Raw genomic sequence first — 56,139 nt, 5'->3', positions numbered from 1 at the left:
TTGCGCCTCGGTGATGACGGTCAGATTGGCCTTGATGCCGACCTTTTCCCACATGGTGACGATGGCCCGGGCCATGTCGTAATCGCCGGGAAACTGGCCGTTGGTGGTCGCCATGGAAAGGGTGACGGGCTTGTCGGTGCTGTAGCCGGAGGCAGCGAGCAGCTCCTTTGACTTGGCCGGATCGTAAGCGAAGCTGGAATTCTTCGGGCTGCCGGGCATGCCGGGAACGGTCGGAAAATCGATAGTCGCCGCCTCGCCGCCGAAAAACGCCTTGGACAGAAGCTTCTTGTCGACGGCATGGGCGGCCGCCAGGCGTATATTACGGTCGGCGAAAGTGCCGTCGGCGCGGATCGTGACATAGATGATACGCGCGATCGGGTTGGCGATGGCGTTGAAATTGCCGCTTTTCTGCAGCCGTTTGACATCGCGGATCGACAGTTCCATGGCGATGTCGACCGTCCCCGATTCCAGCGCCGCCAGACGCGCGGTCGGATCGGGGATGATCTCGAAAGTCAGTTGCTTGATCGAGGGCTTCTCGCCCCAGTAGTCGTCGCGCCGGATCAGGACGATGCGGCTGTCACGCTTGTATTCCTTGAGCATGTACGGGCCGGAGCCCATCGGGTTCGTCTGCATCCCCTGAATGCCGACCTTCTCGGCATAGGCCTTGGAGACGATGTAGCTGGCGCTGAAGGCCAGCCATTGCGCGGCAGTCGGAAACGGCTTGGAAAAGCGCATGACCGCCTCGGTCGGCGAGATCACCTCGATATCCGACACGACGCCGAAGCCGACGACGAGATCGACCTGGTCGCCTTTGACGAAACGCTGGTGATAGGTATAGGCGAAGTCCTCGGCCGTCAGCGGCGTTCCGTCGGAGAATTTGACGTCGTCGCGAAGCTTGACGTGAAGGCTCAACCCGTCATCCGCCAGTTTCCATTCCGTCACGACGGAGGGAACGAGCGTCAGATCCGGCGTCTGGTCGAGCGGCTGGTCGAAGACGGTTTTCAGGATCGACTGCGGATCGGGGGACAGGCGCTGGTTGGGATCCCAGGTGACGGGATCGGTCATCCAGGCGATCGAGATGTTGTCGATCTCGCCGGCAAACGACAGATCGGGACGCAGGACCAGAGCGCAGCCGGCGGCGCCGGCGAGTTTCATAAACAGTCGCCTGTCGATATCTTTCATGGAAGAACCCCTTGTGTTTGTTGGACATTTATTGTGTGCGCCATGTGCGCAGGATGCCTTGTTTCGACACTACGTCGCCGTTAGGCTAGCGTCCATGTCATTTCAGGCCGAAATTTGTGCGAAAGAGGCCACAAATACCGGATCGAATGCGCAATTTTGAGTTTCACGAATACATGTTCTTGCATTAGTTTATATACGAAATACCTGATCGCAAGGGAGGCCGCGATGGTCGAGGGACACAGGCGGGCGAACAAGGCGCCCCGGCGCGGGGCAAAGCGCATCGCTGCCGAAGACGGGACGGTGCGGCGCTTTTTCCTCGACATGATCATCGGCGAGATGAAAGGCGACATCGCCGAGTGTCGCCGCGTCCTCGCCAGGTTTCAATTGCGCGACAACCAGACCGTCAGCCCCTATGCCACCTATTCGCTGAAATCCTATGTCGCCTTCTTCGAGGAGGCCGCGCGCGCGCTGGGGCGGCCTTACCTCGGCCTGGAGCTGGGCCAGAATTTCCGCATCTGGGAAATCGGCCCGGTCTATCCGCTTCTGGCCACCGCGCCGACCTTGCGCGAGGCGCTGGGCGTGTTCTCGCGCTTCCAGGCGAGCTGGCAAAGCCATACCACCTTGACGGTGCGGCGGGAATACGAGGAAACCCGCTACGGCTATCTGATCAACGATCTCGGGATCTGGCCGCGCGTCCAGGACGCCGAATATGCGGTCGGGGGAATGTGCGCGCTGATCCGCCAGCTTCTTTCGGAGCGCTGGAGCCCCGCCGAGATCCATTTCGAGCATGACGTCTCGGAGCGGCAGGAAACGCTCGCACGGTTTTTCCGCTGCCCGATCCGCGGCAATGCCGATGCCAACATCATGATCCTTCGCGATGCCGATCTCGATCGGCCGATGCATGCCTGGATCAACTCCAACGCGCCGGCGCGCGCCATCGTCGAACGGCATCTCTTCGATCTGCTGCGGCCGCCGGAAGACATGTTCCGCCCGATCCACGAGCGGCTGTCGCAACTGATCGGCCAGCGGCTCGGGCGCGAAAGCGTCGACCTGGAGGCGCTGGCCGAGGCGCTCGGCCTTGCGCCGCGCACGCTTCGGCGCCAGCTGGCTTCGTTCGGAACCAGCTTCAGCGAGGTTCTCAACCGCGAACGCCGCAAGAAGGCGGAGATGCTGCTGAGCACCGGCACCATCAAGCTCAGCCAGTTGGCGACCCATCTCGGCTATGCCAACCAGTCGGCCTTTTCGAGGGCCTTCCGCGACTGGGCGGGTGAATCTCCCAGCGCCGCGCTCCGGCGGGCGCGGCGTCGATTGTCCGTCGAAATGGACGATGCCGAGACCGACTGAGCCGGCGCGAACGCGCGCCCTCCCGACGGCGGCGACCGGCTGAAACGACAATTCACCGAAGACGGCGATTTCCGTCTTGAAATATTTTATATGTAAAGTTATGTATGATCATACATATTATGGGAGGCGGAGATGGCGGAGCGGTCCTTTGCCAGGGAGGTCGAGCATTTGCGGCTCGGCGCAGGCGACATATTCCGTGGCGAGGGCATTCTCGCCATTACCAAAGCGCTGTTGCAGGCCGGCGTTTCCTATGTCGGCGGCTACCAGGGCTCGCCGATCTCGCATCTCATGGACGTGCTGGCCGATGCCAACGACATCCTCGACGAACTCGGCGTCAACTTCCAGAGCTCGGCCAGCGAAGCGACGGCGGCGGCCATGCTGTCGGCATCCGTCATGTATCCCTTGCGCGGCGCCGTCGCCTGGAAATCCACCGTCGGCACCAACGTCGCTTCCGATGCGCTCGCCAATCTGGCCTCCGGCGGCGTCACCGGCGGAGCCATGGTGATCGTCGGCGAGGATTACGGCGAAGGCTCCTCGATCATGCAGGAGCGCACCCACGCCTTCGCGATGAAATCGCAGATGTGGCTGCTCGATCCGAGACCCGACCATGCCTGCATCGTCGACCTGATCGAAAAAGGCTTCGAACTCTCCGAAGCATCGAACACGCCGGTGATGCTCCAGGTGCGGGTGCGCTCCTGCCATATGACCGGCAGCTTCGTCGCCAGGGACAATGTCCGCCCGGCCTTCACCATCGCCGACGCGCTGAACAATCCGAAACGCAATCTCGACCGCATCGTGCTGCCGCCCGCCGCCTATGAGCACGAGCAGGAAAAGATCAGGAAACGCCTGCCGGCAGCCATCGATTTCATCCGCAGCCATCGCCTGAACGAATTCTTCGGGGAGCGGAGCGGAAGGACCGGCATCATCGTCCAGGGGGGCATGTATAACAGTCTGGTGCGGGCGCTGCAGTTTCTCGGCCTCAGCGACGCCTATGGCGATGTCCGGCTTCCCGTTTACGTGATGAATGTCGGCTATCCGACGATTCCCGACGAAGTCGAGGACTTCTGCCGGGGGCTCGATGCCGTTCTCGTGGTCGAGGAAGGCCAGCCTGACTATATCGAACAGTCGATCACCACGGTTCTTGCGCGGGCGGCGGTTGCGGCGCAGGTGCGCGGCAAGGCCTATCTGCCGATGGGCGGCGATTATACCGCCGCTGTCCTGACGAAAGGCATCGAAGCCTTTCTGGAGGATTTCGATCCGGCCCGGCTCGGCAACCGGCCGCCGAAGCCGGACGTAGCGCCGCTGATGGCGAGCCCTGCGATCGCCCGGCTGAAGGAGGCGGTCCCCGCCCGTCCGCCGGGATTGTGCACCGGCTGTCCCGAACGTCCGATTTTCGCCGCGATGAAGCTCGTCGAGCAGGAGCTTGGCGCCCATCACGTCTCGGCCGACATCGGCTGCCATCTGTTTTCGATCCTGCCGCCCTTCAATATCGGGGCGACGACGATGGGCTTCGGCCTCGGAGCGGCCTCCGCCTCCGCCTTCAACGTCAAGGCGGAAAAGCGCGCCATCGCCGTGATGGGCGATGGCGGCTTCTGGCACAACGGCCTGACCAGCGGCATCGGCAACGCCGTGTTCAACAAGCATGACGGCGTCTTCCTCATCGTCGACAACTTCTACTCCTCGGCCACGGGCGGGCAGGACATCCTCTCGTCCCGCGCCCTGAACAAGCGTCGCAAGACCAACAACTCCATCGTCGATGCCGTGAAGGGCATCGGGGCGAAATGGGTGCGCCAGGTCGACCGCACCTATGACGTGACGCGCATGCGCGCCGTCCTTCGCGAAGCGCTGACGACGAAGGAAGAGGGGCCGAAGATCATCGTCGCCTCCTCCGAATGCATGCTGAACCGGCAGCGGCGCGAAAAGCCGAAGGTGGCGCAGGCGATCAAGGCGGGCGCACGCACCGTAACGGCGCGCTTCGGCGTCGATGAGGAGGTCTGCACCGGCGATCACGCCTGCATCCGCCTGTCCGGCTGTCCGTCGCTGTCGGTCAAGCAGCTCGACGATCCCTTGCGCGACGATCCGGTGGCGAGCATCGACAACAGCTGCGTTGCCTGCGGCAATTGCGGGGAGGTCGCTGATGCCGCGGTGCTGTGCCCCTCCTTCTATCAGGCCGACGTCATCCACAATCCGACGCGCTGGGACCGGTTGAAGGAAAGGCTGGCCGCGCCGGTGATCGCCTTCCTGCAACGCCGGCAGGATCGCCGGGCCATCTGTTTCGAGGCATGACATGATCAGGGACGAAACCGTCAAGCTCGATCTCAAACCGGCCGGCGGGCCAAGCGAACGGCCGATCTCCATCGCCATCGTCGCCATGGGCGGCCAGGGCGGCGGCGTATTGACCGATTGGATCGTGGCGCTCGCCGAGGGCCAGGGTTGGATCGCGCAGTCGACCTCGGTGCCGGGCGTCGCCCAGCGAACCGGCGCGACCATCTATTATATCGAGATGATGCCCGCCGGTCTCGGCGGCCGGCGTCCGATCCTGGCGCAGATGCCGACGCCCGGCGATGTCGATGTCGTCATCGCCTCCGAATACATGGAGGCTGGACGCTCCATCCTGCGCGGCATCGTCACGCCGGACAGGACGGTGCTGATCGCCTCGAGCCACCGCACCCTGGCCGTGACCGAAAAGATGGCGCCCGGCGAAGGCATCGCCGACAACGGCGCGGTCGCCGACGCCGTGCATATCGCCGCGCGCCGCCAAATCGTCTTCGACATGAACGCGGTGGCTATCGATCACGGCAGCGTGATTTCGGCCGCTCTGTTCGGGGCGCTGGCGGCCTCCGCGACATTGCCTTTCGCGCGCGAGGCCTTTCAGGGGATCATCCGCCAGGGCGGCAAAGGCATTCAGGCCAGCCTCGCCACTTTCGACGCCGCCTTCGATCGGGCCATGCACGGCGCGCCGCCCTCCGAGCCGCCGTCGGCTGCCGCTGCGGCGAAACTTCCCGAACGGCTCGCCGACAGAAGAGCCGATGCGCTCTTGCAAACGCTGCGCGCAACGCTGCCGCAGGAGGCGCACGACATGGCATTCCTCGGCCTGAAAAAGGTGGTGGACTTCCAGGATGCCGCCTATGGCGAGGAATATCTTTCGCGCCTGGCCGATCTTCATGCGCGCGACGCGGCGGCCGGTGGAACGGATCACGGCTTCGCCTTCACCGTCGAGGCGGCCAAGCATCTGGCCAATGCCATGGTCTATGACGATCTCATTCGCGTGGCGCGTTCGAAGACAAGGACGGCGCGGCGCGACAGGATCCGGACCGAACTCGGCGTCCGCCCCGAGCAGATCGTCCGCACGACGGAATACATGCATCCGCGCATGGAGGAGTTCGTCTCGGCCATGCCCGCGCCGCTGGCGCGCTGGTTCCTGCGCCACCGGCGCTTCTACGACTGGGCGAACCGGCGCATCGACAAGGGCCGCCGGGTCAGCACCTATTCGCTGCGCTGGTTTTTGGCGCTGGCCCTGCTGGGGGCGATGCGGCCCACCCGCCGCTGGTCGCTGCGTCACCAGACGGAAACGCGTCACCGGGAGGACTGGCTGTCGGCGGCAAGCGCGGCGCTGCAAACGAATTATGCGCTGGCGGTCGCAATTTTGAAATTTCGCAGGCTGATCAAGGGTTATTCTGATACCCATGTCCGCAGCCTGTCGAAATTCGACAAGGTGATGAAGACGACGCAGACGATTGCCGACCGGGACGATGCCGCCATGTGGGCCGGCCTGTTGCTGTCGGCGGCCGTGAAGGATGCCTCTCACGACAGCCTCGACGGGGCCATCAGGACAATAGAGACGATACGATGACGATCACCACCAATCCCCCATCCGACCCCCAGGCGCGGCCGATGAAGCGTTCCGACCTTCCGGCCGGCCTCTGGTCGACCAGAGCGACCTTCCGGCACGGACAATGCGACCCGGCCGGGATCGTCTACACGCCGAAATTCTTCGATGTCTTCAACCAGGCGATCGAGCAATGGTTCGGCGAGGCGCTCGGCATCAGCTATTACGATATCATCGGCGCGCGCCGCACCGGTCTCGGCTACGCTTCCGCCGCCGCCACCTTCTTCATTCCCTGCATGATGGGCGAGGAAATCGAGATCGTGGTCGAGGTGACCCGCATCGGCGGGAAGTCCTATACGCTGACGCTGCATGCCTTCAAGGGTGAGGACGAAGCGCTGCGTGGGCAATTCGTGACCGTGGCCACCGCGCTCGACATCCACCGGTCGATCCCGATCCCGGACGATATCCGCCAGGCGCTGACTGTTTACTCGCAGGGCGCGAAACGCTAGATGTGAGCGCAGGATCAAGGCAGGAAACGGTACGATCAGTGTTGGCCGCAAATGACCCCGGCTCGCAGGAGTCAGCCCTCTCGAATGTGCCGGACGCCGAACGGCGCGCCGCAGAAACGCGTCTCTGGCTGCAGGTTCTCAACCTGCACCGGATCGTCTATGCCGACCTGAATACGGCGCTCTCGGAGCGTTTCGGCCTGTCGGTGCCCAAATTCGACGTGCTATCGCATCTTCATCGCTATCCGGAAGGACTGGCGATGGGCGAGCTTTCCCGCAAGCTGAAGGTCAGCAATGGAAACGTCTCGGGACTGATCGCCCGCCTCGGCAAGGACGGATATCTTCATAAAGAAATGACCAAGGACGACCGGCGTTCGTTTCGCGCCCGTCTGACAGACCATGGCCGACGCGTTTTCGAGGAGGCGCTCGACGTGCATCGCCAGGTCGTGGCCGCCGCCATGGCCTCGTCGCCGACGCCGCAGATCGACAGGCTGACGGAAGGGCTGAAGGCGCTGGTCAAGGGCAATGACGCCGACGGACGCCGCGATGACAGGCCGTGACGACGGCGGGCGCCAGGGTTTTCCCTTCGCGACGCGCGAGGAGATGGAAAACTACCTGCCCTATCTGCTCAATCGCCTGGCGCGGGACTGGTCCGCTCTCCAGACCGGTGCGCTGCAGAAACTCGGCTGGACCGAAGCCATGATGCGGATCATGTCGTCGCTGCATGCGCATGGGCAGATGACCGTCAACGAGGTCGCGGAGATTTCCCTGATCGACCAGTCGAGCGCCAGCCGCGTGATCGAAAGCCTGGTCGCCGAGGGCGTGGTGGTGCGCCGGATTTCCGAAAAGGATCAGCGGGTGCGCACCGTGGCGCTGACCGCCGCCGGGCGGCGCAAACTACGCGAGATCGCGCCGACGATCGACGCGATGTATGCCGGTTTCGTCGCCGGGCTGGCCCCGGATGAACTCAGGACCTGCATCGACGTCCTGCGCAAGCTCGAGGCACGCCGCGCACCCGGCGCTCAAGGCTGACGCCCGGCGGCGGCGCACGCATCACGCCAGCCCGGCGCCGTCGAGGCGCATGCAGACGGCGCGCGGTTCGGTATAGGCGTGGATGACTTCCGATCCGAACTCGCGACCGAGGCCCGACATCTTGGTGCCGCCGAACGGCATCGCCGTATCGAGAATGTTGTGGGTATTGATCCAGACCGTGCCGGCGTCGATCTGGTCGGCGAGCAGATGCGCCTTGTTGAGGTCGCGCGTCCAGATGCTGGCGCCCAGGCCGTAGACCGTATCGTTGGCCAGCGCCTTGATCGTCCGCAAATCGGTAAACGGCATGGCGAGCACCACGGGGCCGAAGACCTCCTCGCGCGCGATGCGCATGTCCGCGCGGGCGCCGGAGAGCACCGTCGGCTGGAAGAAATACCCCTTCCCGGCGGCGCGCCCGGCGCCGCACAGCGGTTGCGCGCCCTCCTCGACGCCGCTGGAAACCAGCGAAGACACCCGCTCCAGCTGGCGGGCGGAAATCAGCGGCCCAAGCTCGTTTACGGGATCGAAGCCGCTGCCGAGCCGCAGGTTGCGGGCAATCTCGGCAACGCCGCGCGCGACCTCGTCATAGATGGACGCTTCGACAAAAAGCCGGGAGCCTGCGGTGCAGACCTGCCCGGAGTTGGGGAAGATCGCATTCGCCGCCCCTGGGATTGCCCTGTTCAGATCGGCATCGGCAAGGACGATGGCGGGCGATTTGCCGCCAAGCTCCAGCGTCACGCGCTTCATCTGCCGCGCCGAGGATTCCAGAATCTTCTGGCCGGTCGCCGTCGAACCCGTGAAGGCGATCTTGCGCACCAGCGGATGGTCGACCAGCGCCTGCCCGGCCTCGTGGCCGTAACCGGTGACGATGTTGACCGCACCTTCGGGAAACCCCGCCTCGAGAATGAGTTCGCCAAGCCGCAACGTCGTCAGCGAAGCCTCCTCGGAGGGTTTCAGCACGATGGTGCAGCCAAAGGCGATGGCCGGCGCGATCTTCTGGATCGCCTGCCCCATCGGAAAATTCCACGGCGTGATGCCGCCGACGACGCCGACCGGCTTGCGCTCGGTATAGGCCCTGTAGGTGCCGCCGTCGTCGAAAAACGGCGACAGGGCGATGTATTCGCCCGATATCTTCGAGCTCCAGCCACCGTAATAGCGCAGGGCATCCATGGCGAATTTCATGTCGACATTTCGCGACACGGCGAAAGGCTTGCCATTGTCGAGCGTTTCAAGCCGCGCCAGTTCCTCGGCATCGCGCTCGACGAGCAGCGCCAGCCTTTCGAGCAGCCGGCCGCGATCGAGCGGGCGCAGCTTCTGCCAGACGCGGCTTTCGAAGGTGCGGTGCGCGGCCTCGACGGCGCGACCGACATCGGCGGCGGAGGCGACGGCGATATCGGCGATCTTCTCCTCCGTCGCCGGATCGTAGACCGCGATCGTGCGCCCATCGATCGCCTCGCACCAGGCCCCGCCGATCAGCAGCCGGCCGGCCGGGATCCGCACCGCCGGGCCGCCGGCCCTTTCGATCATCGCAAACATATCCATCACTCCCGGTTCGGTCGGCTCCGGCCTGCACCGATATGAACCGCCGCTCCGTTCGTGGCGGCGTCGTCGTCTGCCCAAACCAAGCACCTGCAACCGGGAAGATCCAATAATTTCGACGGCGTGAACCGATATCGAAATGCGATGAAAGCCAGGAAGGGTCTTATCGCCCTGCTCTCAGAAGGACGTCTGATCGGGAAGCAGGGCGAGGAAACGGGCCAGAGCCGGGACGGTGTGGTCGCGCCGGTAGACCAAAGCCAGATCCAGGCCGACATCGAGATTGTCGACGCGAAGGAGGCTGATGCCATGCGGCGGGCGCCATTTCTGGCATTCGTTGACAAGGGCGACGCCCATGCCGGTGGTCACCAGCGCCAGCATTTCCGCCTCGTTGATCGCTTCGTGCACCACATCGACCGCCACCCCCGCCTGGAACAGGCCGCGATGCAATTCGTCGTGATAGACAGGGCTTTCGCGTCGGTGAAACGAAATGACGGGCTGATCGACCAGCTCGCGAACGTCGACCGACGCCCGTCCGGAAAGCGCCGAGTCCTTTGGTACCGCCAGAAGCACGGTGTGGCGCGCGACCGGGCGGATGGCGAGAAGCGGATCAGGCGGCGGATTGTAGAGGAAGCCCGCATCGATCCGGCCATCATGGATGCCTTCGAGTTGCTCCAATCCGCTCAGGCTGTTCAGGACCAGGCGAACGCCGGGATAACCGTGACGGAAGGCCATGATCGTCGCCGGGATGACGCCGTTCCAGGCCGCGACCTCGATGAAGCCGAGCTTGAGAACGCCCGCTTCGCCCCGCGCCACGGCTTGCGTTTCGCTGACCGCATGGCCGAGGTCGGCCATGATTTGACTGCAATGCGCGAGAAAGGTCCGGCCGGCGACGGAAAGCTTCACCCCACGCGGCAGCCGGTCGAACAGGGTCACCCCGAGTTCGGCCTCCAGCAACTGGATCTGCCGGCTGAGCGCCGGCTGGGCGATGCGGATACGCTCGGAGGCGCGGCCGAAATGCTCCTCCTCGGCCACGGCCAAGAAATATCGGATTTGTCTCAGATCCATGGGGATCGATACCAGTTCGCTATCGTTTCCGGCAAGCAAAAATATTGGACCCTGCGCGAACGCGATCCTATCCCTGTTGGCAGCCCCGTCCCGATTGCGGGTTTCCGACCCTTCCGGTGACGGCGAAAGGATTGCCCATGCACGCTTTCTCTCCCTATCTGGTCTTGGAGCACCGGGCCCGGCAGCATCCCGACGATGCGCTCATCGTCCTGCCGAAGGCGGCGCGTCTTGCTTATGCGCCGGACGGCCTGACGTTCTCCTATGGGGAGATGTTCGCGGCCGTCTCCCGGCTGAAGGCGATGTTTGCCGCGGCAGGCTACGGCGCCGGCCACCGGGTGGCGCTGCTGCTCGAAAATCGTCCGGAATTCTTCGCCTACTGGCTGGCGCTGAACGGGCTCGGCGTCTCCATCGTTCCGGTCAATCCGGATCTGCGGCCGGGCGAATTGCACTATCAGCTTTCGCTGTCCGAAACCGGGCTGCTGGTCGCCTTGTCGAAAGACGCTGCCACGCTGGAAGGCCTCGATGTCGACGGCCTTGCCGTCATCGAGGCGGGCGATCCGCCGCCGCCAGCGCGCAACCCGGCATCGCGCCAGCATGGCCTTGCGGATGACGAATGCGCCCTGCTGTTCACGTCCGGCAGCACCGGCAAACCGAAAGGCTGCATGCTGTCCAACGCCTATTTCATGACGCTTGCCGACTGGTATGTGACCCAGGGCGGCATCGCCGCCATCCGGGAGCGCTCGGAACTGGCGCTGACACCCCTGCCGATGTTCCACATGAACGCCCTCGGCTGTACCGCTCTCGGCATGATCGTCTGCGGCGGCGCCTTCGTGCCGCTCGACCGGTTCCATGCCAGCCGCTGGTGGGAGACGGTCAGCCAGTCGTCAGCCACCATCGTCCATTGCCTCGGCGTCATTCCCGCGATCCTGCTGCGCCTGCCGCCCTCGCCTTTCGACCGCGATCACACGGTAAGGTTCTCGTTCGGCCCCGGCGTCGATGCGCAGCACAAGATCGAGTTCGAGGCGCGCTATCGCATTCCCATCGTCGAAGCCTGGGCAATGACCGAAACCGGCGGGCGGGCCACGACCACGACGGCGCGCGACGACTATACGCCCGGCCTGCGCTGCATCGGACGTCCGCGCGCGGGCATGGACCACCGCATCGTCGACGATGCCGGCCGACCTGTGCCCCTCGGCACGCCCGGAGAACTGATCGTCCGCGCCGCCGGAGCGGATCCGCGCCAGGGCTTCTTCAGCGGATATCTGAAGGACGAGGTAGCGACCGAGGAGGCCTGGACCGGCGGCTGGTTCCATACCGGCGACATCGTTCACGAGGACGACAGGGGACTTCTCTACTTCTTCGACCGCAAGAAGAGCATCGTGCGCCGCAGCGGCGAGAACATTGCCGTGCTGGAGGTGGAAGCCGCGCTTTCGGCCAGCGCCGCGGTCAAGGCGGTGGCGGTGACGCCGGTTGCGGACGCGTTGCGCGGCGAGGAGGTCTTCGCCTTCATCGTCCAGGCCGAGACTGCCGGTGGCGATGCGCCGGAAAGCCTTGCGGAAGACCTGGTTCGCGAGGCCGCTGAGCGTCTGGCCTATCACAAGCTGCCGGGTTATATCGTCTTCGTCGACGCTCTGCCGCTGGGGTCCACCCAGAAATTGCAGCGCGGCGAGATCAAGGCGATGGCCGCCGGGCGCATCGAGCGCGGAAATGCGTTTGACCTGCGCGCGCTCAAGGCCGCCCTGCGGCGCAAACCGGGCTCCGCGTCATGACCCGGCAACCGGTGCGCAAATCCTATGACGGTATCGTCGCTGCCGTTCCGGTCTCCGTTCCCTATGAGCGTTATTCCATCGAAAGCGCCCATTGGTGGATCGCGCGCGCCCTGAAGGGGCTTTGCGAAGGCGCCGGCATCGACCATCGCGACATCGACGGCTTTGCCATGGCAAGCTTCACCACCGCGCCGGACAGCGCCGTCGGCCTCACCCAGCATCTCGGCCTGTCGCCGCGTTGGCTCGACCATGTGCCGATGGGCGGGGTGGCGGGGATCGTCTCATTGCGCCGGGCGGCCCGCGCGGTACAGGCAGGCGATGCCGACATCGTCGCCTGCGTCGCCGGCGATACCAACCAGGTCGATACGTTTCGAAAGACAGTCGCGCATTTCTCGCGCTTCGCCCAGGATGCGTCCTACCCCTATGGCGCAGGCGGGGCCAATGCCAGCTTTGCGCTGATCGCACGCTATTACATGAACCGCTTCGGCGCCCGCCGCGAGGATTTCGGCAAGCTGTGCGTCGCCCAGCGCGCCAATGCCTTGAAAAACCCGCATGCACTGATGAAGACGCCGTTGACGCTCGACGACTATATGAGGGCAAGGCCGATCGCCGAGCCGCTGCATCTGTTCGATTGCGTCATGCCCTGCGCCGGCGCGGAGGCTTTCCTGATCATGCGCGAGGAAACCGCAAGCGCGCTCGGATTGCCTTTCGCGCGCATACTTTCCACCATCGAGCGCCACAACGCCTTTGCCGAGGACGAGGTGCAATATCGCGGCGGCTGGGTGCGCGACGTCGGCGAACTCTATGCGATGGCCGGCATCACGCCATCCGAAATCGACGTGGTCCAGACCTATGACGATTATCCGGTGATTTCGATGATGCAATTCGAGGATCTCGGCTTCTGCGCCAAGGGCGAGGCGCCGGATTTCGTGCGCAGCCATTCCTTCGAAATCGACGGTAGCTTCCCGCACAATACCTCCGGCGGCCAGTTGTCCGCCGGACAGGCGGGAGCGGCCGGCGGCCATCTCGGCATCGTCGAATGCCTGCGCCAGGTTACGGGCCGGGCCGGGCCGACGCAGGTGGAGCAGGCGCGTATCGGCCTCGCATCCGGCTTCGGCATGATCAATTATGACCGCGGCCTGTCCTCCGGCGCCGTGATCCTGTGGGGAGAAACGCAATGACGAAACTGCCTGGCCCCGAAGCGCCCAAGGCCACGCCGGCGGGCGCGCCGCCTCTGCCGCCGGCAAACCGAAGCCGCACCGCCCACGGATTGACGCACGCGGCGGCCGAGGGACGCTTTGCCCTGCAACGCTGCCCCGCCTGTGCTCGCTTCACCTATCCGCCCCGCGATGCCTGCCCGAAATGCCTGTGCCCGGCGCTCGAATTCGTCGATGCGCCGGAAGGCGGCCTGCTCGTCTCCTCCACCACGATCCATGCAAGCGTCGATCCCTATTTTCGCGAGCACCTGCCCTGGAGACAGGGGCTGGTCACGGCCGATTGCGGGCCGCCCATCATCGTCCATCTGCATCGCGATTGTGTCGAGGGCGAGCGGGTTCGTCTGTCGCTGCAACTCGACAAGGCCGGGCAACCCGTGGTCTTTGCCCGACCGGCAACGGAGACACCGAACATGCAGGACGACCCCGCCTGGCAGGAAATGACCGCCGATCCCCGGTCCCGGCGCATCCTGATCACCGACGGACGCCATCCGGCGGCGCCTGCGCTGGCGCGCGCCCTGCTGCAGGCCGGCGCCGCATCCGTCCATGTCGGGCTGCCCGATCCGGATGAGGTCTTTGACGGCGGTGCCTTGTTGCGCGCGACGGACAACGTCACGCCCGTTGCCCTCGATCTCACCGATGCGCGATCGGTCGCCGCACTTGCCGCTGCGATCGGCGCGGAGGTGGATATCCTGATCAACACTGCCGACCATGTCCGGCCCGTGCATCTCTTCGAGAGGGACGCCCCGCGCTGCCTGATGGAAACAATGGATGCAACGGTCGCGGCGACGGCGCATCTGGCGCAAGCCTTCGGGCCGACGATGATGGCGCGCGGCCCGGCCGGGCCGAACTCAGCCGTTGCATGGGTCAACATCCTCTCGGCCTATGCGCTTGGCGCCCATCCCGAATTCGGCCCGGTTTCGGTTGCACATGCGGCCTGCCTGTCGCTGTCGCATTGGCTGCGCGCCGAGCTGCGCCCCGGCGGCATACGGGTTCTCAACGCCTTTACCGGTCCCGTGGAAGGCGAATGGTACCAGCGCGTGCCCCCGCCGAAGACATCGCCGTCGCAGCTTTCGCGTGCGGTCGTTGACGGGCTTCGCCGGGGACTGGAGGACATCTATATCGGAGATATCGCGCGCGACATCCAGGCAAGGCTCGCCGCCAATCCGAAGGCCCTGGAGCGCGAGAACGGCCAATGACCGCGTCGCGCAACGATCCTGGGCGGACGCTTGCGCGTTCCTGCCCCGGCGGGGCGTCCGCGCCTCAAAAGCGGTCGAAGCGATAGGGCGCGGGGTCGACGATCGGCGCATCCCCGGTGATCAACTCGGCGGCAAGCTGGCCGGCGGCGGGCGACGTGCCGAACCCATGGCCGGAAAAACCGGTCGCCAGCGTCAGTCCCGGAAGCGAGGCCACCGGCGAAATGACCGGCAGCGAATCCGGCGTCACATCGATCATTCCCGCCCAGCTCTGGCTGATACGGAGATCGCGGAAAACCGGCCAGGCCTGCCCGAGATTGTGAAGCGCTTCCCGGTTCAATGCGTCATTGACGGGTGGGTCCATGGTGCGCAGCCGCTCGAAAGGCGAGCGTCGCGCAGCACTCCAGCGCCGTCCCAACGACAAATCCCTGAAAAATTCCTCCCCGAAAGCGATGCGGACGTTCTTCCACTGGGCTTTCAACGTCGACAGATACCGGTGGCCGATCAGCAGGTGGTCGAGCATCAGCGGCGCGAACAGCGCACCGCGCTGGGTGATCGTGTAACCCCCGTCCAGCCGCTTGCGAAACGAGAAATCAGGGGCGCCGACGGCGATATCGGACGGCCCTTCCATCGGTGCGGTGCGCAGCACCGACGCGACAAGCGGCAGCGTCGGCAACGCCACGCCGTGATTGCCGAGAAAGCGGCGCGACCAGAGGCCGCCGGCCAGAAGGACGCTCTCGCAACGGATTTCGCCACGCTCGGTCACGACCCCGTGCACGCGCCCGCCGGCAAGCGACAAGGCCCGCACCGCACAGTTTTCAACGATGACCGCGCCATTGGCCAGGGCTGCGGCGGCGATGGCGCTGGAAGCCATCTGCGGTTCCGCCCGTCCGTCCGAGGCGGTATAGATCCCGCCGGCCCACTGCCCCGTGCCGCCGGGAACCATGCGGTCGATCTCCGCCGGGCTCAGCAGCCGCGAATCCAGCGACCGTTCGGAGACCGAGCGCAGCCAGCCTTCATGGCCGGCCATCTCCTTTTGCGTCCGTGCGATATACATGATCCCGGCCTGGCGATAACCGACATCCGCGCCGACCCGTTGCGGCATCCGCGTCCACAGGTCGTCGGAGGCCAGCGACAGCGGAACGTCGAATTTCTCGCGGCCCATCTTGCGGATCCAGCCGAGATTGCGGGAGGATTGCTCCGCTGCGATGCGGCCCTTTTCCAGGACGACGACGGGGACGGCGCGCTCCGCAAGGCAAAGTGCTGCGGTCAGGCCGACGATCCCCGCGCCGATGACGACGACCGTCGTCGATTGGGGAAGATCGGGCGAGGTCTGGACAGGAACGATAACGGGAGCCACGGCTCGCATCCTTGAATGGAAACATCGAAACGAGCGCGCGGAATGGCGGGAAGCCGCCCCCGCGCGCTTGCGGCTCACGGGGAAATGACGATTTCCCGGATATTGCCTCTGGAGGCGCCGCGATAGGCGGTGACCTCGATCTCGACCTCGTAGATCGGCGCGCCGAGCGGCGGGCAGGTCATGGTCAGCGTCGGATTGATGCCGCGCATGCGCTTCGCATAGGCATCCATGATCGTGTCGATGTGCTCGGGAAACTGCACGAAGACCCGCGCCGCCACGACATCCTCCAGCACGGCGCCGACGGCGGCGAGCGCGCTTTCGATATTGGACAGCGCCTGCAGCGTCTGTTCGGCCAGATCCTTGGAAATCTGCTTGGTCCTCGGGTTGCGCCCGGCCGTGTTCGAGACGAAAATCAGGTCGCCGACGGCGACGAGACGGGAATAGCTGCCGCGTTCCTCGAAGGGGGAACCGGTCTTGACTTTCACGATATCGGTCATGGTCTTCCTTTCTGAACCTGCTTCCGGGTCGGGCGCCGCGGTCAGCGCAGGGCCGGCTCGTTCCAGAGGTTCAGCTTGACGCCGATGCCCTGGCGGATGGCGTTGCGATAAACGACGGTTCCCCAGGCGACATCCTCGACCGGCATGCCGCCCACGGACATGATGATGATTTCGTCATCGTTGCGCCGCCCCGGCGCGTCTGCGGCGACGATCTTGCCGAGATCCTCGAGCTGGCCGGGGGACATCCGCCCCTCCTCGACCAGATCCAGGAACCGGATGCCGACCGCCGGGATGAAGCGGTGGACCGGCTTCGGATTTTCCTCGTACCAGGCGTCATAGAGGCCGGGATTGTCCAGAACCTTGCGGATATTGGGCGTCTCCATGCCCTCGTCGATATTGGCGGGCGCCGGCATGGACAGGAACGTGCCGGGGGCGACCCATTCACGCTTCACCATCGGATAGGTCGAGGGATCGCCTGTCGCGCCGGAGCTGCAGAAGGTGACGATGTCGCTGTCGCGCACCACCGCCTCGACGCTGTCGACGACCCTGATATTGACGATCCCGGGGAAGGTTTCCCTGACCCAGCCGAGAAAGGCGTCGAGGCTGCCGCGGCCCCTGCCCTTGACCTTGATGGTATCGATCCCGGGGCAGACCGCCATGAAGGCGGAAAGCGAGGTTCGCGCCATCACGCCCGGCCCCAATATGCCGACCACGCGCGAATCCTTGCGGGCGAGATGGCGTGCTCCTACCCCCGGCACCGCGCCGGTGCGATAGGCCGACAGAAGATTGGCCGACATGAAGGCGAGCGGCGCCCCGGTGTCGGCGTCGTTGAGCACGAAGGTGAGAATCGAGCGCGGCAGACCCTTCTGCCGGTTTTCGATGTTGGAGCCGTACCATTTCATGCCGGCCGTGCGGAAGCGCCCGCCCAGATAGGCCGGCATCGCCATGAACCGGCGATCGGGCGTCGCCGTCGGCATGCCCGGAAAGGGAGAGTTTTCGGGAAAGAGCACGATCGAGCCGTGGGAATTGTTGCTGGCGCCGGCCATGCGATAATCGCCGCGATACAGGAGAGCGAACATTTCTTCCATCGTGTCGACGCAGGCCGCCATGTCGGTCACGCCGGCGCGGATCATGTCGGGTTCGGACAGATAGATGAAATCGATCCGCGTCGAAACGGACGCGTCATCGGGGCGGGTGTCTTTGAGCATGGAACCACTCTCATGATTTCGAATGTCGAAAAGCTGTCATGAAGAGCAGGGACAAGGAATGACCGAACGGGCCGTTAATTTTGCAATTCAGGCCATTTCGGCGGCGATTCCGCATGCGTCAACTGCGGTCAGCCGGCCCCGTGGCCGGCGCGCAGCGCCCGGTCGAGATCGGCATGGAGATCGTCGACATCCTCGATGCCGGTCGAAAGCCGCAGCAGGTCCGGCGGGCAGGGCGAACCGGCGCCTTCGATGGAAGCCCGATGCTCGATCAGGCTCTCGACGCCGCCAAGCGAGGTCGCCCGCTTGTACAGTTGGACCCCGGCCGCCGTCCTGACCGCCGCGGCCTCTCCGCCAGCCACCTGGATGGAGAGCATGTAACCGAAGCCGCCTTCCATCTGGCGGGCGGCGATGTCGTGGCCGGGATGCTGGGGGAGACCGGGATAGAGCACACGCGTCACCAGCGGATGCGAAGACAGCCGCTCGGCAAGCGCCATGGCGGAGGCCGATTGCCGCTCCTGCCGGACATGCAGCGTGCGCATGCCGCGCATCAGCAGATAGGCCTCGAACGGGCCGAGAATGCCGCCCTGGCTTCTTCGCACCGTCTTGATGCGGTTCCAGAAGGCGTCGTCTTCCCGTGCGCAGAGCGCGCCGGCCACGACGTCGGAATGTCCGTTCAGCACCTTGGTGGCCGCATGCATGACGATATCGGCGCCAAGCGTCAGCGGCCGTGTATGCACCGGCGATGCGCAGGTGGAATCGACGGCAAGCTTCGCGCCCGCCGCATGGGCGATCTCGGCGGCCGCCGCGATGTCGGTGATCGTCCACAACGGGTTCGACGGCGTTTCCACCCACACCAGCCTGGTAACGCCAGGCTTCATCGCGTCCCGCAGCGCGACGAGATCGTCCGTTTCGACGAATTCGATGCTGAGGCCCCAGCGCGTCGCCTCGGTGAGCAGCCAGGCGCGCAACGCCCAATACATCACCTTGGAGGCGACGACATGATCGCCCGGCGAAAGCGCCTGGAAGACGGCGGTGGCCGCCGCCATGCCCGAACCGAACAGAAACGCGCCGGCCTCGGCCTCCTCGAGCATGGCCAGCACGCTTTCCGCCTCGCGGATCGTTTCATTGTCGGGACGGCCATAGACGAAGCCGGAGGAATAGCCATTGTCCTCGTCGCGGATATAGGTTGTCGCCACATGGATCGGCGGCACGACAGCCCTGGTCTGCGCATCGATCTTGCCCATCGCCTGGGCGGCCAGCGACCGCCTTGTCCAATTCCTCGAATCCATTCCCGTCCATCCGCTGCCCGTTGAACCAGCCTGCCCGGTCCATCCGATGGGCTGGAGCGCATCATGCCCGAAAGAAAGGAGACAAATTCGGCAATTCCGGTTATCCCTTGCCTGATTTGATCGCTTTTTGGGTGGATGATGGCGAAAACAGTCGAGCTCGATCATTTCGATCACGCCTTGCTGCGCGAAGTCCAGGTCGACAACCAGACGCCGGCGCGCGTTCTGGCCGAACGCGTCGGCCTGTCGCAGAGCGCCGTCTTGCGGCGCCTGCGCCGGTTGCGCGCCGAGCGGGTCATCACGGCAGACATTTCGGTCGTGAGCCCCGAAGTCCTCGGCGTGCCCGTCACCATCCATGTACTCGTGCGCATCGATCAAGGATCGCGCACCTACGGCGCCTTCGCGCGCAAGCTCAAACGCCGCCCCGAAGTCAAGCAGGCATCATACGTGACCGGCGGCGCCGATTTCGTGCTGCGCCTGCAAGTGGAAAGCATGGCCGCATATGCGGAATTCGCACGCGAAGTATTCCATGAAGACGAGACCGTTTCCGAATATCACACCTATGTCGCGATGCAGGAGGTGATCGGGCCGACTGCGCGCAAGTAAGCGGTCGCGACGGCCGGCCGGCGCGATCAGCGCCGCTTCGCCATCATCGAGCGCGACAAAACCAGGGCAAGGCCGATCACCACCGTGGCGACGATGAACAGGAAGGCCGCCGCGGCGATGGCCGGGCTGATATTCTCGCGGATGCTGGAAAACATCTGCCGCGCCAGCGTCCGCTGGTTCGGGCCGGCGACGAAAAGCGTCAGCACCACCTCGTCCAGCGAGGTGGCGAAGGCCAGCACCGCGCCAGAGAGCACGCCGGGCATGGCAAGCGGCAAGGTCACCCGCCGGAAGACGGTGGCCGGCGCTGCGCCGAGGCTTTGCGCGGCAAGCTCCACCCGCCTGTCGATGCCCGAAAGCGCCCCGGTGACGCTGACGACGACGAAAGGCACGGCCACGACCGTATGGGCGATGATGACGCCGGCATAGCTGTTCGCCAGGCCGAGGCGCGCGAGCAGCACCTGCAGCCCGACGCCGAGCACCACAGCCGGCACCACCATGGGCAGCAGAAACAGCGTGCGGAACGATCCGCGAAAGAACAGCAGATGATTGCGCAGGCCGAGCGAGGCGGCAGTGCCGAGCACGGTCGCCACCGCCGTCGTGCCGCCGCCGATGATCAGGCTGTTGACGATCGCCCGCCGCCAGGCGTCCGCCGTGAACAGTTCCTCGAACCAGCGCAGCGACCAGGACGGGATCGGATAGGTGAGGATGACGGACGAGGTGAAGGCGAGCGGCAGGATGGCGATGAGCGGCGCGATGAGAAACAGCACCGTCAGCGACGCGAAAACCGCGCGGGTGAGCTTCAGCGGCATGATCAGGCCCTCCCCGGCTCTTCGGATGAAATCCGCGCATAGACGCTGTAGAGAAGCAGCGTGGCGACCAGCAGCACGACGCCGAGCGCGCCGGCCATGCCCCAGTTTGCGGTGCCGGTGGCATAGAAAGCGATGATGGAACTGATCATCTGGTCGCCGGGGCCGCCGATGAGCGCCGGCGTGATGTAGTAGCCGATCGCCGAGATGAAGACGAGCAGGCTGCCCGAGGCGATGCCGCGCAGGCTGAGCGGCAGCAGAACCCGCACGAAGGCGCGCCAGGGCGGCGCGCCGAGCGAGGCCGCCGCCGGCATCAGGTTCTTCGGAATGGTGATCAGCACGCTGTAGACCGGCAGCACCATGAACGGCAGCAGGACATGCGTCATGGCGATGATCACGCCGGTACGGTTGAAGATCAGCGCCAGCGGCGCGCTCGTCACATGCAGCGCCAGCAGCAGATCGTTGATCAGCCCCTTCTCCTGCAACAGGATGAACCAGGCGGCGGTTCGCACCAGGAGCGAGGTCCACAGCGGCAGCAGCACCGCCCCCAGCAGCAGATCCCGCTTCCAGCCGGTGGCGGAGGCGGCGATCAGCGCATAGGGAAAGCCGATGGCGGCGCAGGCGACGGTGACCAGCGCGGCGATCCAGAAGGTGCGGGCCATGATGACCAGGTTCACGGACTGGTCGGGCGGCAATTTCTCGATCGCGCCCTCAGCATTTCGGCCGAAATCGATGGCGGCCAGCAGGTTGCGGTCGGTGTAGGGCGACAGCGCATCGGCGATGGCGATCCAGAACTCCGGCTTTTCCCAGCGCTTGTCGATCGAAACCAGATCCGCCGGCGGGCCGGCGGGATCGGAGACCGCCGACACCGTCCTGGTCATCAGCGTGCGGAAGCCGGAGCGGGCGCTGTTGAGGCGTCGCACCATGTCGCCCAGTGCCTGGGTATCCTGGACAGCCCTCAGATCCGCGATCAGGGCCTGTTGCATTTCGGCGCTCGGCGCGGATCGACGGTCCCAGTTCGTAAGAATTCCGGCGCTGCGCGGCAGGAGATTCAGCACCGCCGAATCCGAAACCGATTGCGACATCATTCCGACGAGCGGCCAGACGAAAAACCAGACGAGAAAGACGAAAAGCGGCGCAAGCAGCAGCAGCGACCGCGCCGTGCGGGAGCGAAGACGCGTCATGGCGCGATCACCCGGCAATCGTCCGCGGCGAAGGAGGCGTAGATTTTCGTTCCCGGCGGATATTCCTGCGAGCGGCGGCCAAGCTTGGCGATCAGCGGATGCGCCGGGTTCTTCAACTGCACCCGCAGATGATCGCCCTGGTAGACGCTGTCGGTGACCTCGGTTTCCAGGCTATTGCCGCCTGGCCTGCGGCTGTCGGAAAGGTCGATGCGTTCCGGCCGGATGGAGAGATGGACGGTCTGCCCCACGACAGCGCTGTCGGCGACCGCACACAGCGTCGCGCCGGAGGGCAGCTTCACCAGCGCCTCCCCGCCCGAAACCCGCTCCACCACGCCCTCGACCAGATTGGTCTCGCCGATGAATTCGGCGACGAAACGGGTGGCCGGCTGGTCATAGACCTGCCGGGGCGTGCCGATCTGCTCGATCTTGCCCTTGTTGAAGACGGCGACGCGATCCGACATGGTCAGCGCCTCCGACTGGTCATGCGTGACGAAGACGATGGTGAGGCCGAGCCGGCGGTGAAGGTCGCGGATATCGAGCTGCATCTGCTCGCGCAACTGCTTGTCGAGCGCACCGAGCGGCTCGTCCATCAACACCACGCGCGGTTCGAACACCAGCGCCCGGGCGAGCGCGACGCGCTGCTGCTGGCCGCCGGACAATTGCGACGGCCAGCGGTCGCGCAACGCCGAAAGCTGCACCATGTCCAGCGCCCGGGCGACGCGCTGCTCGATCTCGGCCCTTGCGGTGCCGCGCATCTGCAGGGGAAAGGCGATATTCTCGCCGACGCTCATATGCGGAAACAGCGCGTAGCTCTGGAAGACCACGCCCATGTCGCGCTTGTGGGTCGGCACGCCGTTGATGGCGAGGCCGTTGACGACGATCTCGCCCGATGTCGGCGCCTCGAAGCCGGCCAGCATCATCAGCAGCGTCGTCTTGCCAGATCCCGATGGGCCAAGCAGGCTGACGAATTCGCCCTTGTCGATGCCGAGCGTGAGATTTTCGACTACGCACAGCGCGCCGTAGAATTTGGTGATCTGATCAAACCGGATGAATTCGGCCACGAGATGCTCCATGGTGTCCGGACAGGGCGGCCGGCCCGGTAAGCCGCGAGGGAACCGGATACGCCGCCGCGCGCGGGATGGAGGAGGCGCCGGCCACAAGCCGCGCCGGCGCTCCCCGTCACGCGATTGCCGAGGGATGGCTTACTTGGCGAGCCAGGCGTTGAAGCGCTGCGTCAAGGTTTCGGCGTTGTCGATCCAGAAATCCGTGTTGAGCGAAATGGCTTCGGTCATGTTTTGCGGATTGGTCGGCAGATCCTTGGCGAGATCGGCCGGAACCTCGGCGGCGGCCGCCTTGTTCGGCAGGCCGTAGGCCACGTATTTCGGCAGCTTCGACTGGTTTTCCGGCAGGCTGGCGAAAGCGATGAAGTCCTGCGCCGCATCCTTGTTTGCCGCATCCTTGAGGACGACCCAACTGTCGACGGCATAGATGCTGCCCGGCCAGACCACCTTGAAATTCTTGCCTTCCGTGCGGTTGATGCCGGTGATGCGGCCGTTATAGGCCGAGGTCATGGCCACTTCGCCGGAGGCAAGGAACTGCAGCGGCTGGGCGCCGGATTCCCACCAGACGATGTTCGGCTTCAATTCGTCGAGCTTCTTGAAGGCGCGCTCGACGCCCTCGTCGGTCGCCAGCACCTCGTAGACCTTGTCCTTGGAAACGCCGTCGGCCAGCAGCGCGAATTCGAGCGTGTATTTCGGCCCCTTGCGCAGCGAGCGCTTGCCGGGGAATTTCTTGACGTCCCAGAAATCCGCCCAGGACTTCGGGCCGTCCTTCAGCTTGTCGCCGTCATAGGCGATGGCCGTGGACCAGACGATGGCGCCGACGCCGCAATCATTGACGGCGGAGTCGAGGAACTTGTCCTTGCCGCCCATCTTGTTCCAGTCGATCTTTTCGTACAGTCCGTCGGAACAGCCCAGCGCCAGTTCCTCGGCTTCCACCTGCACCGCATCCCAGTTCGGCGCGCCGGCCTTCACCTTGGCCTGAAGCACGCCGATGCCGCCATCCCAGGCTTCGTCGAGCAGCGGCTTGCCGGTCTTTTCCGCGAACGGCTTGAAATAGATCTCGCGCTGTCCGTCCTGATAGTTGCCGCCCCACGAGACCACGGTCAGATCGCGCGCCAGGGCGGGTGCGGCCAGCCCAGCAGTCAGCATTGCGGCGACCAGGCCGGATTTCAGTCCTGTTTTCATTTGCATTCCCCTTTTCCGGTTTCAGATATTGTTTTTGCGGCTTCGGAACCGACGGTGTCCGGCCCGGATATCCGGCGTTCACCGAAACACCCGCCGCTCGCCTCTTCATGCGGGCTTCACGGCTGCGTCGTTTCCTGGAGAGATCGGTGCGTTGTCGTGGCGTTCCCGGCTCGCGGCCAAGCGTTTCCTCACGCTCGTCCGCCGCATCGGCGCCGCCCTTTTCCTCCCTTCGGCGTTTTCCCGTATGGTGCATTCCGCGCCCGTCCGGTCAACGCTATTCTTGCGTTTCTTGCGCTTTGCTAAACTCAGACGTGTTGGCCGCCATTGATGTGGATTTCGGCGCCGTTGATGTAGGACGACTGCTCGGTGCACAGGAAATAGATGGTTTCGGCAACTTCACGGGGCTCGCCCAGCCGGCCCATCGGCACTTCCGCCGCCACCAGCGCCTCCGTGCCGGGCGACAGGATCGAGGTTTCGATCTCGCCGGGCGCGATCGCATTGGCGCGCACGCCGCGCTTGCCGAATTCATGCGCCATTTCCCGCGTCAGCGCCGCAAGCCCCGCCTTGGATGCGGCATAGGCGACGCCCGCGAAAGGATGGACGCGCGAGCCGGCGATCGAGGTGACGTTGACGATGGAACCGCGGGCGGCTTCCAGTTGCGGCAGCAGCGCGCGGGCCAGCAATGCCGTGGACACCAGATTGACGTTCAGCACCTGCGTCCAGACGTCGGCGGTGCTGTCGGCGACGCCGAGTCGGCTGCGGTTCGGCCCCTTCGGGGATATGCCGGCATTGTTGACCAACGCCTGCAGCCTGCCGCTCGGCAGGCGCTCGCGCACCACGTCCGCAAGCCGATCAATTTGGGAGAGATCGGCGAGGTCGGCCTGGATATGGCTCTCGCGCGCCTCGGGCCAGGCACATTCCTCCGAAAAGGGCTGGCGGGAAACCGTGAGGATGCGCCAGCCCTTCGACTGGAACAGTTTCACCGTTGCGTGTCCGATGCCTCGGCTCGCGCCCGTCAGCAGCATGGTGGGGCGTTCAGCGGTCATGCGGCGTTCTCCGTCGATGTTTGATACATCGTAATTGCTGCATCCGAAAATGCAAGGGGCGATCGTTCATGCGTTTACAGCGACGCCGTCATGGGCGAGCACATTCGCCAGAACGGCCTGCCCGCCGAGCTGGATATCGTCGATGATCGCCATCGCCGCTCCAGCGCCGTCATGGCGCTTCAGCGCCTCGACCACCGGATAGTGATAGTCGATCATCGTGCGCCCGCCCTGCAGATAGGAATCGGCAATCAGAGGCCCCATCTGCAGCCATAACCGTCGCAGGACGCCGGTCAGCACCGGCAGCCCGGCGATCTGCGGCAGCATGAAATGGAAAGCCTGGTTGAGCGCGCTGCCCTTGCGTCGATCGCCTTCGGCCAAGGCCTTTTCATTGTCGCGCAGGATGTTTTCCAGGAGATCGATCTGGGTTCGCGTTGCGGTCTGCGCCGCCGTTTCGGCGGCAAGCCCCTCCAGGCGGATGCGAATGGCGCGGATTTCCCGGTAGCGCGCCTCCTTCATTTGTGGGATGCGGATGTCGCGCGGCGAGCGAAAGGTGATCGCCTCGTCATGGGCCAGCCGCAGGATGGCGTCCCGGATGGGCGTGACGCTGGTGCCGAACTGCTCGGCCAGGTCGCGGATCTTCAGGCGGTCGCCCGGCTGGAAGCGTCCCTGCATCAACCCGTCGCACAGGGCATTGTAGACGGCCGTGCTGAGGTTTTCATGGTCCAGCGTTGTAAAATCGGACATGGTTTCGGTCTGCCGCCTTGAAATATGCGCAATATGATGCATCATCTGTGGCGTTCGGTAAAGCGCCGCAGGAAGGATAATGATGGAAAAACCCGTTCGGACGCAAGGCGAAGACGCGATGACGCGCAGCTGGAGCAAGATCGCGCTAACAGAGGCCGAAGCGCTGGCGGGCGAGATCTACGGCCTCGTCGCCCGGGCCCGGCCGCTGCCCAGCGAACGCGACGACACGTTTCGCCTGACGGATGCCGACGGCCGGGAATTCACCTTCAAGATCGCCAATCCCGCCGAGGAGCCGGCAGCACTCGCCTTCCAGGACGGCGCGCTGCTGCATCTGGAGCAATATGCAGCGCATGTGCCGGTGCCGCGGCTGGTGCCGACGCGCCGGGGCGCGCGCAGCTTCACGCTGCAGACCGCCGAAGGCGGCCGCATCCTGCGGCTCCTGACCTTCCTGCAGGGCGACCTGCAATATCGAACCCCCCATTCCGCCGCCCAGAGCCGCAATGTCGGTCGGGCTCTGGCCGAGCTCGGCATCGGGTTGCAGGACTATCAGGGCCGCCCGCCCGTCGGCAAGCTGATGTGGGACATCTCGCATGTGCTGGATCTCCGCGCCTTCATCGGTTTCGTCGGCGAGGAGCGTCATCCCCGCGCCGAGGCGGTGTTGCGCGAGGTCGAGGCGGCCGCGCCGCGCATCGCCGCGCTGGAACGGCGGCAGATCATCCACAACGATTTCAATCCGCACAATATCCTGATGGATCCTGCGGCCCCCGAGCGGGTGACGGGCATCATCGATTTCGGCGACATGGTGCATGCGCCGCTGGTCAACGACCTCGCCGTGGCGTTGTCCTATCATCTGGCAAGCGACGACTGGGACGAACGCGCCGGCGCCTTCATCCAGGGCTTCATTGCGGCGCGGCCGCTGTCGCCGCCGGAACTGGAACTGCTGCCGGTGCTGACGCGCGCGCGGCTCGCCATGTCGATCATCATCGCCGAATGGCGCTCGGCGCAGTTTCCGGAAAACCGGGATTATATCCTGCGCAATCACGCCTCCGCCTGGCGCGGCCTGCAGACCATATCGGATTTGAGCGCGGACGGGCTGAACCGGCTCGTTCAAAAGACATCGGGAGCCTGAAACATGTCGATGGTGAATGCCTTCACGAACGAGAACCTCGAACAGCTCGGCGAAACGGAAAGGGCGCTGATCGCGCGGCGCGAGAAGGTGCTCGGCCCCGCCTATCGCCTTTTCTACGAGCGCCCGCTGCATCTGGTGCGCGGCGAGGGCATCTGGCTTTACGACGCGGACGGCCGCCGGTATCTCGACGCCTACAACAACGTCGCCTCGGTCGGCCATTGCCATCCGCGCGTGGTCGAGGCCATGGCCAGCCAGAGCGGCATTCTCAACAGCCACACCCGCTACCTGCACGAAGGCATCGTCGACTATGCCGAACGCCTGACCGCGACCTTCCCGGCCTATCTGTCGCAGGCGATGTTCACCTGTACCGGCAGCGAGGCGAACGACCTGGCGTATCGCATCGCCCGGCATGTGACCGGCGGCAGCGGGATCGTCATCACCAGCCTCGCCTATCACGGCTTGACGAACGCGGTCGCGGAATTCTCGCCCTCGCTCGGCGAGGCGGTCAATCTCGGGGCGCATGTGCGCACCGTGTCCGCGCCCGACAGCTACCGCATTCCGCCCGAGGAGATGCAGGAGAAGTTCGGCCGCGACGTGCGCGCCGCCATCGCCGACCTGAAGCGTCACGGCATCAAACCTGCCATGCTGATCGTCGACACGATCTTTTCCAGCGACGGCATTTTCGCCGGTCCCAAGGGCTTTCTCAAGCCCGCCGTCGCGGCGATCCGCGAGGCCGGCGGCCTCTTCATAGCCGACGAGGTGCAGCCCGGCTTCGGACGCACCGGCGAGGCCATGTGGGGTTTCCAGCGCCATGGCGTCGAGCCCGACATGGTGACGATCGGCAAGCCCATGGCCAATGGCTACCCCATGGCCGGCATCGTCATGAAGCCGGAAATGATCGCCGATTTCGGCCCGAAGGCGCGCTATTTCAACACCTTCGGCGGCAACCCGGTCGCCGCCGCCGCCGGCAGCGCGGTTCTGGAGGTGATCCTGGGCGAAAACCTGCAGCGGAATGCCGCCGATACCGGAAACCATCTGATGGCGGGGCTTCGCAGGCTTGCCGAGACCTATCCGCAACTGGGCGACGTCAGGGGTTCCGGCCTGTTCGTCGGCGTGGAAATCGTCTCCGACGCGGACAGGAAGACGCCTGACGCCGCGATGACCACCCGCATCGTCAACGGGCTGCGCGAGCGCGGCGTGCTGATCAGCGGCTCCGGCCCACATGCCAATATCCTGAAGATCCGCCCGCCGCTGATCTTCTCGCGCGACAATGCCGACCTTCTGGTCGAATCCCTGCGCGACACGCTGGCGAAGGCGTAAGGAGCGCCTTGCCGCCAGGGCCGCGCCGCGCCCGGGTCATGCCGGCTCGTCATGCACTCCTTCGTTGCGCACCTGCAGGATGCGGTCGATGAGGCCCCATTCCAGCGCCTCCTCGGCGGTCATGAACCGGTCCCGGTCCATTGCGCGCTCGAATTCATCATAGGCGCGCCCGCAATGTTCGGCGTAAAGCCGCGTCATCCGCTGCTTGGTCTTCAGAATCTCCTCGGCATGGATCGCCATGTCTGACGCCTGCCCCTGGAAGCCGCCGGAGGGCTGGTGGACAAGAATGCTGGCATTGGGCAGGGCGACCCGCTCGCCCGGCGCGCCGGCCATCAGCAGGAACGAGCCCATCGAGCGGGCCGTTCCCATGCAGAGCGTGTGGACCGGCGCTCGAATGAAGCGCATCGTGTCGTACATGGCGAAACCGCTGGTCACGACCCCGCCCGGCGAGTTGATGTAGAGATTGATCGGCTTTTTCGGGTTCTCGGCTTCGAGGAACAGAAGCTGGGCGCAGACCAGGGCGGAAACGGTATCGTTCACCTCGCCGTTGAGAAAGATGATCCGCTCCCGCAGCAGTCGGGAATAGATGTCGAAAGAGCGCTCCCCTCTCGAGGATTGCTCCACGACCATGGGGACGAGTTGCATCGCTTCGCGCATCGGCGAACTCCAATCTGTCAGGTTGTCGGGGAAAAGGCGTGCCGCGTCAGGCGGCGCGCAGAAGCGAGAACGCGTTGGCGTTGGCGGCGGTCCTTCCGCTCCGCGCGGATGGCGCGCCGATCAGTTCGTGGACGATCCGCAGGCTGGTGCCGCCGGCCGCGTTCGGGGCGATGGTGAAGGTGACGGTGCTTTCCAGAAAGGGCGGAACCTCCTCGCGCAGCCTGTAGCGCACCGCCTGCCCTGGAATGACGGCGACCGCGTCGGGATCGGCAAGCGCCGCCTTCGGCAACCAGTTTTCCCGGAATTCCGCGATGCTGATCGCCCGCCAGACCTTTTCCGGCGGCGCATCCAGATCGTATTCCTGTTCGATATTGTGTTCCCGCGCGTCGGCCTTCGCATCCTTCATTGATCCATATCCTTCAGCAAGATCTTCAGAGCTTCGATGCGGGCCGGCCAATAGGCGCGGTATTTCGCCAGCCATTGCGCGATATGGGCGAGCCCATCGGGATCGACCTCGTAATTCACGAAACGGCCCTGTCGCTGTTCGCGCACAAGCCCTGCCCCGCGCAACACCGCAAGATGTTGCGACATTGCCGGCTGGCTGATCTCCATCCCCTCGCGCAGCGCGCTGGCATTCATGCCGCCCTCCGCCAGTTTCTCGAAGATCGCGCGGCGGGTCGGATCGGCCAGGGCCCGGAAAATATCATTCTCCATCATGCAAACACATAAGCACGTACTTATGCGATTCGCAAGCCCTCTCGCATGGAGACCGATAAGACTGCCGGATGGGAAGCGGCCTTCCCTCAGTCTCGCGCGCCGCGCCTTTCCGACGACATGAGCCGGGTAATCTCGCCGGCCGGAATCGCATCGCGGGCATAGGTGAACGTGCCGGCGCTCCGGACCTCCTCCGCGGCCCGCATCAAGGCCCCCAGCGCCGCCCGCGCGAAAGAACCGCCGACGCTGATCCGGCGCACGCCGGCATCCGACAGTTCGGCGACGGTGTATGTCGGGCCTTTCAGTCCCATCACCACATTGACGGGCTTGTCGACGGCGGCGCAGACGGTGCGGATCGCCTCCAGGCTCGGCAAGCCCGGCGCATAAAGCACATCGGCGCCGGCGGCGGAAAAGGCGCGCAGCCTTTCGATCGTGTCGTCGAGGTCGGGCCTGTCCCAGAGAAAATTCTCCGCCCGCGCCGTCAGCAGGAAGGGCCGGCCCCGCGCCGCCTCGGCCGCTGCGCGAACCCGCTCGACCGCCTGCGACATCGCATAGATCGGCGCGGCCGGATCGCCCGTCGCATCCTCGATCGAACCGCCGACCAGCCCGACGCCGCAGGCGAGGCGAATGGTTTCGGCGCAGGCTTCAGGCGCGGCCCCGAAGCCGTCCTCGAGATCGGCGGAGACGGGCAGGTCGGTGGCGCCGACGATCTCCGCCGCATTGTCGAGGATCTCGCCGCGCGTCAGGCTGGCGAAGGAATCCCGCCTGCCCCTCGAAAAAGCATAGCCGGCGCTCGTCGTCGCCAGCGCACCGAAACCGAGACTGGCCAGCAGGCGCGCCGAACCCGCATCCCAGGGGTTTGGAATGACGAAGGCGCGCCCGCCCTTATGCAATGCCTTGAATCGCTCATACCTGTCCTGCTGATCCGACATCGTCGTCCTCCCGTCATGGCGTGCTGGGAATTATAGCAGATACGAACATAAAGTGAACAATTGAGAGCGCCCGGCGACGTCGGGTCGCCTTGCACCGGGGACAGGCTTTCGGCACGTCAAGCTCTCGGCAATCGAGCTCATCTTGGGAAGTCGCGTCGCCTTCGTGCGGTTTTCAACGAAACAATGCTCGGGAATGCGTCCATCTCTCGGTTGGAGCGCGAATAAAGGGTTGCAGGGCCATCGGTCGATGCATAAGCTCCGGCGGCGGCAGAACGCCGCTTCTATCTTGAGGATACACATGGCAACCGGTACCGTTAAGTTTTTCAATCAGGACAAGGGCTTTGGCTTCATCACCCCCGACAGCGGCGGGCAGGATGTCTTTGTCCACATCTCGGCCGTCCAGTCCGGGGGCCCGCTCAGGGACGGCGACAAGGTCAGCTACGACATCGGCCAGGATCGCAAGACCGGCAAGTCGAAGGCGGAAAACGTCCGCACGATGTAATTTCCGGGAAAAGTGCAAAGCGGTTTTCCGTCCGGGAATGCGACCAGACAAACAGACAGGTGTTTTCGCGATTCGAAGAAAAGCGGAAACGCTCCGGCCAAGCGCTTGCACTTGACGGCGTTCGACGACGCGAGAAGGTTTGCGGATATCGCCGCAAACCTTTCGCGGTCGTATTCGCGTGAGTCACGAAGGCAGACATGACAACCGCCATCCCCGCCACGATTCGGTCCAGGACGCATCTCGCCGTGCTGGTCGTTCTGGGTGTCACCCATCTTCTCAACGACCTCATGCAATCGCTGATCCCGGCGGCCTATCCGATCCTGAAGGACGCCTATGCGCTCGACTTCGTGCAGATCGGCATGATCACCATGACCTTCCAGATCGCCGGGTCGCTGCTGCAGCCGGCAATCGGTATGGTCACGGACAGGCATCCGGCGCCCTATTCGCCGGTCGTGGGGATGATGTTCACGCTGTCGGGGCGGGTCAGCCTCGCCTTTGCGCACAGCTATGCGGTGATCCTCGTCTCCGTCGCCCTGATCGGCATCGGTTCGTCCATCTTCCATCCCGAGGCGACACGCATGGCGCGTTATGCCGCCGGCGGCCGGCAGGGACTGGCGCAGGGACTGTTCCAGGTCGGCGGTCAGGCCGGCGGCGCGCTCGGCCCGGTCTTCGCGGCGCTGGTGATCGTGCCCTGGGGACAGCCGAGTCTCGCCTGGTTCGCGGTGCTGGCGCTGCTGGCGATGGCGCTCCTGGTGTGGATCGGCAGCCGCCAGCGCGAGATCGGCGCCGCCTTCGCGGCAATGCAGGCGAATGGCGGCAAGGCGGGCGGCACCCTGCGTCACGCGCCGGCAACCATCGGCGTCGGGCTGGTGGTCCTGACGCTGCTGATGTTCACCAAGAACGCCTATGGCGAAAGCTTCCGGTCGTTCTACACATTCTATCTCATGGAGCGGTTCGGTCTCTCCATCCCCTCGGCGCAGATGATGCTGTTCATCTTCCTGCTGGCCTCGGCGGCCGGCGCGCTGATCGGCGGCATCGTCGGCGATCGCATCGGGCGCTACCGGATCATCTGGATTTCGGTCCTGGGTCCGCTTCCGCTGACGCTGATCCTGCCGCATGTCGATCTGTTCTGGACCGGCGTACTGACAGTGTCGATCAACCTGATCATGGCCAGCGCCTTCGCCTCGATCCTGATTTATGCGATGGAACTGCTGCCGCATCGGGTTGGCCTGATCGGCGGCCTGTTCTATGGCCTGAACTTCGGACTTGGCGGCATCGCCGCCGCACTTCTCGGCATCCTGGCCGACCGCTACGGCGTCCAGACCGTCTACACCATCTGCTCGTTCCTGCCGCTTGCCGGACTTCTCACCTGGTTCCTTCCGAAGATCGAGAACGCCGCCGCATAACGGTCCGCACGCCATGATCGGCAGCCGACCTTGTCCTGGCCCGCCGCCTTTCCTAAACTCGGCGTGCAGACCAGACAGGGATAGCGCATGGAAAGCATCGGCATCGCCCTCATCCTCTTGCTTGCCGTCGTCGTCAGCGGCACGCTGGCGCGGCTTTCGCCGGTCGCCATTCCCCTGCCCCTGGTGCAGATCGCGCTCGGCGCGGCGATCGCCGGCGTCACGGGCTCGAAGGTGGCGCTCGAACCGCATATCTTCTTCCTGCTGTTCTTGCCGCCGCTTCTGTTCCTCGATGGCTGGCGCATTCCCAAGGAAGGGCTGTTTCGCGACAAGGGAACCATCCTTGAGCTGGCGCTCGGACTCGTGGTTTTCACGGTTCTCGGCGTCGGCCTGTTCATTCACTGGATGATCCCGTCGATGCCGCTGGCGGTCGCCTTCGCGCTCGCCGCGATCGTGTCGCCGACCGATCCGATCGCGGTGTCGGCGATCACCGCCCGCGTGCCGATCCCCAAGCGGGTGATGCATATTCTCGAAGGCGAATCGCTGCTGAACGACGCCTCCGGCCTCGTCTGCATGCGGTTTGCGGTTGCTGCGGCGCTGACGGGCACGTTCTCGCTGACATCGGCCTTCGGCACCTTCCTGTGGCTTTCGCTCGGCGGCATCGTCATCGGCGCCGGCGTGACCTGGGTGGTGATGAAGGTCAAGGACATCCTGACGCGCAAGCTTGGCGAGGAGCCGGGTTCGCAGATCCTCGTCAGTCTTCTCATCCCGTTCGGCGCTTATCTTCTGGCGGAAAAACTGCATTGCTCCGGCATTCTTGCCGCCGTCGCGGCCGGGATCACCATGAGTTATGCGGAGCAAAGCGGGCATACGCTCGCCGCGACCCGGGTGCGGCGCGGCGCCGTCTGGGACATGGTGCAGTTCACCCTCAACGGCGTCATCTTCGTGCTGTTCGGCGAACAGTTGCCGAGCATCGTCGCCGGCGCCGCGCAGGTGGTGACCGATACCGGCCATCACGAACCGATCTGGCTTGTCATCTATGTCGTGGCGATCAACGTCGCATTGGCGCTGCTGCGCCTGCTCTGGGTTTGGGTGTCCCTGCGCTTCACGCTCTATCGCGCGGCGCGCAAGGGGCGGGCGATCGCCAAGCCGAACTGGCGGCTGGTGGTGGCGGTCTCGCTCGCCGGCGTGCGCGGCGCCATCACCCTGGCCGGCATCCTGACCCTGCCGCTGGCCACGTATGACGGTTCGCCGTTTCCGGCGCGCGATCTGGCGATCTTTCTGGCGGCGGGCGTCATCATCGCCTCGCTGATCGCCGCCAGCATCGGGCTGCCCTTCCTGCTCTCCAATCTCGAGCTGCCGCCGGAACCCAGTCACCAGCGCGAGGAGGACGCCGCCCGCATCGCCGCCGCCGCGGCGGCGATCCGCATGGTCGAACGCTTGCAGCACGAACTTGGCGAAGGCCGCGGCGACGCCGATCTCTATGCCGATGTCGGCAGCAGGTTGATGGAGCTTTACCGCCAGAGGATCAACGGTCATTCGAAGACCGGCGACGAGGCGGAGCAGGCGCAGCATCTGGAACAGGTCGAGCGCCGCCTGCGGCTGGCCGCCGTACGGGCCGAGCGCGACGAAATCTACCGCCTCGGCCGCGCCAGGAAGCTGTCCGACGACCTGGTGCGCAAGCTGGTGCGCGAGGCCGATCTCATGGAAGCACGATACGCTTCTCCCGGATAGCCTGCCGGCTCACGGGCGGGCCCGCAACGGCGAGTACAGCCGGCCGGTCTCGACGCTCGCGACCGTGTAGTCGGATGGCAATATGTTCTGCGCCAGCCAGCCTTCCTTCAGGGCGTGGCGCACGAGGGCGGCGCGGTTGTGGATGCCGAGTTTTTCACAGGCGCGCGCCCGGTAGGTTTCGATCGTCTTGACGCTGACCGCCAGGCGGCGGGAAATTTCCTTGTTGCTGAAACCTTCCGCCACCAGGCGGACGACGCATTCCTCGCGTTCGCTCAGCACGTCCGTCTGGATCGCGTTGTCCGGAACGATCGAGCATATCTTCGACATGACGGCGGGATCGATATAGGTTCCGCCATGCAGGACGGCGCGGACGGCATGCAGCAGATCCTCCGCCGCCGAGCGCTTCAGGACGAAGCCATTGACGCCCGCCTTGACGAATTCCCGGATATAGGGGCCTTCGTCGTGCAGCGTCAGCGCCAGCGTCAGGATGCCGGGGCAGGTTTCCCGGATGCGCCGCACCAGGGTTATCCCGCTCATGTCGGGCAAGGTGCCGTCGGCAATGACCAGATCGGGACGGCAGAGCCTGACCGCCTCCAGGGCCGCATGCGCGGTCTGGGCGGTGCCGATCACGTCGAGATCGGCCTGCCCTTCCAGCAGCGCCTGAATTCCCGAGAGAATGAGAGGATGGTCGTCAACAATCAGCAACCGAGATGTCGTTTGTCTTGTCATCGTTCAACACCATTTTTAACGGAACCGAGGCGACGACATCGGTTCCTTTTCCAATATGGCTCTCGATGCGCAGGTGCCCCCCGATCATCGACAATCGCTCCGACATTCCGGCAAGACCGAAACATTTTCCGGATATGTTCTGCAGCGGGCCGGCCTCGAAGCCTGCGCCGTCATCGCTGACGACGATCCTCAGCACGGAGCCGGAGCGTCTGGCGGCCACTCTTAACGTGGATGCATGGGCATGCTTGGCGATGTTGGTGATTGCCTCCTGAACGACGCGGTAGATGACGATGCTGGCGAGTTCCGAGATTTCGATATCGAGCGCATGCAGATCGGTGCCCACGCGAATTCCAAGCCGCTTGCCCCAGTCGTTGACCAGATCCTCCAGCGCGTGGCTGAGTCCGAGATCGCTCAACGTCAACGGCCGGAGCGAGGCGGTCAGGTGGCGCACATGATCGTTCATCAGGCCGACCGCATGGCGCAATCCCCTGATCCGCTCAATTTGAGCCGGGTCCGCAGAAGTTTCAAGCGTCTTCAGCCCGAGCGAGAGAACCGTCAGGTCCTGACCGATTTGGTCATGCAGTTCGCGCGCTATCCTGAGGCGCTCCTCCTCCTGGGCGCCGAGGACCCGCCGCAGCAGTATATTGTTGTTTTCCTCGGCGATCTTGCGATCGGTGATATCGCAATAGGTGACGACGACGCTTGTATCGCCCGAGGAATCGACGATCGGCGCGGCATTGACGAGGAGGTAGATTCTCTTGCCGTCCGTCCTCTCGACGAAAAGCTCCTCGTTGAGCACCGGCCGGCCGGTGGCGAGCACGCGCGACCCTGGCCATCGCTCCAGGGGATAGACGTCACCATCCGGCGTGTGGAGGTTCAGGCGACCGCGCGATTTCGTCGCCACCGCCAGCTCGTGCTCGATCTGGAACAGCTCGTAATAGCTGCCATTGGCAAGCACCATGTCGTGCGCGGCGTTGACGAGGACGATCCCCACCGGCATCTGTTCCATGATGGCTTCGAGCCGCAGCCTCTGGCGTTCGGCCTCCTGTTGCGCCCGCAAGCGGCTGGCGGCCACCTTGGCCATTTCTTTCCCGGCCTGCATCAGACAGAAGGCCGTCACCGGATTCAGGATGACGATCGCACAGAGAAGAAAATCGTCCGCATCCTTCGGCGTGCCGAAATCCATTTCCCACAGAACATATCCTGAAAGAAAGACTGTGGTCAGAACCAGAGATACTATACCGATAGCAAGATATCTTCTTGCTTTCCTGCGCGTGACGTCGGTTTGCTTAATGGTTTGCGGCATGTCGTCTGCTCACAAAACGATGGCGGCGATCCTGATACACCCGATGCACTGTCCATGACGCAAACTACTAGCAGAATAATCCGGCAGGGTATGTAGGGAAATGCCTGACACGGACCGGGCAAGCAATCCGACACGCCAGGAGGGCGCGCGTAATTGTGCGCTTTCGGGAAATGACGATCATTCGGCTGTCGAGCGAAGGTCGCCGGCGCGCAAGTCAACACTCACGAAGGAGAACGTCATGAAAAAGTGGATCCTCGTCTCGGTCGCAGTTCTCGCCCTCTCCGGCTATGCCGAAGCCGCCTCGGTGGGAAGCGGCAACGGCAACGGCAACGGCAATCTCGGGATCGGCAACGGCAACGGTAACGGCAACAGCAATGTCGGCGCCCTCAACGGCAATGGCAATGGCAACGGCAACTGGGGCATCGGTAACGGCAACCTCAATGGCAACGGCAACTGGGGCATCGGCAACGGGAACCTGAACGGCAACAGCAATGGCGGCTTCGGCAACGGCAATATGAACGGCAACAGCAACCTCGGTTTCGGCAACGGCAACGTCAACGGCAACGGCAATCGCGGCCTTGGCAATGGCAACGGAAACGGCGGCAGCAACCGCGGCGGGTTCAACGGCAACTTCAACGGCAACGGCAACCACTGACCGCTTCACGGTTGGGACCATCGCTTCCTGTACGAGCGTATCGATGGTCCCGTTTTGTCATCGGAGGAAACTGCAATGGGACTCACCTTCACGCGAATATTGGCAGCGGCGCTGCTATGCGGGCTTTCCGCTTCTCTCGAAGCGCCCCTGACGAACGGGGCCATGGCCGCCGGGATCGGTAACGGCAACGGCAACGGCAATGGCAATGTCGGTTTCCGAAACGGGAATTCGAACGGCAACGCCAATATCGGCATCGGCAACGGCAATGGGAACGGCAACGGCAACGGCGTTTTCGCGACAGGCGGCAATCTCGGCGCCTTCAATTCGGGAACCGGCAATGTCGGCGCCTTCAACAGCGGAACCGGCAATGTCGGCGCCTTCAACGGCAACAACAATGCCTCCTCCACCAGCGGCAATCACAATACCGGCTCCTTTAACGGCAATTTCAACGGCGGACTGTTCAACGGCAACGGCAATATCGGCGCATTCAACGGCAATTATAACGGCGTGGGGAATCGCAATTGACCGACGACCGACCCATCCCCGGCTGCGCGCCACATGTCCTGCTTATCGTCGCGTCGCTCGTTTTCGCTCTCGGCCCGACCGGCTCCGCTCTCGCCGGGAGCGGCAATGGCAACGGCAATGGCAATGTGGGAAACGGCAACGGCAACGGAAATTCGGGAAACGACAACGGCAACGGCAATGTCGGCAACGATAACGGCAATGGAAACACGGGAAGCGGGAACGGCAACGGATATCGAAGCGACGGAAACGGGAACGGCGCATCGAATGCCGAACCGAATTCATCCGGCCAGACGCTATCCTGTTGCGCGGCGGACGAAAGCGATGGATGGAGCCGGGCGCCGGTATCGATCCGGCGACAACAGCGAAAAGAGGCCCGCACGCAATTGCTGTTTCCGACGTTCCGGCGCGATCGCAGATGAAGCAATCACGCCGGTTTGCGAAACTCCGCCGCCCCGTTGTTTCGTCGCGATTTCCAGAGGATCGCGGCGCCCATGCGGCAGTTCTGTCTACTTGATATAACCGAGCGCGATACCGATCGAGGCCATGTTGTAGCTCGGGATCATCGGCGATTCCGTGTAGTTTTCCGGCTTCAGGTTCGGGATATACAATTGCCAGGAATCGCGGTGCCCTTCGACCTTGGCCTTTTCGCGCAGGCCATCCTTCTTTTCGATGGAATTCATCTTCTTGACCTTGGCCAGCGTCGCCTTCGAATCCGGATTTCCGTCGCGCGCAAACACCTTCCACGGCGCGTTGGAAAATTTCGGCATCGGATTGAAGGTGCCCCAGAAGGCCTTGGCCGGTTCGTTCAGCCTGATCTGCTGGAATTCGGTGAGTTCGTTCCAGTCGATGCACACCGACGACAGGTGGCGGACGATCTGGCTCATGTCCATATTCTGGTCGATGGCATCCTGGTAGGTGGCGAGCGCACCCTTCTTGTCATCCAGGAACGGCTCGATCGGCGACCACCAGGGCGTCACCTTGCCGTTGAAGGGATTGACCAGCCCCTTGTCGTTCAGCTTGAACAGCTTCGTTCCCGCGGGAACGGTGACGAGGCGCCACGAGCCCGGCTTGAAGCCCGCCCGTTCGTCCGGGCTCAGTTCGGTGAAAAAGCTGCCATTGGTGAATGTCGCATTGATCATGCCAATCCCCTTTTGAAGTCGATCACGGCCGAGGGGCGCCACATCCCCGATGTCTCGCGCCGGCAGGCGTCCGTTCGGGTGCGGATGCTTCCATTGGCATCTCGGGAAAGAGCATTCATCAAGAGAAATAAAATGTCAAAGCAAACCGGCTGCTATTTGGCGGACCTGCATTTGAAGAAAAATGAACGGAACTGTACAGGTTATGTATACTCACGCGAATGTCATGCAAGAATCCTGATTGAATTCGCCGCCTGCGTGCAAACATGCCCTCGGCTAATCTTTGCCGACGATAAAACCTCGCATGCGAAAACCGCTGGGCGTCAGGGCGAAGCGGGTCTTGAACGCGCGGGAAAAATGGCCGGCGCTGGAAAAGCCGGTGGCGAAAGCGATTTCGGCCGTGGTCAGCGGGCTCTGCTCCAGCAGTTTTTTCGCGTGGTCGAGGCGGATGTTGCGGTAAGTTTCGAGAAAGCCGGTCGGCAGGTGCTCGGCAAACAGGCGATCGAGGTGGCGGATGCTGATGCCGGCAAGCCGCGCCATGGCGCGGCGGTCGAGCGGCTGCTCGACGGTCGCCTCCATCTTTTCGAGAATCGTCAGCAGCGCCGGATGGTGGGTGCCGTGCCGTTCCGGGGCGGAGCCGCGCTGCGGCGCGCCGGGCTCGGCGACGCCGGTATGCAGATACCAGTCGCTGACCCGGCGGGCGAAATGCGAACCCATGCGCCCGGCGATCATCGCATGCATCATGTCGAGCGGCGCGACGCCGCCGGCGCAGGTGACGCGGTCGCCATCGAGAACGTAACGCGCCTGGCGCGGCGTCAGATGCGCAAAGGCTTCCTTCAGCACGTCGGCATGTTCCCAGTGGATGGTGAAATCCCGGTTATCGAGCAGGCCGGCGGCGGCAAGGATATAGGCGCCGCTGGAAATGCCGCCGATGCGCACCCCCTGCCGCGCCAGCCGCCGCAGCGGTCCATATGCCGCCGCCATCGCCACCCAGTCTCGCGGGCCGCCGCCGGCGCAGACGAACACCGTATGGCAGGCCGACCCGGCGACGGCCAGATCGGCACAGGCGATGGACATGCCCGAGGAGGCGCAGACCGCGCCGCCATCGACCGAAAGCGGCACGACCTCATAAAGATCGATGCCGGCGATCAGGTTCGCCGCCCGCAATGGCTCGGTCGCCGCGGCATAGGACATCAGCGCGAAATTCGGCGCCAGCAGGAAGCCGATTTTCTGGACGTTCTTGATCTGCGTCGATGCCATGGCCTGTTTCTATACCAATCCGGCCCATTCATGCAATCTGCTGCGCAGACGCCTTGGTAGGGTAAGCCGACATTTTTCGAGGTTGGGCCCGTGCGCTACTCTGCTTTTTCGATCTTTTTGAACGGCCTGAAGGGCAACAGGAACTGGGGCGCCGCCTGGCGCGAACCGCAGCCCAAGCTGCATTACGACGTGGTCATCGTCGGTGGTGGCGGGCATGGGCTGGCGACGGCTTATTATCTCGCCAGGGAATTCGGTATCACCAACGTCGCGGTGCTGGAGAAGAACTATATCGGCTCCGGCAATGTCGGGCGCAACACGACGATCATTCGCTCCAACTATCTGCTGGAAGGCAACAATCCCTTCTACGAATTCTCGATGAAGCTCTGGGAAGGACTGGAGCAGGATTTCAACTTCAACGCCATGGTCTCCCAGCGCGGCGTGCTGAACCTCTATCATTCGGATGCGCAGCGCGACGCCTATACCCGGCGCGGCAATGCCATGCGCCTGCACGGCGTCGATGCGGAACTGCTCGACCGCGCCGCCGTCAAAACCATGCTGCCCTTTCTCGATTTCGACAATGCCCGCTTTCCGATTCAGGGCGGGCTGCTGCAACGGCGCGGCGGCACCGTGCGCCATGACGGCGTCGCCTGGGGTTATGCACGCGGCGCGGATGGGAGAGGCGTCGATATCATCCAGAATTGCGAGGTCACCGGCATCCGCCGCGAGAACGGTCGCGTCACCGGAGTCGAGACGACGAAGGGTTTCATCGGCTGCGGCAAGCTGGGGCTGGCGGCAGCCGGTAATTCCTCGCAGGTCGCGGAAATGGCCGGCACGAAGCTGCCGCTCGAAAGCCACGTGCTGCAGGCCTTCGTCTCGGAGGGGCTGAAACCGTTCATCGACGGCGTCGTCACCTTCGGCGCCGGGCATTTTTACGTGTCCCAGTCCGACAAGGGCGGGCTGGTGTTCGGCGGCGATATCGACGGCTATAATTCCTATGCCCAGCGCGGCAACCTCGCCACCGTCGAGCATGTCGCCGAGGCCGGCAAGGCGATGATCCCGGCTTTGTCGCGCATCCGCGTGCTGCGCGCCTGGGGCGGCATCATGGATATGTCGATGGACGGCTCGCCGATCATCGACCGCACGCCGCTCGACAATCTCTATCTCAATGCCGGCTGGTGCTATGGCGGCTTCAAGGCGACGCCGGCCTCCGGCTTCTGCTTCGCCCACCTGCTGGCCAAGGACGCCCCGCATCCGACGGCGCGGCAGATGCGCCTCGACCGTTTCGAACGCGGCTATCTCATCGACGAAAAGGGCCAGGGCGCCCAGCCGAACCTCCACTGATCCGCCTGGAGCATTTTCGCTTCTCCTCGAATCGCGAAAGCGCTCTATCCCTTTGTTTTTACGCACTTCCGGCCGGAAAGCCATTACGCACTTTTCCTGGAAAGGCTCTCTCGAAGGACATACTTGATGGCCAGCCTCCTCCCCTGCCCGCATTGCGGCCCAAGGCCGCGCGAAGAATTCACCGTCAAGGGCGCGGCGCAGGCGCGGCCGGCACCCGACGCTTCCCCTGACGTCTGGTTCGACTACGTCTATCTGCGCGACAATCCACGCGGCGCCTATGCGGAATACTGGCACCACACCTCCGGCTGCCGCCGCTGGCTGATTGTCACCCGCGACACGGCGACTCACGACGTCTTCGACAGCCGCGACGCCGCCGAGGGCCGCGAGGTGCGCGCATGACCCCTTATCGTCTCCCCCAGGGCGGCCTGATCGACCGCAGCAAGCCGGTTTCCTTTTCCTTCGATGGGCAGGCCTTGCAAGGCTTTGCCGGCGACAGCCTCGCTTCGGCACTGCTGGCCAATGGCCGGCTGCTGGTCGGCCGCAGTTTCAAATATCACCGCCCGCGCGGCATCCTAACGGCCGGCGCGGCGGAGCCGAACGCGCTTGTTACCATCGGTCGCGACGGCCGCACCGAGCCGAACACCCGCGCCACCATGCAGGAGCTTTACGAAGGGCTGGAGGCGAGGAGCCAGAACCGCTGGCCGTCGCTCGATGTCGATATCGGCAGCCTCAACAGCCTGCTGTCACCCTTCCTCGGCGCCGGTTTCTACTACAAGACGTTCATGTGGCCGGCCGCCTTCTGGGAGAAGATCTATGAGCCCTTCATCCGCCGCGCCGCCGGCCTCGGCCGCGCCACCCATGAGGCGGACCCGGATGCCTACGAAAAAAGCTGGGCGCATTGCGACCTGCTGGTCATCGGCGCCGGTGCGGCCGGCCTTGCCGCAGCCCTTGCCGCCGGCCGCGCTGGCGCGCGGGTGATCCTCGCCGACGAACATGCGCAGCCGGGCGGCGGCCTGCTCTCGGAAACGGCAGGCATCGGCGGCAAATCCGCCCCCGCCTTCGCCGCCGATCTGCTGGCCGAACTTGCGGCGCTGGAAAACGTCACCATCCTGCCGCGCACCAACGTCTTCGGCTGGTATGACGGCAATGTCTTCGGCGCGGTCGAGCGGGTGCAGAAACATCTTGCTCATCCCGATGCGCATCGGCCAGTCGAGCGTCTGTGGCGCATCGTCGCCAAGCAGGCGCTGCTTGCCACCGGGGCCGAGGAACGGCCGCTGGTCTTCGGCGGAAACGACATTCCTGGCGTGATGATGGCCGGCGCCATGCGCTGCTATCTCAACCGCTACGGCGTTGCGCCAGGCCGGCAGGTGGCGATTTTCACCATCAACGACAGCGGCTACGCACTGGCCCGCGACCTCGAAACGGCAGGCGTCTCGCAGGTCACGATCATCGACAGCCGCCCCGAAGGCGGCATCCATTACGCAGGTGCTGCGCGGATCGTTCGAGGCGGCGTGGTGCGCGATGCCCATGGCGGCAAGGCGCTAACCTCGATCACCATTGCCGCCGGCGGGAAGACAGAGAGGCTGCGCGTCGATGCGCTCGCCATGTCCGGCGGCTTCAGCCCGATCATCCATCTCGCCTGCCATCGCGGCGGCAAGCCGCACTGGTCCGACGAGAAATCCGCCTTCATGGCGCCTTCAGGCCTGCAAGGACTGTCTCTCATCGGATCGGCCGCCGGCATCGACGGTATCGCCGCCTGCCTGGAAGATGGCGCGGCCAAGGGCGCAGCACTGGCGGAAACGTTCGGCTTCAAGGCCGAAAAACCAGCCTTCGGGCGGACTGCCGGCGAAATCGCCCCGATGCCGGCGCGGCCGCTGTGGACGATCCCCGGCATACGCGGCAAGGCTTTCGTCGACTACCAGAACGACGTCCACCGCCAGGATCTCGGGCTTGCCGTGCGCGAAGGCTACGGCCATGTGGAGCTTGCCAAGCGCTATACGACCACCGGCATGGCCACCGACCAGGGCAAACTCTCCAACGTCAACGCCATCGCGCTGCTGGCCGAGGCGCGCGGTGTTTCGCCGGCAGAGGTCGGCACGACCACCTTCCGACCCTTCTATACCCCTGTTTCCTTCGGAGCGCTGGCCGGGCCGTCGCATGGCCGCCATTTCCAGCCGGTGCGCAAATCGCCGCTGCATGGCTGGGCCGAGAAACACGGCGCGGTCTTCGTCGAGACCGGCCTGTGGTATCGCTCCGCCTGGTTTCCGCGCGATGGCGAAACGGACTGGCGGGAGAGCGTCGCGCGCGAGACAAAAAATGTGAGGATCAATGCCGGGCTTTGCGACGTCTCCATGCTCGGCAAGATCGAGATCACCGGCAAGGATGCCGCCGAATTCCTGAACCGGGTCTATTGCAACGCCTTCCTGAAACTGCCGGTGGGCAAGGCCCGCTACGGGCTGATGCTGCGCGAGGACGGTTTCATCTATGACGACGGCACCACCAGTCGGCTGGCGCAAGACCGCTATTTTATGACCACGACCACGGCCTATGCCGCCGGCGTCATGAACCATCTGGAATTCTGCGCCCAGGCCCTGTGGCCGGAACTCGACGTGCGGCTGGCCTCAGTCACCGACCAGTGGTCGCAGATGGCAATTGCAGGACCGAAAGCACGCAAAATCCTCGAAACCATCGTCGATGCCGATCTTTCCAATGCCGCCTTCCCCATCCTTGCCGCCGCCGAGGTCTCGCTGTTTAACGGGCAGATACAGGGCCGGCTGTTCCGCATCTCGTTTTCCGGCGAGCTGGCCTATGAACTGGCAGTACCGGCCGGTTACGGCGAGGCGGTGGCCGATGCGATCATGGAGGCTGGCCGCGACCACGGCATCCAGCCCTATGGCGTCGAGACGCTGGCGGTGCTGCGCATCGAAAAGGGCCATGTCACCCACAACGAAATCAACGGCACGGTGACGCCGGGCGATCTCGGCTTTTCCAAGATGATTTCGTCCGCCAAGCCGGATTTCATCGGCAAGCGCATGCTGGAGCGCAAAGGCCTGAACGACCCGCAGCGCCACCAACTGGTCGGCATCCGCCCGCTCGATCCGGCGGCAATATTCCGCACCGGCTCGCATATCCTCGAAAAGGATGCGGCGGCGACGCTGGAAAACGACCAGGGCTATGTCACCTCCAGCTGCCATTCGCCGCATCTTGGCTCGACCATCGGCCTTGCGCTGGTGCGTCGCGGCGCGGAGCGGCATGGTGAGGAGGTGCTGGTCTGGAACGGCTTGCGCGGCGAATTCACGCCCGGGCGTCTATGCAGCCCCGTCTTCTACGATCCCCAAAACGAAAAGCTGCATGCCTGAGACAAGGACGCATCCGATGCCGCAATCCCTGACGCTTCGCCCGGCCCTCGCCCGCCTGCCCCTCCAGCGCAGCGGCCTGCGCATCGAGGCGCTGCTGGAAGGCACCGTCCTGCACCTGCTCGCGCCTGTCGGAAGCGGTCCGGCGGGGCTTACGGCCGAACTTGGCGCCAGCGGCCTGTCGCTGCGCCCGGTTTCGCCCGGCCAATGGTTCGCTGTCGGCGATGCCGTGCTGTCGAACACGGCGCGCGCGGCGCTGGCCGCACGCCTGAAACCGGCCGCCGAAGTGGTCGATCAAAGCCACGGCCGGGTGCGCATCGCACTCAGCGGGCCGATGGCAACACGGGTGCTGGCCAAGGGCACGGCGGCCGACCTGTCGCTGACCGCCTTCCCCATCGACCACGCCACGACGACGCTGATCGGCCACATCGCCGCGCATCTGACACGGATCGCGGAAGACCGTTTCGAACTCATCGTCCTGCGCGGCTTTGCCGAAAGCCAGTGGGAGGATCTCGACCGTATGAGCGCGGAATTCGGCTAACGTGTTTTCGGCGCCGACAATTCCACACGCTGTCTCCAGACGTTCAAAGGTCTCGTGCCACACGAATTCAACCGCAACGATGGACGTCCAAGCCGGATTGAACAACCGGATAAGAGGTCGCGGCGCTAACGGGCAGACTCGCGGCCGGCCGCAGGGACCGGTCGGGATCGGCGCATTACGTCCCGGTAAAATTGGGGGCGCGGCGTTCCATCGTGGCGGCGAGGCCTTCGGCATGGTCGTTGGTCGTGGCGCAGATTTCGCCGGCGGCAACCTCCGCTTTCTGCTGGTCGGCGAGGCTGCGGTCGGCGGAGGCGTTGAGCAGCGTCTTGGTGAGGCCGATGGCGACGGTCGGGCCCGCGGCCAGCTTTTCGGCAAAGGCCATGGTGTCGGCCAGCAGCGCTTCCGCATCGGCGCTGACATGCGAGATCAGCCGGTGTGCCAGCGCAACCTCCGCCACCCAAAGGTCACCGGTAAAGGCGAAACGCTTGGAAGCCTCAAGGCCCATGACCCGCGGCATCAGCCAGGAGCCGCCGCAATCCGGCGAATAGCCGACATGGGTATAGGAGCAGATGAATTTCGAGCGCGCCGAGGCGTAACGGAAATCGCAGGCCAGCGCCATGTCGAGACCGCCACCCACGGCAGCGCCGTCGATCATGGCGATCGTCGGCTTCGGCAGGTCGTGGATTTCGCGCACCAGCGCAAGCGCCTCGTCGATCCAGGTCGTGCCGGCGGCGGCCACGCTTTCCGGCGTCGTTTCCGACCATTCCTTGACATCGGCGCCGGCGCAGAAGGCGCCGCCGCGACCGGTCAGCACCACGGCGCGCACGGTCTTGTCGGCGGCCATTTCGGCGATGGCGCCGCGCAATTCCTGCAACAGGCCGACGTTCAGCGCATTGCGCGCGTCCGGCCGGTTGAGGGCAACGATGCCGACCGCACCTCGGCGTTCGATCTCGCTATAGATGCTCATGTCTTTCTTCTCCTCCCGACCACGGCTGCGGCCGCTTGCCTCAAGTCTCGGTGCGCTGCCTTTGCGGCGCCTGTTTATTCGATCCTTCCGGCCCGCCGGCGAGGACCGCAGCGCGAGCGGCAGGTGATGCCCCATCTTGCGTCGATCAAGTTGGGCGTGTTCCAGCAGCCGTCCCCCATGGTAATGATGCAGCGCCGTCCATACCCATCCTGCCTGCGCAGTTGCGCGCACGGCTAGCATAGTTTTGCTGGACGGCCAACATTTTTCAAAAAGCTAGGCGATGCCGAACATGTGATCGGCAAATGCTTGCGGCAGGCAGCGGATCGGATAGGTATCCGCTATCCCGAATGCCCGAATAAAGACCTGTCGACGATGTCTCTTCCCGATCTTTCCCGCCGCAGTTTCGTGTTCGCAACGCTGGGCGCTGCCGCCGCGCTTGGCGGCTGCTCCGCCACGGTCGAATCCGCCGAGCGCCTGCCGAAACCAGCGCCGACCCCGGCCGTCGCGCCGCGCCCGACCGGCGCGCCTGCAGCGGAAGAGATGGCGCTGCGTTATGCCGCCGTCGAGGATGGCGGCTTCACCTTGCCGGCTATCCCTTATGAGAAAATGGATCCGAAGTATTTCCGCCAGCGCGTCACCGACCCCACCGGCGAGCCGCCGGGCACCGTCGTCGTCGATACGCCCGGACGTTTCCTCTATCTCGTCGAGCCGGCCGGCACGGCGATGCGCTACGGCGTCGGCATCGGGCGCGAGGGTTTTGCCTGGCAGGGCGAAGGCGTCATCCACTGGCGCCAACCCTGGCCGCGCTGGAAGCCGCCGGCCGACATGATTGCCCGCCAGCCGGAACTGCGGCGCTTTTCCGTCGAAAACGGCGGCATGGAGCCGGGGATCAGGAATCCGCTCGGCGCCCGCGCCCTTTATATCTTCCAGAACGGCAAGGACACACTCTATCGCCTTCACGGCTCGCCCGACTGGCGCTCGATCGGCAAGGCGACGTCTTCGGGTTGCGTGCGGCTGATCAACCAGGACGTCCTCGATCTCTACAAGCGCGTGCCCTATCACGCCCGCATCGTCGTGCATCAGGGCGCGATGACGGCCGGCGTGATCTGACATGACGGCCTTTGCCGGCCGGGTTTGCCCCGGCCGGAGCAAAATATTCGCGTTTGCCTGTTTTCTTTGCAGTTTTCTTCCCTGCCACGCGCCCTAATTTCTGCGATCTATCCGCCAACACATTCGTTTACCGAAGGGAAAACACAATGAACTGGTTGAAAACGTTCGCAGCAGCGGCACTTCTTCAGGCGGCCGCGCTCACGCCTGCGCTTGCCGGCGACGATCTCGCCGCCATCAAGTCGGCCGGCGCCATCAAGATCGGCACCGAAGGCACCTATGCGCCCTTCACCTATCACGACACCAGCGGCAAACTGGTCGGTTTCGACGTCGAGATCGGCGAGGCGATCGCCGCAAAGCTCGGGGTCAAGGCCGAGTTCATCGAGGGCAAATGGGACGGCCTGATTGCCGGTCTCGACGCCAAGCGCTACGATACGGTCATCAATCAGGTCGGCATCGCTGACGCGCGCAAGCAGAAATATGATTTCTCCGAGCCCTACATCGCCTCCAAGGCGGTGCTGATCGTGCGCGCCGACGATAACGACATCAAGAACTTCGAGGATCTAAAAGGCAAGAAGTCGGCCCAGTCGCTGACCAGCAATTTCGGCAAGCTCGCCGAAGCCGCCGGCGCCGAACTGGTCGGCACCGACGGTTTCGACCAATCGATCCAGCTGGTGCTGACCGGCCGTGCCGATGCCACCATCAACGACAGCCTCTCCTTCCTCGATTTCAAGAAGCAGAAGCCGGATGCACCGGTGAAGATCGCCGCCGAGAAGGGCGATGCCGATTATTCCGGCATCATCATCCGCAAGGGCGAGCCGGAGCTGCTGGAGGCGATCAACAAGGCGCTGGCCGACATCAAGGCCGACGGCACCTACCAGAAAATCTCCGACACGTATTTCGGGCAGGACGTGTCCAAGTAACCGGATGAGGATGGCTTTGCCGAAGCCGATTGTGTCTATAAGCTTGCAGGCGTCCGGCGATACCGCCGGACGCCTTTTTTGACGGGGATCTTTCCAAGTGCCGCACTGGCTTCAACTGATGGCGGACTCGCTGCCCACGCTGTTGTGGGCGGGCGTGAAATTCACGATTCCGCTGACCCTGCTTTCCTTCGTGCTCGGCCTGGCGCTCGGCCTGCTCACTGCCGTCACCAGATTGTTTGCGCCCCTGCCGTTCGCACTTCTGGCACGCGGCTATGTCTGGATCATCCGCGGCACGCCGCTTCTCGTGCAGCTCTTCGTCGTCTTCTACGGCCTGCCGAGCGTCGGCATCCTGCTCGATGCCTTTCCCGCGGCCCTGATCGGCTTCACCCTCAATATCGGCGCCTATTCCTCGGAAATCATCCGCGCCGTCATCTCCTCGGTACCGAAGGGGCAATGGGAGGCGGCCTATTCCATCGGCATGAGCTGGAGCCAGGCGATGCGCCGCACCATCCTGCCACAGGCGGCGCGCGTTGCCGTGCCGCCGCTGTCCAACACCTTCATCTCGCTGGTCAAGGATACGTCGCTGGCCGCAGCCATCACCGTGCCGGAGATGTTCCAGGCCGCGCAGCGCATCGTCGCCACCACCTATGAGCCGCTCATCCTTTATATCGAGGCGGCGCTGATCTATCTGGCGCTGAGCTCGGTGCTGTCGAACCTGCAGGTGCGGCTGGAGCGGCGCTTCGCGCGCTATGGCGGCATGCTGGAGACCAACACATGATCGAGTTGCAGCATATCGAAAAACGGTTCGGCGACGCTGTCATCCTCAAGGACATCAGCCTGAACCTGCCGGAAGGCAGCGTCACGGCGCTGGTCGGACCCTCCGGCGGCGGCAAGAGCACCCTGCTGCGCTGCATCAACCTGCTGGAGATCCCGACCGCCGGGACGATCCGCCTCGGAGACCAGCAACTGACGTTTACGCCGGGCGGCAAGCCGAGTTGGGCTTCGATCCAGAAAATCCGCCGCCAGACCGGCATGGTTTTCCAGAACTTCCAGCTCTTTCCGCACCAGAACGCCCTCGATAACGTCATGGAAGGCCTGGTTACCGTGCTGAAATGGCCGAGGGACAAGGCCCGCGCCCGCGCCATGGAGCTGCTGACCAAGGTCGGCATGGCCCACAAGGCCGATGCCTGGCCGGCGACGCTTTCCGGCGGCCAGCAGCAGCGCGTGGCGATTGCGCGTGCGCTTGCCCCTTCTCCGCGCGTCCTGCTCTGCGACGAGCCGACCTCGGCGCTCGACCCGGAACTGTCGGCGGAAGTGGTCGAGGTGCTCGGGCGTCTCGCCAGCGAAGGCACGACCATGGTGATCGCCACCCACGACCTGCGCCTCGCCTCGCGCATTGCCAACGAGGTGGTTTTTCTCGAGGCTGGAAACGTGGTGGAGTCAGGCCCGGCCCGACAGGTGTTCACCGAGCCGAAGCAGGACCGCACCCGCCGCTTCATCTCGACCATCAATGCCGCGAATACGGTGTGAGCGGCCAACGGTCCGTTGACCTCAAGGCGTGCCGTTGACTCACCTCCCCTTCGCCCCAGTGGTGAGAAGGGGTTTTGAGGGCGCTTCCATTCCATAGGCAGCTTACCGATCCTGGCCATGGAGCGGCGGAGGGACAGTCCCGCTTGCCGCAATCAGACGACTGAGCGGCGGCGCATCGCGATAGGCTGCGGAAAACCTCCTGCTTCGAGGCCGCCATGCATGCTCCACCCGCCCCTTCCCCGGATTTCGCTGCCGAATTGCTGCGCGGGCATCTGGCGAATGACGAACAGGGGCTGGTCCAGATCGAAATCGCCGCCGACCGGGTTCTCGCCGAAACCGGCCTGCGTTTCGAGAGCGATCCCGAGACGCTGGATCTCTGGCGGGAAAACGGTGCGACCATCCGCGACGAGCGTGTAACTCTCGATGGCGCATGGCTGCGGCAGGTGATCCGGGCGACGGCGCCACGCCGCATTACCCTGCGCGGGCGCAATCCGGCGCGCGATACCATCCTCGGAGACGGCCATGCGCCGGTGTTCACGCCGATCTATGGCGCGCCGAATGTTCTCGATCATGCCGGTCGGCGCAGCCTCGGCTCGCGGGCGCATTATCGACGGGCGATGGAAATTGTCCATGCCTCGTCGGCGATCTCCAATACCGGCCAGATGATCTGCGTCATGGACGACGTGCCGGAGGCGCGCCGGCCACTGGAAATCGCGCTGATGCATCTGTCGCTGTCGGACAAGCCGTTCATGGGCAGCATCGCCTCGCCTGACGATGTGGAAGCGGTGATCGACGCGGCGGTTGCCGCCGTCGACCGGCCGCCCTGCCCCGGCGAGGCGGAATTGCTGCATCTGGTCAATGCCACGCCGCCGCTCGTCTACAAGGAAAACCCGTTAAAATGCCTGCGGACCATCGCCCGGCGCGGGCAGGCCTCGCTGGTGACCTCCTATATGATGATGGGCGCCACCAGCCCGGTGACCATCGCCGGCAGCCTGATCCAGGGGTATGCGGAAGTCCTGGCCGGGATGGCGCTGGCCCAGCTTTGGCGGCCCGGCGCGCCCGTCGTCATGGGGCTTTACGCCATTCCCTTCGGCATGCGCTCGATGGTGCCGTGTTACGGCGATCCGGCCTCGCATCTGCTGCAGCATTATGCGACGCAGCTTGCCCGCCGCCTCGGCGTGCCGGTGCGCGGCGAGGGTGGCGTCACCTCCTCCAAGCTGGATGACGGGCAGGCGGGGCTGGAATCGGCGCTGACGCTGTCCGCCTCGATCTCGTCGGGCGCGGATTTCATCCTGCATGGGGCTGGCTGGCTGGAGCAGGGGCGCTGCCTGTCTCTGGGAAAATTGCGACGCGAGGCGGCGCGGATCGCCGAGACTTGCAGTTTCGATATGCAAGACTGTTCGCCGCCCCTGCCCCTCGATCCGGCATTCGAGCAGGATCTCAGGGCGCGGATCGCGGCGATTTAATTCTTGTAGGGATCGGCGAGTGCGGCATCCGGCCGGCTGACCGGATATTTGATGCTCGACGTCGCCGCCGCCATGCTTTTCGCACCCTTGCTTTCCAGCATGGCGCGGAAACTCGGATGCATGCCGCCATCGACATAGGAGGAGATCGGCACGGTGGAACCGGTCGAGAGCGCGGTATCGACGTGCTTGCGTTCGGCATCGATCTTCGCGCTCAGCGCCATATCCGGCGTGCTCATCGCCGGCGGGCAGGCGGCCAGCGGATCGGTGGGCTCGCCGCCCTGGAATTCGGTGTTGAACACGTACCGTCCGCCGCAGACGGAGACTTTCGGCTGGCGGCGGGAGAAGGCGAAGGCATCGTAGCCTTCCTTCAGGACGCGCCAGAAGGGCATGTTGGCGTCGCCGCGATGTTTCGCCATGTTGTCGGCGCTCATGCGGAAGGGATAGGCTTGCACCTGAAACTGCCCCTGCCCGCCCTCCAGCGCCTTCTGCACGATGGCATAGATTTCGCCGACACCCTGGTCGGTCATGGCATAGCAGCCGGAGGACGAGCAGGCACCATGCACCATCAGCGCCTCGCCGCTATAGCCGAGCGCCTTTTCCAATTTGTTCGGATAACCGAGGTTGAACGAGACGTAATATTGCGAATTCGGGTTCAGCATGCCGGCGGAGACATGGTAAAAACCCTCCGGCGCCTGGCGGTCGCCGCTTTTCGTCTTCGGCCCGAGCTTTCCGGACCAGCGGCACATCGGATAGGTCTTCAGCAGCGCATATTGCCCCGTCTTGTCGACTTTCCAGACCTCCAACTCGCTCTCCTGCTTGAAGATGCGCACCAGAACCGGGCTTTCCGGCCGCATGCCCTTGGCGGACATCTGGGCCAGCATTTTCGACGTCAGTTTCGGCGGCGCCTTGGCGAGATCGTCGAGGCCGCCGATGCAGCCCGACAGGAGAGAACCGGCCAGCGCCAGCGCCGCAAGGCGCGCACCGAACGAAAACGGCGCCGTCAACCGTGTGAAGGAGCGGAATGCAATCATCTGCTGTCTCGACTGTTTCAATCTGAAGCCGTGAACCCTTGCCCCGGATTCACGGCGATTGTTTGGCATTGCGCCATATTTACGGCCGAGCCTGTGCCAACATGGTTAAAGAATGGTTTCTTTCAGGCGGTCTTGAGCAACCGCAAGGCGTTCAGCGTCACCAGCACCGTGGCTCCGGTATCGGCCAGGATCGCCGGCCATAAACCGGTGATGCCGATCACGGTCGTCACCAGAAACACCGCCTTCAACCCCAGCGCGATGGTGATATTCTGGCCGATATTGCCCATGGTGCGCTTCGAGAGCGCAATCATGTCGGCGACATCGCCGACGCGGCCATGCAGCACGGCGGCATCCGCCGTTTCCAGCGCCACATCCGTGCCGCCGCCCATGGCGATGCCGATATCGGCCGCAGCCAGCGCCGGAGCGTCGTTGATGCCGTCGCCGACCTTGCCGACCACAAGTCCCTCCGAGCGCAACTCGCCGACGATCCTCTGCTTGTCCTGCGGCAGCAGCTCGGCGCGCACCTCGATATCGAGCGCCCTGCCGACGGCCTCGGCCGTGCGGCGGTTGTCGCCGGTCAGCATGATCGTGCGGATGCCTGCGTCGCGCAGGCGTTTCAGGCCGGTGAGCGCATCGGCGCGCGGCTCGTCGCGCATGGCGAGCGCGCCGGCCACCTTGCCATCGACCAGCAGCAGCGACACGGTCTTGCCGGCATCGTTCAGCGCCGCAATCGCCGCTTGGCTGCCAGCGTCTATCTCGACCGCATCGGCCGCCGCGCGCGGCGAGCAGAGCAGCAGGTTCTGGCCCTCGACGGTGCCGGCGACGCCCTTTCCACCCAGCGCCTTGTTGTTACCGGCGGCGGGAATGGCGATGCCTTCCGCCTTGGCGCGGTCGAGAATGGCGAGCGCCAGCGGATGGCTGGAGCCAGTTTCGAGGGCTGCGGCAAGCCGCAGGATTTCAGCCTGAGGCAGCGAGGTGGAGACGATATCGGTCACCTTCGGCTTGCCTTCGGTCAGCGTTCCGGTCTTGTCGAAGGCGACGGCCGTCAGTTTGCCAAGCCCTTCCAGCACCGCCCCGCCCTTCATCAGCAGCCCGCGCCGCGCCCCCGACGACAAGGAGGCGGCAATCGCCGCCGGCGTCGAAATCACCAGCGCGCAGGGGCAGCCGATCAAGAGTACGGCAAGGCCCTTGTAGACCCATTCGCTCCAGATGCCGCCCGCCAGCAACGGCGGCAGGATGGCGATGAGGGCCGCGACCACGACGACGCCGGGCGTATAATAGCGCGAGAAGCGGTCGATGAAACGCTCGGTGGGCGCCTTGGATTCCTGGGCTTCCTCGACCAGTTTGATCACGCGGGCGATGGTGTTGTCCGCCGCCGCCGCGGTGACGCGCAGGCGAAGCGCGCCATCCCCGTTCACCGTCCCGGCGAAGACGGGCTCATTCACGCCCTTGCGCTTCGGCGTGCTTTCGCCGGTGACCGGCGCCTCGTCGATGGCGCTGTCGCCGGAGAGGATGACGCCATCGGCGGGAATGCGGTCGCCGGGGCGCACCAGAATGGTGGCGCCGACGGCCAGCGTTTCGGCCTCGACTTCGCGGGTGACGCCATTTTCCTCCAGCAGCGCGGTTTTCGGCACCAGCGTGCCGAGCGACTGGATGCTGGCCCGCGCCCTGCCGGCGGCAACACCTTCCAGCAATTCGCCGACCAGGAACAGGAAGACGACGGCGGCCGCTTCTTCCGTCGCATTGATGATGACCGCGCCGATAGCGGCGATGGTCATCAGCATTTCGATGGAAAACGGCGTGCCGGCCAGCGCCGCCATGACGGCGCGACGCGCGATCGGCACGAGACCGACCGCCATGGCGAGCAGGAAGGCATAAGGCGCGATGGCCGGCACGAGATGGCCGAGGCCATAGGCAAGCGCCAGCGCCACGCCGGAGGCAATGGTCAGCCGGCCCTTTTTGCTCTTCCACCATGGGCCGTCCATCGGGCCGTGGTCGTGGCCGTGAAGTCCGAGATCGGCTTCGCTTTTGCCATGCCCATGCCCATGAGCATGAGCATGATCGTGTTGGTCGTGCCCGCCGTGATCGTGCTTGTGGTCATGGTCATGCGCGCAGCAACTCGTCTTCGGCGCGGTCCTGGCCGCCTCGCCGGCCGGCGCAACGGCATAGCCGAGCCCTTCGACCTTGCCGGCAATGGCCGTGGCATCGCCGCTGCCGTCATGGCTGACCAGCAGCGTGCCGGCTGTCACCGAAACCGAGACGTCCTCGACGCCCGGCATGCGGCGCACCGCCGTCTCGATCTTGCCGGCGCAGGAGGCGCAATCCATACCGCCCACGCGAAACCGCATCTGGTTGCCTTCGCTCATCGTCCTATCCTTCCTTCAGTCATGACGACTGTAGGATCTCTAGTCACTAGAGCTGCAAGCGGGTTTTTTCAGAAAAACGAGGCGGCGCGTTCCGGCGAACCTTCCAGCGCATGCGCCATGAAATCCAGCGCATTGCCGAGCTCCTCGCGCGACAGAGGCCCGCCGAGGCAGACGCGCACCGCCTCGGGTGCTGCGCCCTCCACCGTGAAGGCATCGCTGGCGACGATGCCGATGCCGGCGCCTCGCATATGGCTGACGAAGGTCGAACGTGTCCAACCTTTCCCGAGCGGCAGCCAGATATGAAAGCTTAGGGGATCGGCGCGGTAGCTGCCGGCGAGCAGCAGGCCGGCGACGAGATTTTGACGCGCAGCCGCTTCCGCGCGGAGGAAGGCGAGGATCGCATCGGCGGTGTCATCCTCGATCCAGCGCGTCGCCAGCGCCATGCCGAGCGGCGAGGCCATGACGGTGTTGGCGCGCATGGCGCTTGCATAGGGCCATGCGGCCTTGTTGTCCGGGGCGACGACATAGGCGAGGCGCAGGCCGGCGCCGAGACATTTCGACAATCCGCCGATGTGCCAGGTCAGATCCGGCAGCAGCGCCGCGAAGGGCGGCGGCGCTTCCGCCGGCAGAAAACCGTAGGCGTCGTCCTCGATGACCGCCACGCGATGGGTTCTTACGATGGCGGCGATCTCGCGCCGGCGCGTTTCCGGCATGGTCAGCGTCAACGGATTTTGCAGCGTCGGATTGAGGTAGAGCGCTTTCGGCTTCACGCGCCGGCAGGCTTCGTCGAAGGCATCGGGCAGGATGCCGTGTTCGTCCATGGCGACGCCGGAGAGCGACAGGCCGAGTTGCGCCGCGAGCGAACGGATGCCGGGATAGGTGATGGTTTCGGAAAGAATGCTCTCGCCCGGCCGTGCCAGCAATCCGAGAATTGCATGCAGGGCGGGATGGGCGCCGGGGGACACGAAGATGCGCTCCAGAGGCGGCATCAGCCCGCGCCGCGCCAGCCACGCCGCCGCCGCCTGCCGATCCATGGCCGCGCCGCCGAAAGGCTGGTAACGCAACAGCGCCGGCAGGTCGGCGGAGACCGCGACAAGCCCTTCCCGCATCCGCGCCAGAAGCGCCGGATCGTCCGGCTCCGGCGGCATGTTCATCGAAAAATCGGCCGTCCCCGCCCGGCGCGGGTCCGGGTCCGGCATCGAAAAACCCTTTGCACCCGGGTTGTGACGGCCGGTGACGAAGGTGCCGCGTCCGACATGGGATTCGATCAGGCCACGTTTCTGCGCCTCGACATAGCCACGGGCGACAGTGGTGAAATCGATCTCCAGCCGCCGGGCAAGCTCCCGCTGCGGTGGCAGACGATCGCCGGCGGAAAGCACGCCATTGCGCAAATCGATCTCGATCAGGTCGGCGATCGCGAGGTAACGCGGGCTGGAGGAGCGGGTGAGATCGGGAAGCCAGTCTTTCATGCCGTGATCCGTGGGGAACGTTTGACCGGATGTGGCCGGCGGACATTGACTGTATATTGTCGGGGCTCCCCGCTGTCACGGACAAACCGCCCGCATCACCCTTCTTGCGACAATTGGTATTCCGCAAACAGCGCTTCCAGCCGTTCGCGCACGAAGGCATCGAAGCCGGGGGCGGCTTTGCGGTCGAAGATCAAGGAGGCGCGGTGGGTGGTTTCGGAGAAGCGGACGGGCAGGCCGGCGGCGATCTCCGTTGCCTTGTCGTCGGGTTCCCGCGCGCCGTTGGCGGAGTCGAGCGCGGCCTGGAAACGCTGGTCGCTGGGGATGCGGCGGGCGGCGTCGCTGCGCAGCCATGTCAGCAGCGCCGGCAGGTCGATGTCGGCGATTTTT

General features: G+C 64.6%; 52 protein-coding genes and 1 pseudogene (1 of these 53 running past the window's edge). 27 read left to right on the top strand and 26 right to left on the bottom strand.

Features of this window, described 5'->3' with window-relative positions:
* Positions 1-1,182: the 5' portion of an ABC transporter substrate-binding protein gene (locus tag P7F60_RS17900; protein WP_277919106.1), read on the bottom strand. 345 nt of this gene lie to the left of the window's left edge; 1,182 of the gene's 1,527 nt are visible here — the first part of the coding sequence; it begins with the start codon at positions 1,180-1,182; the stop codon falls past the left edge of the window.
* 225 nt (positions 1,183-1,407) lie between these two features.
* Between P7F60_RS17900 and P7F60_RS17895 the strand changes: the two genes are divergently transcribed.
* From P7F60_RS17895 to P7F60_RS17870, 6 genes are all read left to right on the top strand, one after another.
* On the top strand, positions 1,408-2,526 hold the full coding sequence (locus P7F60_RS17895) for an AraC family transcriptional regulator (RefSeq protein ID WP_277919105.1): 1,119 nt from the start codon (positions 1,408-1,410) through the stop codon (positions 2,524-2,526).
* 132 nt (positions 2,527-2,658) lie between these two features.
* Positions 2,659-4,812, top strand: coding sequence for an indolepyruvate ferredoxin oxidoreductase subunit alpha (locus P7F60_RS17890; protein WP_277919104.1), 2,154 nt, complete (start codon positions 2,659-2,661; stop codon positions 4,810-4,812).
* Position 4,813: 1 nt separating this feature from the next.
* Positions 4,814-6,379 (top strand): indolepyruvate oxidoreductase subunit beta family protein, encoded by a 1,566-nt coding sequence (locus P7F60_RS17885; protein WP_277919103.1) that lies wholly within the window; start codon positions 4,814-4,816, stop codon positions 6,377-6,379.
* Complete coding sequence (locus P7F60_RS17880) at positions 6,376-6,864, top strand: thioesterase family protein (RefSeq protein WP_277919102.1); 489 nt, start codon at positions 6,376-6,378, stop codon at positions 6,862-6,864. Before P7F60_RS17885 ends, P7F60_RS17880 begins: the two co-directional genes overlap by 4 nt.
* Positions 6,865-6,902: 38 nt before the next feature.
* Positions 6,903-7,421, top strand: coding sequence for a MarR family transcriptional regulator (locus P7F60_RS17875; protein ID WP_277919101.1), 519 nt, complete (start codon positions 6,903-6,905; stop codon positions 7,419-7,421).
* Positions 7,408-7,893: a MarR family winged helix-turn-helix transcriptional regulator gene (locus tag P7F60_RS17870; RefSeq protein WP_277919100.1), complete on the top strand. Its 486-nt coding sequence runs from the start codon at positions 7,408-7,410 to the stop codon at positions 7,891-7,893. Before P7F60_RS17875 ends, P7F60_RS17870 begins: the two co-directional genes overlap by 14 nt.
* A gap of 21 nt (positions 7,894-7,914) precedes the next feature.
* On the opposite strand, the gene P7F60_RS17865 is transcribed toward P7F60_RS17870, so the two are convergent.
* Entirely contained in the window at positions 7,915-9,417 is a 1,503-nt protein-coding gene (locus P7F60_RS17865) for an aldehyde dehydrogenase family protein (protein ID WP_277919099.1), read from the bottom strand.
* 189 nt (positions 9,418-9,606) lie between these two features.
* The gene (locus P7F60_RS17860) at positions 9,607-10,494 is read right to left on the bottom strand and encodes a LysR substrate-binding domain-containing protein (RefSeq protein WP_277919098.1); all 888 of its coding nucleotides are present in this window, start codon (positions 10,492-10,494) and stop codon (positions 9,607-9,609) included.
* A 137-nt stretch (positions 10,495-10,631) separates the two neighbouring features.
* Here P7F60_RS17860 and P7F60_RS17855 point away from each other — a divergent pair, with 137 nt between their 5' ends.
* Genes P7F60_RS17855 through P7F60_RS17845 form a run of 3 tightly spaced genes read left to right on the top strand, consistent with a single transcriptional unit; the run spans position 10,632 to position 14,673 of the window.
* Positions 10,632-12,263 carry an AMP-binding protein gene (locus tag P7F60_RS17855; protein WP_277919097.1) on the top strand — a complete coding sequence of 544 codons (1,632 nt, stop codon included), beginning with the start codon at positions 10,632-10,634 and terminating at the stop codon, positions 12,261-12,263.
* On the top strand, positions 12,260-13,441 hold the full coding sequence (locus P7F60_RS17850) for a thiolase family protein (protein WP_277919096.1): 1,182 nt from the start codon (positions 12,260-12,262) through the stop codon (positions 13,439-13,441). Before P7F60_RS17855 ends, P7F60_RS17850 begins: the two co-directional genes overlap by 4 nt.
* On the top strand, positions 13,438-14,673 hold the full coding sequence (locus P7F60_RS17845; RefSeq protein ID WP_277919095.1) for an SDR family NAD(P)-dependent oxidoreductase: 1,236 nt from the start codon (positions 13,438-13,440) through the stop codon (positions 14,671-14,673). The genes P7F60_RS17850 and P7F60_RS17845 overlap by 4 nt, the downstream gene beginning before the upstream one ends.
* A 64-nt stretch (positions 14,674-14,737) precedes the next feature.
* Here P7F60_RS17845 and P7F60_RS17840 read toward each other — a convergent pair whose 3' ends face one another.
* The 4 genes from P7F60_RS17840 to P7F60_RS17825 form a co-directional block, all read right to left on the bottom strand.
* The gene (locus P7F60_RS17840; RefSeq protein WP_277919094.1) at positions 14,738-16,030 is read right to left on the bottom strand and encodes an FAD-binding oxidoreductase; all 1,293 of its coding nucleotides are present in this window, start codon (positions 16,028-16,030) and stop codon (positions 14,738-14,740) included.
* Between the two features lie 74 nt (positions 16,031-16,104).
* Positions 16,105-16,527, bottom strand: a complete 423-nt coding sequence (locus tag P7F60_RS17835) for a Rid family hydrolase (RefSeq protein WP_277919093.1) — start codon at positions 16,525-16,527, stop codon at positions 16,105-16,107.
* Between the two features lie 41 nt (positions 16,528-16,568).
* Positions 16,569-17,735 (bottom strand): tyramine oxidase subunit B, encoded by a 1,167-nt coding sequence (locus P7F60_RS17830; protein WP_277919092.1) that lies wholly within the window; start codon positions 17,733-17,735, stop codon positions 16,569-16,571.
* Between the two features lie 128 nt (positions 17,736-17,863).
* Positions 17,864-19,024: an aminotransferase class I/II-fold pyridoxal phosphate-dependent enzyme gene (locus P7F60_RS17825; protein ID WP_277919091.1), complete on the bottom strand. Its 1,161-nt coding sequence runs from the start codon at positions 19,022-19,024 to the stop codon at positions 17,864-17,866.
* 138 nt (positions 19,025-19,162) lie between these two features.
* On the opposite strand from P7F60_RS17825, the gene P7F60_RS17820 reads away from it, so the two are divergent.
* Positions 19,163-19,627: an Lrp/AsnC family transcriptional regulator gene (locus P7F60_RS17820; protein ID WP_277919090.1), complete on the top strand. Its 465-nt coding sequence runs from the start codon at positions 19,163-19,165 to the stop codon at positions 19,625-19,627.
* A gap of 26 nt (positions 19,628-19,653) precedes the next feature.
* Here the strand turns inward: P7F60_RS17820 and P7F60_RS17815 are convergent, their stop codons facing one another.
* The 6 genes from P7F60_RS17815 to P7F60_RS17790 all read right to left on the bottom strand — a co-directional run bounded on the left by P7F60_RS17815 (position 19,654) and on the right by P7F60_RS17790 (position 25,653).
* Positions 19,654-20,436, bottom strand: a complete 783-nt coding sequence (locus tag P7F60_RS17815; RefSeq protein ID WP_277919089.1) for an ABC transporter permease — start codon at positions 20,434-20,436, stop codon at positions 19,654-19,656.
* A gap of 2 nt (positions 20,437-20,438) precedes the next feature.
* Complete coding sequence (locus P7F60_RS17810) at positions 20,439-21,617, bottom strand: ABC transporter permease (protein ID WP_277919088.1); 1,179 nt, start codon at positions 21,615-21,617, stop codon at positions 20,439-20,441.
* Positions 21,614-22,690 (bottom strand): ABC transporter ATP-binding protein, encoded by a 1,077-nt coding sequence (locus P7F60_RS17805; RefSeq protein WP_277919087.1) that lies wholly within the window; start codon positions 22,688-22,690, stop codon positions 21,614-21,616. The genes P7F60_RS17810 and P7F60_RS17805 overlap by 4 nt, the downstream gene beginning before the upstream one ends.
* 129 nt (positions 22,691-22,819) lie before the next feature.
* Positions 22,820-23,863 (bottom strand): ABC transporter substrate-binding protein, encoded by a 1,044-nt coding sequence (locus tag P7F60_RS17800; RefSeq protein ID WP_277919086.1) that lies wholly within the window; start codon positions 23,861-23,863, stop codon positions 22,820-22,822.
* A 305-nt stretch (positions 23,864-24,168) separates the two neighbouring features.
* Positions 24,169-24,888 (bottom strand): SDR family oxidoreductase, encoded by a 720-nt coding sequence (locus P7F60_RS17795; RefSeq protein ID WP_277919194.1) that lies wholly within the window; start codon positions 24,886-24,888, stop codon positions 24,169-24,171.
* Between the two features lie 87 nt (positions 24,889-24,975).
* The gene (locus P7F60_RS17790; RefSeq protein WP_277919085.1) at positions 24,976-25,653 is read right to left on the bottom strand and encodes a GntR family transcriptional regulator; all 678 of its coding nucleotides are present in this window, start codon (positions 25,651-25,653) and stop codon (positions 24,976-24,978) included.
* Positions 25,654-25,771: 118 nt separating this feature from the next.
* Here P7F60_RS17790 and P7F60_RS17785 point away from each other — a divergent pair, with 118 nt between their 5' ends.
* On the top strand, positions 25,772-26,782 hold the full coding sequence (locus P7F60_RS17785) for a phosphotransferase (RefSeq protein WP_277919084.1): 1,011 nt from the start codon (positions 25,772-25,774) through the stop codon (positions 26,780-26,782).
* Between the two features lie 3 nt (positions 26,783-26,785).
* Positions 26,786-28,102 (top strand): aspartate aminotransferase family protein, encoded by a 1,317-nt coding sequence (locus P7F60_RS17780; RefSeq protein ID WP_277919083.1) that lies wholly within the window; start codon positions 26,786-26,788, stop codon positions 28,100-28,102.
* Positions 28,103-28,138: 36 nt separating this feature from the next.
* Here the strand turns inward: P7F60_RS17780 and P7F60_RS17775 are convergent, their stop codons facing one another.
* From P7F60_RS17775 to P7F60_RS17760, 4 genes are all read right to left on the bottom strand, one after another.
* Positions 28,139-28,759 (bottom strand): ATP-dependent Clp protease proteolytic subunit, encoded by a 621-nt coding sequence (locus P7F60_RS17775; RefSeq protein WP_277919082.1) that lies wholly within the window; start codon positions 28,757-28,759, stop codon positions 28,139-28,141.
* Positions 28,760-28,805: 46 nt separating this feature from the next.
* Positions 28,806-29,165, bottom strand: coding sequence for a hypothetical protein (locus P7F60_RS17770; RefSeq protein ID WP_277919081.1), 360 nt, complete (start codon positions 29,163-29,165; stop codon positions 28,806-28,808).
* The gene (locus P7F60_RS17765) at positions 29,162-29,476 is read right to left on the bottom strand and encodes a metalloregulator ArsR/SmtB family transcription factor (protein WP_277919080.1); all 315 of its coding nucleotides are present in this window, start codon (positions 29,474-29,476) and stop codon (positions 29,162-29,164) included. The genes P7F60_RS17770 and P7F60_RS17765 overlap by 4 nt, the downstream gene beginning before the upstream one ends.
* An 86-nt stretch (positions 29,477-29,562) precedes the next feature.
* Positions 29,563-30,405, bottom strand: a complete 843-nt coding sequence (locus tag P7F60_RS17760; RefSeq protein WP_277919079.1) for an isocitrate lyase/phosphoenolpyruvate mutase family protein — start codon at positions 30,403-30,405, stop codon at positions 29,563-29,565.
* Between the two features lie 298 nt (positions 30,406-30,703).
* Here P7F60_RS17760 and P7F60_RS17755 point away from each other — a divergent pair, with 298 nt between their 5' ends.
* From P7F60_RS17755 to P7F60_RS17745, 3 genes are all read left to right on the top strand, one after another.
* Complete coding sequence (locus tag P7F60_RS17755; RefSeq protein ID WP_277919078.1) at positions 30,704-30,907, top strand: cold-shock protein; 204 nt, start codon at positions 30,704-30,706, stop codon at positions 30,905-30,907.
* Positions 30,908-31,104: 197 nt separating this feature from the next.
* Positions 31,105-32,313: an MFS transporter gene (locus tag P7F60_RS17750; RefSeq protein WP_277919077.1), complete on the top strand. Its 1,209-nt coding sequence runs from the start codon at positions 31,105-31,107 to the stop codon at positions 32,311-32,313.
* A gap of 87 nt (positions 32,314-32,400) precedes the next feature.
* Entirely contained in the window at positions 32,401-34,044 is a 1,644-nt protein-coding gene (locus P7F60_RS17745) for a Na+/H+ antiporter (RefSeq protein WP_277919076.1), read from the top strand.
* Positions 34,045-34,053: 9 nt separating this feature from the next.
* Here the strand turns inward: P7F60_RS17745 and P7F60_RS17740 are convergent, their stop codons facing one another.
* Together P7F60_RS17740 and P7F60_RS17735 are read right to left on the bottom strand one after the other, a co-directional pair.
* A complete protein-coding gene (locus P7F60_RS17740) occupies positions 34,054-34,749 on the bottom strand; it encodes a response regulator transcription factor (RefSeq protein ID WP_277919075.1) in 696 nt (231 codons plus the stop codon).
* A complete protein-coding gene (locus P7F60_RS17735; protein ID WP_277919074.1) occupies positions 34,736-35,959 on the bottom strand; it encodes a PAS domain-containing sensor histidine kinase in 1,224 nt (407 codons plus the stop codon). The genes P7F60_RS17740 and P7F60_RS17735 overlap by 14 nt, the downstream gene beginning before the upstream one ends.
* A 358-nt stretch (positions 35,960-36,317) precedes the next feature.
* Here P7F60_RS17735 and P7F60_RS17730 point away from each other — a divergent pair, with 358 nt between their 5' ends.
* The 3 genes from P7F60_RS17730 (at position 36,318) to P7F60_RS17720 (ending at position 37,678) form a co-directional block, all read left to right on the top strand.
* Complete coding sequence (locus tag P7F60_RS17730; RefSeq protein ID WP_277919072.1) at positions 36,318-36,734, top strand: hypothetical protein; 417 nt, start codon at positions 36,318-36,320, stop codon at positions 36,732-36,734.
* A gap of 75 nt (positions 36,735-36,809) precedes the next feature.
* Positions 36,810-37,259 carry a hypothetical protein gene (locus P7F60_RS17725; protein WP_277919071.1) on the top strand — a complete coding sequence of 150 codons (450 nt, stop codon included), beginning with the start codon at positions 36,810-36,812 and terminating at the stop codon, positions 37,257-37,259.
* Complete coding sequence (locus P7F60_RS17720; protein WP_277919070.1) at positions 37,256-37,678, top strand: hypothetical protein; 423 nt, start codon at positions 37,256-37,258, stop codon at positions 37,676-37,678. The genes P7F60_RS17725 and P7F60_RS17720 overlap by 4 nt, the downstream gene beginning before the upstream one ends.
* A gap of 87 nt (positions 37,679-37,765) precedes the next feature.
* Here the strand turns inward: P7F60_RS17720 and P7F60_RS17715 are convergent, their stop codons facing one another.
* Together P7F60_RS17715 and P7F60_RS17710 are read right to left on the bottom strand one after the other, a co-directional pair.
* Positions 37,766-38,398 (bottom strand): hypothetical protein, encoded by a 633-nt coding sequence (locus P7F60_RS17715; protein WP_277919069.1) that lies wholly within the window; start codon positions 38,396-38,398, stop codon positions 37,766-37,768.
* Between the two features lie 273 nt (positions 38,399-38,671).
* Positions 38,672-39,655, bottom strand: coding sequence for a GlxA family transcriptional regulator (locus P7F60_RS17710; protein WP_277919068.1), 984 nt, complete (start codon positions 39,653-39,655; stop codon positions 38,672-38,674).
* A 90-nt stretch (positions 39,656-39,745) separates the two neighbouring features.
* Here P7F60_RS17710 and P7F60_RS17705 point away from each other — a divergent pair, with 90 nt between their 5' ends.
* From P7F60_RS17705 to P7F60_RS17690, 4 genes are all read left to right on the top strand, one after another.
* A complete protein-coding gene (locus tag P7F60_RS17705) occupies positions 39,746-40,996 on the top strand; it encodes a sarcosine oxidase subunit beta family protein (RefSeq protein ID WP_277919067.1) in 1,251 nt (416 codons plus the stop codon).
* Between the two features lie 126 nt (positions 40,997-41,122).
* The gene (locus P7F60_RS17700; RefSeq protein ID WP_277919066.1) at positions 41,123-41,395 is read left to right on the top strand and encodes a sarcosine oxidase subunit delta; all 273 of its coding nucleotides are present in this window, start codon (positions 41,123-41,125) and stop codon (positions 41,393-41,395) included.
* Positions 41,392-44,355 (top strand): sarcosine oxidase subunit alpha family protein, encoded by a 2,964-nt coding sequence (locus P7F60_RS17695; protein ID WP_277919065.1) that lies wholly within the window; start codon positions 41,392-41,394, stop codon positions 44,353-44,355. Before P7F60_RS17700 ends, P7F60_RS17695 begins: the two co-directional genes overlap by 4 nt.
* The gene (locus P7F60_RS17690; protein ID WP_277919064.1) at positions 44,348-44,893 is read left to right on the top strand and encodes a sarcosine oxidase subunit gamma family protein; all 546 of its coding nucleotides are present in this window, start codon (positions 44,348-44,350) and stop codon (positions 44,891-44,893) included. Before P7F60_RS17695 ends, P7F60_RS17690 begins: the two co-directional genes overlap by 8 nt.
* 175 nt (positions 44,894-45,068) lie before the next feature.
* On the opposite strand, the gene P7F60_RS17685 is transcribed toward P7F60_RS17690, so the two are convergent.
* Positions 45,069-45,860, bottom strand: coding sequence for an enoyl-CoA hydratase-related protein (locus P7F60_RS17685; RefSeq protein WP_277919063.1), 792 nt, complete (start codon positions 45,858-45,860; stop codon positions 45,069-45,071).
* A gap of 372 nt (positions 45,861-46,232) precedes the next feature.
* On the opposite strand from P7F60_RS17685, the gene P7F60_RS17680 reads away from it, so the two are divergent.
* From P7F60_RS17680 to P7F60_RS17660, 5 genes are all read left to right on the top strand, one after another.
* Positions 46,233-46,970: a L,D-transpeptidase gene (locus P7F60_RS17680; protein WP_277919061.1), complete on the top strand. Its 738-nt coding sequence runs from the start codon at positions 46,233-46,235 to the stop codon at positions 46,968-46,970.
* A 146-nt stretch (positions 46,971-47,116) separates the two neighbouring features.
* Entirely contained in the window at positions 47,117-47,890 is a 774-nt protein-coding gene (locus tag P7F60_RS17675; protein WP_277919060.1) for an amino acid ABC transporter substrate-binding protein, read from the top strand.
* A gap of 97 nt (positions 47,891-47,987) precedes the next feature.
* Positions 47,988-48,668 (top strand): amino acid ABC transporter permease, encoded by a 681-nt coding sequence (locus P7F60_RS17670; protein WP_277919059.1) that lies wholly within the window; start codon positions 47,988-47,990, stop codon positions 48,666-48,668.
* A complete protein-coding gene (locus tag P7F60_RS17665; protein WP_277919058.1) occupies positions 48,665-49,420 on the top strand; it encodes an amino acid ABC transporter ATP-binding protein in 756 nt (251 codons plus the stop codon). Before P7F60_RS17670 ends, P7F60_RS17665 begins: the two co-directional genes overlap by 4 nt.
* A 215-nt stretch (positions 49,421-49,635) precedes the next feature.
* Positions 49,636-50,886, top strand: coding sequence for a trimethylamine methyltransferase family protein (locus tag P7F60_RS17660; RefSeq protein ID WP_277919057.1), 1,251 nt, complete (start codon positions 49,636-49,638; stop codon positions 50,884-50,886).
* Here the strand turns inward: P7F60_RS17660 and P7F60_RS17655 are convergent.
* The 4 genes and pseudogenes from P7F60_RS17655 to P7F60_RS17640 all read right to left on the bottom strand — a co-directional run.
* Entirely contained in the window at positions 50,883-51,917 is a 1,035-nt protein-coding gene (locus P7F60_RS17655; protein WP_277919056.1) for a murein L,D-transpeptidase family protein, read from the bottom strand. The genes P7F60_RS17660 and P7F60_RS17655 overlap by 4 nt on opposite strands.
* Positions 51,918-52,039: 122 nt before the next feature.
* The gene (locus P7F60_RS17650) at positions 52,040-54,283 is read right to left on the bottom strand and encodes a heavy metal translocating P-type ATPase (RefSeq protein ID WP_277919055.1); all 2,244 of its coding nucleotides are present in this window, start codon (positions 54,281-54,283) and stop codon (positions 52,040-52,042) included.
* Between the two features lie 68 nt (positions 54,284-54,351).
* Positions 54,352-55,752 (bottom strand): PLP-dependent aminotransferase family protein, encoded by a 1,401-nt coding sequence (locus P7F60_RS17645; RefSeq protein WP_277919054.1) that lies wholly within the window; start codon positions 55,750-55,752, stop codon positions 54,352-54,354.
* Between the two features lie 95 nt (positions 55,753-55,847).
* Positions 55,848-56,139: pseudogene (locus P7F60_RS17640) on the bottom strand (plasmid partitioning protein RepB); the annotation flags it as partial.

This window comes from Rhizobium sp. YJ-22, assembly GCF_029601685.1.
GTDB lineage: Bacteria > Pseudomonadota > Alphaproteobacteria > Rhizobiales > Rhizobiaceae > Metarhizobium.
The sequence above is the reverse complement of the archived record's forward strand: the minus strand, read 5'-3'. Positions and strand labels throughout refer to the sequence as shown.

What these genes read in the sequence shown, in the direction of transcription:
- P7F60_RS17845 (WP_277919095.1), top strand. Translation starts at nt 13,438, where the DNA reads ATGACGAAACTGCCTGGCCCCGAAGCGCCCAAGGCCACGCCGGCGGGC.
- P7F60_RS17675 (WP_277919060.1), top strand. Translation starts at nt 47,117, where the DNA reads ATGAACTGGTTGAAAACGTTCGCAGCAGCGGCACTTCTTCAGGCGGCC.
- P7F60_RS17890 (WP_277919104.1), top strand. Translation starts at nt 2,659, where the DNA reads ATGGCGGAGCGGTCCTTTGCCAGGGAGGTCGAGCATTTGCGGCTCGGC.
- P7F60_RS17735 (WP_277919074.1), bottom strand. Translation starts at nt 35,959, where the DNA reads ATGGATTTCGGCACGCCGAAGGATGCGGACGATTTTCTTCTCTGTGCG.
- P7F60_RS17680 (WP_277919061.1), top strand. Translation starts at nt 46,233, where the DNA reads ATGTCTCTTCCCGATCTTTCCCGCCGCAGTTTCGTGTTCGCAACGCTG.
- P7F60_RS17770 (WP_277919081.1), bottom strand. Translation starts at nt 29,165, where the DNA reads ATGAAGGATGCGAAGGCCGACGCGCGGGAACACAATATCGAACAGGAA.
- P7F60_RS17865 (WP_277919099.1), bottom strand. Translation starts at nt 9,417, where the DNA reads ATGATCGAAAGGGCCGGCGGCCCGGCGGTGCGGATCCCGGCCGGCCGG.
- P7F60_RS17730 (WP_277919072.1), top strand. Translation starts at nt 36,318, where the DNA reads ATGAAAAAGTGGATCCTCGTCTCGGTCGCAGTTCTCGCCCTCTCCGGC.
- P7F60_RS17655 (WP_277919056.1), bottom strand. Translation starts at nt 51,917, where the DNA reads ATGATTGCATTCCGCTCCTTCACACGGTTGACGGCGCCGTTTTCGTTC.
- P7F60_RS17810 (WP_277919088.1), bottom strand. Translation starts at nt 21,617, where the DNA reads ATGACGCGTCTTCGCTCCCGCACGGCGCGGTCGCTGCTGCTGCTTGCG.
- P7F60_RS17785 (WP_277919084.1), top strand. Translation starts at nt 25,772, where the DNA reads ATGACGCGCAGCTGGAGCAAGATCGCGCTAACAGAGGCCGAAGCGCTG.
- P7F60_RS17685 (WP_277919063.1), bottom strand. Translation starts at nt 45,860, where the DNA reads ATGAGCATCTATAGCGAGATCGAACGCCGAGGTGCGGTCGGCATCGTT.
- P7F60_RS17805 (WP_277919087.1), bottom strand. Translation starts at nt 22,690, where the DNA reads ATGGAGCATCTCGTGGCCGAATTCATCCGGTTTGATCAGATCACCAAA.
- P7F60_RS17715 (WP_277919069.1), bottom strand. Translation starts at nt 38,398, where the DNA reads ATGATCAATGCGACATTCACCAATGGCAGCTTTTTCACCGAACTGAGC.
- P7F60_RS17835 (WP_277919093.1), bottom strand. Translation starts at nt 16,527, where the DNA reads ATGACCGATATCGTGAAAGTCAAGACCGGTTCCCCCTTCGAGGAACGC.
- P7F60_RS17880 (WP_277919102.1), top strand. Translation starts at nt 6,376, where the DNA reads ATGACGATCACCACCAATCCCCCATCCGACCCCCAGGCGCGGCCGATG.
- P7F60_RS17820 (WP_277919090.1), top strand. Translation starts at nt 19,163, where the DNA reads ATGGCGAAAACAGTCGAGCTCGATCATTTCGATCACGCCTTGCTGCGC.
- P7F60_RS17690 (WP_277919064.1), top strand. Translation starts at nt 44,348, where the DNA reads ATGCCTGAGACAAGGACGCATCCGATGCCGCAATCCCTGACGCTTCGC.
- P7F60_RS17800 (WP_277919086.1), bottom strand. Translation starts at nt 23,863, where the DNA reads ATGAAAACAGGACTGAAATCCGGCCTGGTCGCCGCAATGCTGACTGCT.
- P7F60_RS17815 (WP_277919089.1), bottom strand. Translation starts at nt 20,436, where the DNA reads ATGCCGCTGAAGCTCACCCGCGCGGTTTTCGCGTCGCTGACGGTGCTG.
- P7F60_RS17885 (WP_277919103.1), top strand. Translation starts at nt 4,814, where the DNA reads ATGATCAGGGACGAAACCGTCAAGCTCGATCTCAAACCGGCCGGCGGG.
- P7F60_RS17830 (WP_277919092.1), bottom strand. Translation starts at nt 17,735, where the DNA reads ATGCTCAAAGACACCCGCCCCGATGACGCGTCCGTTTCGACGCGGATC.
- P7F60_RS17700 (WP_277919066.1), top strand. Translation starts at nt 41,123, where the DNA reads ATGGCCAGCCTCCTCCCCTGCCCGCATTGCGGCCCAAGGCCGCGCGAA.
- P7F60_RS17645 (WP_277919054.1), bottom strand. Translation starts at nt 55,752, where the DNA reads ATGAAAGACTGGCTTCCCGATCTCACCCGCTCCTCCAGCCCGCGTTAC.
- P7F60_RS17790 (WP_277919085.1), bottom strand. Translation starts at nt 25,653, where the DNA reads ATGTCCGATTTTACAACGCTGGACCATGAAAACCTCAGCACGGCCGTC.
- P7F60_RS17895 (WP_277919105.1), top strand. Translation starts at nt 1,408, where the DNA reads ATGGTCGAGGGACACAGGCGGGCGAACAAGGCGCCCCGGCGCGGGGCA.
- P7F60_RS17745 (WP_277919076.1), top strand. Translation starts at nt 32,401, where the DNA reads ATGGAAAGCATCGGCATCGCCCTCATCCTCTTGCTTGCCGTCGTCGTC.
- P7F60_RS17850 (WP_277919096.1), top strand. Translation starts at nt 12,260, where the DNA reads ATGACCCGGCAACCGGTGCGCAAATCCTATGACGGTATCGTCGCTGCC.
- P7F60_RS17710 (WP_277919068.1), bottom strand. Translation starts at nt 39,655, where the DNA reads ATGGCATCGACGCAGATCAAGAACGTCCAGAAAATCGGCTTCCTGCTG.
- P7F60_RS17825 (WP_277919091.1), bottom strand. Translation starts at nt 19,024, where the DNA reads ATGGATTCGAGGAATTGGACAAGGCGGTCGCTGGCCGCCCAGGCGATG.
- P7F60_RS17755 (WP_277919078.1), top strand. Translation starts at nt 30,704, where the DNA reads ATGGCAACCGGTACCGTTAAGTTTTTCAATCAGGACAAGGGCTTTGGC.
- P7F60_RS17665 (WP_277919058.1), top strand. Translation starts at nt 48,665, where the DNA reads ATGATCGAGTTGCAGCATATCGAAAAACGGTTCGGCGACGCTGTCATC.
- P7F60_RS17795 (WP_277919194.1), bottom strand. Translation starts at nt 24,888, where the DNA reads ATGCTGCTGACGGGCGCGAGCCGAGGCATCGGACACGCAACGGTGAAA.
- P7F60_RS17725 (WP_277919071.1), top strand. Translation starts at nt 36,810, where the DNA reads ATGGGACTCACCTTCACGCGAATATTGGCAGCGGCGCTGCTATGCGGG.
- P7F60_RS17695 (WP_277919065.1), top strand. Translation starts at nt 41,392, where the DNA reads ATGACCCCTTATCGTCTCCCCCAGGGCGGCCTGATCGACCGCAGCAAG.
- P7F60_RS17660 (WP_277919057.1), top strand. Translation starts at nt 49,636, where the DNA reads ATGCATGCTCCACCCGCCCCTTCCCCGGATTTCGCTGCCGAATTGCTG.
- P7F60_RS17760 (WP_277919079.1), bottom strand. Translation starts at nt 30,405, where the DNA reads ATGTCGGATCAGCAGGACAGGTATGAGCGATTCAAGGCATTGCATAAG.
- P7F60_RS17775 (WP_277919082.1), bottom strand. Translation starts at nt 28,759, where the DNA reads ATGCGCGAAGCGATGCAACTCGTCCCCATGGTCGTGGAGCAATCCTCG.
- P7F60_RS17780 (WP_277919083.1), top strand. Translation starts at nt 26,786, where the DNA reads ATGTCGATGGTGAATGCCTTCACGAACGAGAACCTCGAACAGCTCGGC.
- P7F60_RS17650 (WP_277919055.1), bottom strand. Translation starts at nt 54,283, where the DNA reads ATGAGCGAAGGCAACCAGATGCGGTTTCGCGTGGGCGGTATGGATTGC.
- P7F60_RS17750 (WP_277919077.1), top strand. Translation starts at nt 31,105, where the DNA reads ATGACAACCGCCATCCCCGCCACGATTCGGTCCAGGACGCATCTCGCC.
- P7F60_RS17765 (WP_277919080.1), bottom strand. Translation starts at nt 29,476, where the DNA reads ATGATGGAGAATGATATTTTCCGGGCCCTGGCCGATCCGACCCGCCGC.
- P7F60_RS17870 (WP_277919100.1), top strand. Translation starts at nt 7,408, where the DNA reads ATGACAGGCCGTGACGACGGCGGGCGCCAGGGTTTTCCCTTCGCGACG.
- P7F60_RS17855 (WP_277919097.1), top strand. Translation starts at nt 10,632, where the DNA reads ATGCACGCTTTCTCTCCCTATCTGGTCTTGGAGCACCGGGCCCGGCAG.
- P7F60_RS17860 (WP_277919098.1), bottom strand. Translation starts at nt 10,494, where the DNA reads ATGGATCTGAGACAAATCCGATATTTCTTGGCCGTGGCCGAGGAGGAG.